The sequence below is a fragment of the Pseudomonas sp. C8002 genome, from assembly GCF_013385765.1.
Taxonomy (GTDB): Bacteria; Pseudomonadota; Gammaproteobacteria; order Pseudomonadales; family Pseudomonadaceae; genus Aquipseudomonas.
Genome location: NZ_JACAPJ010000003.1, coordinates 219,639 through 275,957 on the forward strand (window position 1 = coordinate 219,639; position 56,319 = coordinate 275,957).

At 58.2% G+C, this 56,319-nt stretch carries 57 protein-coding genes, 1 tRNA gene and 2 pseudogenes (1 of these 60 cut by a window edge); 33 read left to right on the forward strand and 27 right to left on the reverse strand.

Translation table 11 applies throughout. The features are described 5' to 3' along the window. Positions 1-25: 25 nt before the first annotated feature. The 5 genes from HX814_RS04415 to HX814_RS04435 form a co-directional block, all read right to left on the reverse strand. The gene (locus tag HX814_RS04415) at positions 26-406 is read right to left on the reverse strand and encodes a Rho termination factor N-terminal domain-containing protein (protein ID WP_177008409.1); all 381 of its coding nucleotides are present in this window, start codon (positions 404-406) and stop codon (positions 26-28) included. Positions 407-463: 57 nt separating this feature from the next. Continuing rightward, the gene (locus HX814_RS04420; protein ID WP_087692767.1) at positions 464-730 is read right to left on the reverse strand and encodes a hypothetical protein; all 267 of its coding nucleotides are present in this window, start codon (positions 728-730) and stop codon (positions 464-466) included. 48 nt (positions 731-778) lie between these two features. Beyond that, entirely contained in the window at positions 779-1,126 is a 348-nt protein-coding gene (locus HX814_RS04425) for a hypothetical protein (RefSeq protein WP_177008408.1), read from the reverse strand. 85 nt (positions 1,127-1,211) lie between these two features. Continuing rightward, entirely contained in the window at positions 1,212-2,405 is a 1,194-nt protein-coding gene (locus HX814_RS04430; protein ID WP_177008407.1) for an MFS transporter, read from the reverse strand. 86 nt (positions 2,406-2,491) lie between these two features. Further along, a complete protein-coding gene (locus HX814_RS04435) occupies positions 2,492-3,151 on the reverse strand; it encodes an HD domain-containing protein (RefSeq protein ID WP_177008406.1) in 660 nt (219 codons plus the stop codon). A gap of 112 nt (positions 3,152-3,263) precedes the next feature. Between HX814_RS04435 and HX814_RS04440 the strand changes: the two genes are divergently transcribed. The 6 genes from HX814_RS04440 (at position 3,264) to HX814_RS04465 (ending at position 9,202) form a co-directional block, all read left to right on the forward strand. Beyond that, positions 3,264-3,743 carry a GNAT family N-acetyltransferase gene (locus tag HX814_RS04440; RefSeq protein ID WP_004371239.1) on the forward strand — a complete coding sequence of 160 codons (480 nt, stop codon included), beginning with the start codon at positions 3,264-3,266 and terminating at the stop codon, positions 3,741-3,743. Between the two features lie 149 nt (positions 3,744-3,892). Further along, positions 3,893-4,714: an SDR family oxidoreductase gene (locus HX814_RS04445; protein ID WP_004371237.1), complete on the forward strand. Its 822-nt coding sequence runs from the start codon at positions 3,893-3,895 to the stop codon at positions 4,712-4,714. A gap of 31 nt (positions 4,715-4,745) precedes the next feature. Next, complete coding sequence (locus HX814_RS04450; RefSeq protein WP_177008405.1) at positions 4,746-5,726, forward strand: substrate-binding domain-containing protein; 981 nt, start codon at positions 4,746-4,748, stop codon at positions 5,724-5,726. After that, positions 5,723-7,231 carry an L-arabinose ABC transporter ATP-binding protein AraG gene (gene araG, locus HX814_RS04455; protein ID WP_004371233.1) on the forward strand — a complete coding sequence of 503 codons (1,509 nt, stop codon included), beginning with the start codon at positions 5,723-5,725 and terminating at the stop codon, positions 7,229-7,231. Before HX814_RS04450 ends, araG begins: the two co-directional genes overlap by 4 nt. A 16-nt stretch (positions 7,232-7,247) precedes the next feature. After that, a complete protein-coding gene (araH, locus tag HX814_RS04460; protein ID WP_004371231.1) occupies positions 7,248-8,213 on the forward strand; it encodes an L-arabinose ABC transporter permease AraH in 966 nt (321 codons plus the stop codon). A 185-nt stretch (positions 8,214-8,398) separates the two neighbouring features. Then, a complete protein-coding gene (locus HX814_RS04465; protein WP_004371229.1) occupies positions 8,399-9,202 on the forward strand; it encodes an IclR family transcriptional regulator in 804 nt (267 codons plus the stop codon). A gap of 136 nt (positions 9,203-9,338) precedes the next feature. On the opposite strand, the gene HX814_RS04470 is transcribed toward HX814_RS04465, so the two are convergent. Next, a complete protein-coding gene (locus tag HX814_RS04470; protein ID WP_004371228.1) occupies positions 9,339-10,391 on the reverse strand; it encodes an NAD(P)-dependent alcohol dehydrogenase in 1,053 nt (350 codons plus the stop codon). 181 nt (positions 10,392-10,572) lie between these two features. Here HX814_RS04470 and HX814_RS04475 point away from each other — a divergent pair, with 181 nt between their 5' ends. Next, positions 10,573-11,463, forward strand: coding sequence for an AraC family transcriptional regulator (locus HX814_RS04475; RefSeq protein WP_004371227.1), 891 nt, complete (start codon positions 10,573-10,575; stop codon positions 11,461-11,463). Between the two features lie 193 nt (positions 11,464-11,656). Here HX814_RS04475 and HX814_RS04480 read toward each other — a convergent pair whose 3' ends face one another. After that, complete coding sequence (locus HX814_RS04480) at positions 11,657-13,321, reverse strand: electron transfer flavoprotein-ubiquinone oxidoreductase (RefSeq protein WP_177008404.1); 1,665 nt, start codon at positions 13,319-13,321, stop codon at positions 11,657-11,659. Positions 13,322-13,875: 554 nt separating this feature from the next. Here HX814_RS04480 and HX814_RS04485 point away from each other — a divergent pair. From HX814_RS04485 to HX814_RS04550, 14 genes are all read left to right on the forward strand, one after another. After that, positions 13,876-14,625 carry an electron transfer flavoprotein subunit beta/FixA family protein gene (locus HX814_RS04485; protein WP_004371224.1) on the forward strand — a complete coding sequence of 250 codons (750 nt, stop codon included), beginning with the start codon at positions 13,876-13,878 and terminating at the stop codon, positions 14,623-14,625. Positions 14,626-14,627: 2 nt separating this feature from the next. Next, positions 14,628-15,557, forward strand: a complete 930-nt coding sequence (locus HX814_RS04490) for an electron transfer flavoprotein subunit alpha/FixB family protein (protein ID WP_004371223.1) — start codon at positions 14,628-14,630, stop codon at positions 15,555-15,557. Between the two features lie 83 nt (positions 15,558-15,640). Continuing rightward, on the forward strand, positions 15,641-16,456 hold the full coding sequence (locus HX814_RS04495; protein WP_177008403.1) for an ABC transporter substrate-binding protein: 816 nt from the start codon (positions 15,641-15,643) through the stop codon (positions 16,454-16,456). A 9-nt stretch (positions 16,457-16,465) separates the two neighbouring features. Continuing rightward, positions 16,466-16,828 carry a DUF4398 domain-containing protein gene (locus HX814_RS04500; protein WP_177008402.1) on the forward strand — a complete coding sequence of 121 codons (363 nt, stop codon included), beginning with the start codon at positions 16,466-16,468 and terminating at the stop codon, positions 16,826-16,828. Continuing rightward, positions 16,825-17,637: an OmpA family protein gene (locus tag HX814_RS04505; RefSeq protein ID WP_004371220.1), complete on the forward strand. Its 813-nt coding sequence runs from the start codon at positions 16,825-16,827 to the stop codon at positions 17,635-17,637. The genes HX814_RS04500 and HX814_RS04505 overlap by 4 nt, the downstream gene beginning before the upstream one ends. A gap of 312 nt (positions 17,638-17,949) precedes the next feature. After that, complete coding sequence (locus tag HX814_RS04510) at positions 17,950-19,389, forward strand: PLP-dependent aminotransferase family protein (protein ID WP_008434911.1); 1,440 nt, start codon at positions 17,950-17,952, stop codon at positions 19,387-19,389. Positions 19,390-19,493: 104 nt separating this feature from the next. Next, positions 19,494-19,994, forward strand: coding sequence for a hypothetical protein (locus HX814_RS04515; RefSeq protein WP_004371218.1), 501 nt, complete (start codon positions 19,494-19,496; stop codon positions 19,992-19,994). 163 nt (positions 19,995-20,157) lie between these two features. Then, on the forward strand, positions 20,158-20,412 hold the full coding sequence (locus tag HX814_RS04520) for a YkgJ family cysteine cluster protein (protein ID WP_004371217.1): 255 nt from the start codon (positions 20,158-20,160) through the stop codon (positions 20,410-20,412). A gap of 44 nt (positions 20,413-20,456) precedes the next feature. Beyond that, the gene (locus tag HX814_RS04525) at positions 20,457-21,062 is read left to right on the forward strand and encodes an START domain-containing protein (protein WP_004371215.1); all 606 of its coding nucleotides are present in this window, start codon (positions 20,457-20,459) and stop codon (positions 21,060-21,062) included. Between the two features lie 79 nt (positions 21,063-21,141). Continuing rightward, positions 21,142-21,402: a hypothetical protein gene (locus HX814_RS04530; RefSeq protein ID WP_004371213.1), complete on the forward strand. Its 261-nt coding sequence runs from the start codon at positions 21,142-21,144 to the stop codon at positions 21,400-21,402. Between the two features lie 213 nt (positions 21,403-21,615). Beyond that, entirely contained in the window at positions 21,616-21,957 is a 342-nt protein-coding gene (locus tag HX814_RS04535; protein ID WP_003193463.1) for a ribonuclease E inhibitor RraB, read from the forward strand. Between the two features lie 425 nt (positions 21,958-22,382). Next, entirely contained in the window at positions 22,383-23,792 is a 1,410-nt protein-coding gene (locus HX814_RS04540; RefSeq protein WP_004371206.1) for a circularly permuted type 2 ATP-grasp protein, read from the forward strand. 3 nt (positions 23,793-23,795) lie between these two features. Then, positions 23,796-24,746: an alpha-E domain-containing protein gene (locus HX814_RS04545; protein ID WP_004371204.1), complete on the forward strand. Its 951-nt coding sequence runs from the start codon at positions 23,796-23,798 to the stop codon at positions 24,744-24,746. Continuing rightward, a complete protein-coding gene (locus HX814_RS04550) occupies positions 24,743-25,546 on the forward strand; it encodes a transglutaminase family protein (RefSeq protein WP_004371203.1) in 804 nt (267 codons plus the stop codon). The genes HX814_RS04545 and HX814_RS04550 overlap by 4 nt, the downstream gene beginning before the upstream one ends. A gap of 206 nt (positions 25,547-25,752) precedes the next feature. On the opposite strand, the gene HX814_RS04555 is transcribed toward HX814_RS04550, so the two are convergent. Continuing rightward, positions 25,753-26,556 (reverse strand): cytochrome c, encoded by an 804-nt coding sequence (locus HX814_RS04555; RefSeq protein ID WP_177008401.1) that lies wholly within the window; start codon positions 26,554-26,556, stop codon positions 25,753-25,755. A 681-nt stretch (positions 26,557-27,237) separates the two neighbouring features. Here HX814_RS04555 and HX814_RS04560 point away from each other — a divergent pair. From HX814_RS04560 to HX814_RS04570, 3 genes are all read left to right on the forward strand, one after another. Beyond that, on the forward strand, positions 27,238-28,443 hold the full coding sequence (locus HX814_RS04560; RefSeq protein WP_008434901.1) for an acetyl-CoA C-acetyltransferase: 1,206 nt from the start codon (positions 27,238-27,240) through the stop codon (positions 28,441-28,443). Between the two features lie 16 nt (positions 28,444-28,459). Continuing rightward, positions 28,460-30,607 (forward strand): 3-hydroxyacyl-CoA dehydrogenase NAD-binding domain-containing protein, encoded by a 2,148-nt coding sequence (locus HX814_RS04565; protein ID WP_177008400.1) that lies wholly within the window; start codon positions 28,460-28,462, stop codon positions 30,605-30,607. Positions 30,608-30,706: 99 nt separating this feature from the next. Beyond that, positions 30,707-31,435 carry an amidotransferase gene (locus HX814_RS04570; protein ID WP_087692757.1) on the forward strand — a complete coding sequence of 243 codons (729 nt, stop codon included), beginning with the start codon at positions 30,707-30,709 and terminating at the stop codon, positions 31,433-31,435. A gap of 165 nt (positions 31,436-31,600) precedes the next feature. On the opposite strand, the gene HX814_RS04575 is transcribed toward HX814_RS04570, so the two are convergent. From HX814_RS04575 to HX814_RS04585, 3 genes are all read right to left on the reverse strand, one after another. Further along, on the reverse strand, positions 31,601-32,572 hold the full coding sequence (locus tag HX814_RS04575) for a magnesium and cobalt transport protein CorA (RefSeq protein ID WP_004371189.1): 972 nt from the start codon (positions 32,570-32,572) through the stop codon (positions 31,601-31,603). 71 nt (positions 32,573-32,643) lie between these two features. Continuing rightward, positions 32,644-33,399, reverse strand: coding sequence for a 1-acyl-sn-glycerol-3-phosphate acyltransferase (locus HX814_RS04580; RefSeq protein ID WP_177008399.1), 756 nt, complete (start codon positions 33,397-33,399; stop codon positions 32,644-32,646). Positions 33,400-33,614: 215 nt separating this feature from the next. Next, a complete protein-coding gene (locus HX814_RS04585) occupies positions 33,615-34,304 on the reverse strand; it encodes a crotonase/enoyl-CoA hydratase family protein (protein ID WP_177008398.1) in 690 nt (229 codons plus the stop codon). A 333-nt stretch (positions 34,305-34,637) separates the two neighbouring features. Here HX814_RS04585 and HX814_RS04590 point away from each other — a divergent pair. Next, positions 34,638-34,727: transfer RNA gene (locus tag HX814_RS04590), tRNA-Ser, on the forward strand. A gap of 339 nt (positions 34,728-35,066) precedes the next feature. Next, positions 35,067-36,104 carry a hypothetical protein gene (locus HX814_RS04595; protein WP_177008397.1) on the forward strand — a complete coding sequence of 346 codons (1,038 nt, stop codon included), beginning with the start codon at positions 35,067-35,069 and terminating at the stop codon, positions 36,102-36,104. Between the two features lie 273 nt (positions 36,105-36,377). On the opposite strand, the pseudogene HX814_RS31440 reads toward HX814_RS04595, so the two are convergent. The 4 genes and pseudogenes from HX814_RS31440 to HX814_RS04610 form a co-directional block, all read right to left on the reverse strand. Further along, positions 36,378-36,518 (reverse strand): annotated as a pseudogene (locus HX814_RS31440) (site-specific integrase); the annotation flags it as partial. A gap of 279 nt (positions 36,519-36,797) precedes the next feature. Then, complete coding sequence (locus HX814_RS04600; RefSeq protein ID WP_177008396.1) at positions 36,798-37,709, reverse strand: hypothetical protein; 912 nt, start codon at positions 37,707-37,709, stop codon at positions 36,798-36,800. A gap of 103 nt (positions 37,710-37,812) precedes the next feature. After that, entirely contained in the window at positions 37,813-39,519 is a 1,707-nt protein-coding gene (locus HX814_RS04605; RefSeq protein WP_177008395.1) for a DUF3696 domain-containing protein, read from the reverse strand. Between the two features lie 637 nt (positions 39,520-40,156). After that, positions 40,157-40,371 (reverse strand): annotated as a pseudogene (locus HX814_RS04610) (hypothetical protein). A gap of 732 nt (positions 40,372-41,103) precedes the next feature. Between HX814_RS04610 and HX814_RS04615 the strand changes: the two are divergent. Continuing rightward, the gene (locus HX814_RS04615; protein WP_177008394.1) at positions 41,104-41,562 is read left to right on the forward strand and encodes a DUF2442 domain-containing protein; all 459 of its coding nucleotides are present in this window, start codon (positions 41,104-41,106) and stop codon (positions 41,560-41,562) included. 75 nt (positions 41,563-41,637) lie between these two features. Here HX814_RS04615 and HX814_RS04620 read toward each other — a convergent pair whose 3' ends face one another. The 6 genes from HX814_RS04620 to HX814_RS04645 form a co-directional block, all read right to left on the reverse strand. Beyond that, positions 41,638-41,907, reverse strand: coding sequence for a short-chain dehydrogenase (locus HX814_RS04620; RefSeq protein ID WP_177008393.1), 270 nt, complete (start codon positions 41,905-41,907; stop codon positions 41,638-41,640). Between the two features lie 331 nt (positions 41,908-42,238). Further along, on the reverse strand, positions 42,239-42,592 hold the full coding sequence (locus HX814_RS04625) for a gamma-glutamylcyclotransferase family protein (protein WP_008434891.1): 354 nt from the start codon (positions 42,590-42,592) through the stop codon (positions 42,239-42,241). A 17-nt stretch (positions 42,593-42,609) separates the two neighbouring features. Beyond that, positions 42,610-43,272 (reverse strand): M24 family metallopeptidase, encoded by a 663-nt coding sequence (locus HX814_RS04630; protein WP_177008392.1) that lies wholly within the window; start codon positions 43,270-43,272, stop codon positions 42,610-42,612. Positions 43,273-43,462: 190 nt separating this feature from the next. After that, positions 43,463-43,711 (reverse strand): hypothetical protein, encoded by a 249-nt coding sequence (locus tag HX814_RS31665; RefSeq protein ID WP_177008391.1) that lies wholly within the window; start codon positions 43,709-43,711, stop codon positions 43,463-43,465. 114 nt (positions 43,712-43,825) lie between these two features. Continuing rightward, on the reverse strand, positions 43,826-44,404 hold the full coding sequence (locus HX814_RS04640; RefSeq protein WP_102369684.1) for a DUF4337 domain-containing protein: 579 nt from the start codon (positions 44,402-44,404) through the stop codon (positions 43,826-43,828). A gap of 54 nt (positions 44,405-44,458) precedes the next feature. Further along, the gene (locus HX814_RS04645) at positions 44,459-45,343 is read right to left on the reverse strand and encodes a LysR family transcriptional regulator (RefSeq protein WP_032899338.1); all 885 of its coding nucleotides are present in this window, start codon (positions 45,341-45,343) and stop codon (positions 44,459-44,461) included. A 96-nt stretch (positions 45,344-45,439) separates the two neighbouring features. On the opposite strand from HX814_RS04645, the gene HX814_RS04650 reads away from it, so the two are divergent. Continuing rightward, complete coding sequence (locus HX814_RS04650) at positions 45,440-46,408, forward strand: NAD(P)H-binding protein (protein ID WP_177008390.1); 969 nt, start codon at positions 45,440-45,442, stop codon at positions 46,406-46,408. Here HX814_RS04650 and HX814_RS04655 read toward each other — a convergent pair. Together HX814_RS04655 and HX814_RS04660 are read right to left on the reverse strand one after the other, a co-directional pair. After that, on the reverse strand, positions 46,395-46,751 hold the full coding sequence (locus HX814_RS04655; RefSeq protein WP_177008389.1) for a DUF2784 domain-containing protein: 357 nt from the start codon (positions 46,749-46,751) through the stop codon (positions 46,395-46,397). The genes HX814_RS04650 and HX814_RS04655 overlap by 14 nt on opposite strands. 24 nt (positions 46,752-46,775) lie before the next feature. Further along, positions 46,776-47,672, reverse strand: coding sequence for a LysR family transcriptional regulator (locus HX814_RS04660; RefSeq protein ID WP_004371170.1), 897 nt, complete (start codon positions 47,670-47,672; stop codon positions 46,776-46,778). Between the two features lie 97 nt (positions 47,673-47,769). Here HX814_RS04660 and HX814_RS04665 point away from each other — a divergent pair, with 97 nt between their 5' ends. Together HX814_RS04665 and HX814_RS04670 are read left to right on the forward strand one after the other, a co-directional pair. Next, positions 47,770-48,618, forward strand: coding sequence for an oxidoreductase (locus tag HX814_RS04665; protein WP_087692746.1), 849 nt, complete (start codon positions 47,770-47,772; stop codon positions 48,616-48,618). A gap of 104 nt (positions 48,619-48,722) precedes the next feature. Then, positions 48,723-49,409 carry an HAD-IA family hydrolase gene (locus HX814_RS04670; RefSeq protein ID WP_004371166.1) on the forward strand — a complete coding sequence of 229 codons (687 nt, stop codon included), beginning with the start codon at positions 48,723-48,725 and terminating at the stop codon, positions 49,407-49,409. A gap of 117 nt (positions 49,410-49,526) precedes the next feature. Here the strand turns inward: HX814_RS04670 and HX814_RS04675 are convergent, their stop codons facing one another. Further along, a complete protein-coding gene (locus HX814_RS04675) occupies positions 49,527-49,919 on the reverse strand; it encodes a YbaN family protein (RefSeq protein WP_177008388.1) in 393 nt (130 codons plus the stop codon). A gap of 20 nt (positions 49,920-49,939) precedes the next feature. Beyond that, positions 49,940-50,527 carry a YecA family protein gene (locus HX814_RS04680; protein ID WP_004371163.1) on the reverse strand — a complete coding sequence of 196 codons (588 nt, stop codon included), beginning with the start codon at positions 50,525-50,527 and terminating at the stop codon, positions 49,940-49,942. Positions 50,528-50,803: 276 nt separating this feature from the next. Between HX814_RS04680 and recQ the strand changes: the two genes are divergently transcribed. Together recQ and HX814_RS04690 are read left to right on the forward strand one after the other, a co-directional pair. Next, positions 50,804-52,930 (forward strand): DNA helicase RecQ, encoded by a 2,127-nt coding sequence (gene recQ, locus HX814_RS04685; protein WP_004371161.1) that lies wholly within the window; start codon positions 50,804-50,806, stop codon positions 52,928-52,930. Between the two features lie 121 nt (positions 52,931-53,051). Continuing rightward, positions 53,052-53,486: a MarR family transcriptional regulator gene (locus HX814_RS04690; protein WP_004371158.1), complete on the forward strand. Its 435-nt coding sequence runs from the start codon at positions 53,052-53,054 to the stop codon at positions 53,484-53,486. 132 nt (positions 53,487-53,618) lie between these two features. Here the strand turns inward: HX814_RS04690 and HX814_RS04695 are convergent, their stop codons facing one another. Beyond that, complete coding sequence (locus HX814_RS04695; RefSeq protein WP_003214625.1) at positions 53,619-55,808, reverse strand: patatin-like phospholipase family protein; 2,190 nt, start codon at positions 55,806-55,808, stop codon at positions 53,619-53,621. Between the two features lie 83 nt (positions 55,809-55,891). Between HX814_RS04695 and HX814_RS04700 the strand changes: the two genes are divergently transcribed. Continuing rightward, complete coding sequence (locus tag HX814_RS04700) at positions 55,892-56,179, forward strand: SelT/SelW/SelH family protein (RefSeq protein ID WP_003214624.1); 288 nt, start codon at positions 55,892-55,894, stop codon at positions 56,177-56,179. Here the strand turns inward: HX814_RS04700 and HX814_RS04705 are convergent. Beyond that, positions 56,173-56,319: the 3' portion of a DMT family transporter gene (locus HX814_RS04705; RefSeq protein ID WP_003214622.1), read on the reverse strand. 744 nt of this gene lie beyond the right edge of the window; only the last 147 of its 891 coding nucleotides appear in the window; the start codon falls outside the window, past its right edge — the gene reads right to left on this strand; it ends in the stop codon at positions 56,173-56,175. The two genes, HX814_RS04700 and HX814_RS04705, sit on opposite strands and share 7 nt — an antisense overlap.

Sequence of the window (56,319 nt, forward strand, 5' to 3'; positions counted from 1 at the left end):
GCCCGCTCCCACATTTTGATCCGCATCAACCGGCGCGTTTCAGCGCCTCAATCAAATCATCCTTGCGCATGGTCGAGCGCCCGGGAATGTCCATGGCACGCGCTTCCTTCAGCAAGCTTTCCTTGGTCTGCGTACCCAGCGAAACCCGGCTGTTACGCGGATGCCCCTCACGACTGGCCGCAGCCCGCTTGGCCGACTCATGCCGGTCCTGGGACTTCTTCGCCGGCGCCTTGCGCTGGCCTGAACCTCCGGCCTTTTCGCCGCCGCCAGACTGCTTGTTGACGGTGGCCCAGGCCCGCGCCTCGGCTTCTTCTTTCGACAAGCCCTGGTGCTCATAACTCGCTTCGATATGGGCGGCCTTGCGCTTCTGTTCGGTGGTGTATTTGGCTTTGCTTCCACGAGGCATTGCGATACTCCTTCTGGCCCTCATACAAGATACGAGGGCCAGACCAGACAAAGTGCGTTACTGGCTCGCTTCGCTTTCCAGCTTGCGAGCCGCTTCCACGCCGGACGCGGTGAGCTTGATCGGCAGGTTCAGCGAATGTTCACCGGCATCGTTGCAGGTCACATGGCCTTCCTTGATCCACCCGCGGTCCTGCAAGGTGGCCAAGGCGCTGGCCACCACTTTTTCACCTCGGTAGTTGTCCAGCACTTCTTTGCCCAACCCACTGGGATGAGCGTGGAGCAGACGGGTGAGGACTTCTTTTTCAAGGTTGTGATCGACGTTCATGCATACCTCTTCACTGGGAAATGGTTGGGTGTTCGTCTTTCTTGCGCATTAAGGCGCTGGCTGTTTTGGCGCGCCGGGGATGTTGGAGTCGTCACCCTTGTTGATCGAGGGCGAAGTGGCACCTGGGCCCATTTTGCCGTTGGGCACCGCACCGCTGTTGCGATTGGTGTCGTCGCCCTGGGTGCGTGGGTCCCTGCTGTTGTCGATGATGGCGCCGCCGTTGGTGTCCATGCCGGTACCCATCGAGTCCTTCGACTCTTGGGCGGCCGGGTTGGGCGGGCTGCCGACAGGGTCGGTCGGGCCGGTGCTGGAACCTGTGGTGGCGGCAAAGCTGCTCAGCGAAACAGCAGACAGCAAACCGGTGAGGGCGAGGGCGGCAAATTTGGAAGTCGTCATGATGGTGTCTCCATATGATTAATGTCCTTACCTGATATTGGTCCGCCCCCGTTTGTGATTCGTGCCTCGATACCGACGAACGGTCTTAGGTCGCTTGTAAGATTTTGTGTGACGAGATTCGGCGCCAGATCAACCGCGCCACCGTGATCAGCCAATTGAGCAGCGCCACCGCGAGTACACTCATCAACAGGGTCGGCATGCCGTATTCGACGATGAGCTTGCCCGCCAGCAACGGGAAACCGAACACCCCGATAAAGTACGCCAGGCTGAACAACAGCAACGCCTGGGAGGTGGTGCCAGCGGGTGCCTCGTTCGCAGCCAAACCATTGATCACCGAATACGTCAGGCCGTAACCGACGCCCAGGGTGACGGCTGCCAGCAGGTAGCTGTAGTTGCCACTGACCCTGAACCCGAACAGGAAAATCGACACCAGCATCAACCCCGACAACACACACGCCGCCCAATACGGATCACGCTTGACCACGATGCCGGCGATCAGCAGGCGGCTGGTAATTGCCGCACTCATGAAGCCCAGGAAGAACAGCGAATAGTCCAGCCCGTGCAACGCCGCGTAGCTGGTCTGGAAACTCGACAGCCCGCCAAACACGCAACCGCCGAGGCCCACCATGATGATCGCGAACACCGCTTTAGATGACAGCACCTGGCGCGTGGCCGACCAGGAAATCTTCGCCACCGGCGCGGTGTGTTGACTCAGCGCGCGACCCAGTCGCCAGAAAATCAGCACACCCACCAGGCTCGCCAGCGCTGCTATATGAAAGGCCGCCGTCAGCGAAAAATCCAGGGCACTTGCCGCCCGCCCCAGCAGTGGCCCGGAGCCGATTCCGGTCATCATGCTGCCCGACAGCAGGGCGAAATACTTGGCCCGTTGCGCCGGTTCCACCAGCATCGCGACGATGATCGGACCCAGCGTATAGAAGACGCCCCAGCCCAACCCCAACGACAAGCCAAAAAGCATCAAGCCCTCGCCGAACCCCGGCGCCAGCGCAAAGCCCAGGCACGCCACCACCAGCAATATGCCGAGCAGGGCGATCGACCTGGCAGCCCCCAGCAGGTCGGCCAGATGCCCGGAAACCAGCACCGCCACAAAGGTGCTGAGCATCGCCATGGAGATCACGCTGCCCGCGTCGTGTTCGTTGCCGCCGCGCGAATGGATCAGCAGCGACAGCAAGAATGTCGAGCCATAGGACAGGGAGAGCAAATAGCTGGCGAGGCAGAAGAGGGCGAACAGTTTTCCGCCAACCGCAGGTGAGGCGTGCATGGGGGAGCCTTGCGTCTGTTGGATTTATGCCCAACTTTTTACCATGCACGGCCCGAGGGTTTGTTCTGTGGTTAGCGGTTCTTGCGTTAGCCCACAGCGGAGTATGGCGTGCCGATTTCTTCGATGAACAGGTCCATGAAACCCTTCAACCGCTCATGGCGCGCCAGGGCCATGCGTTGCCCCGTCGGCGTCTGAAATCCGCCCGCCAGATGCAGCAGCTTGGTCTGGAAATGGTCGAGGCAAAAGCGCTTGTCGTCGTACTCGCGATGCTGCGCCGTTGGGTCAGCCGGGTCATACAGCCCGCTGCCCATGCGCCCGGCGATATAGAACGTGCGGGCCACGCCGATCATGCCGAGGGAGTCCAAACGGTCGGCATCCTGCATGATCTTTGCCTCGAGCGTCACCGGAATAAGGCCCGCCGAAAAGCTGTGGGTCTCGATGGCGTGGGTCACCGCTGCAATCTTCCCGGGCTGCCACGCCAGCCCCTGCAAAATCTCCCCGGCCTTGCCTGCCGCCAGTTTCGAAGCCTTGGACCGCAACGGCGAATTCTTCTCCACTGCCACGCAGTCGTGCAGCAACACGGCTGCCAGCAGTACCTCGGGATCGCCACCTTCCTCAGCCTGGATCAAGCGCACGTTGTGCCATACCCGCTGCAAGTGGGACAGGTCGTGGGCGCCGTCTTCGGAAGGCTCAAGGGCGTGAGGCAATAACGTCGCGGCGAGGTCGGTCAAGGGCGTGAAGGGCATGGGGGTTCTCAAAGGTCGATGGCCTGCAGGTTAGCCGTGAATCAAATTGCACTGCAATCGGTCATTAAAGCGCCTTAGTATGTGTGCTTTATTTCCCTGACAAGGCCTGCCCATGACCATCGAGATTCGCCCCGCCGTGCCCAGCGATGCTGCGCAGATCCTGACCTTCATCACCGAGCTTGCCGACTATGAAAAAGCCCGGCACGAAGTGATCGCCAGCGTGGTGGACATCGAGCGCAGCCTGTTCAGTGAAGGTGCCACCGCCCACGGCCTGATCTGCCTGCGCGACGGTTTGCCGATCGGCTTTGCGGTGTTCTTTTTCAGCTATTCCACGTGGCTGGGCAGCAACTGCCTGTACCTCGAAGACCTGTACATCAACCCCGAGCAACGCGGTGGCGGGGCGGGCAAGAAGTTGCTGCGCCACCTGGCGAAAATCGCCTGTGACAACGGCTGCGGGCGTTTCGAGTGGAGCGTGCTGGACTGGAACGAGCCGGCCATCGCGTTCTACAAATCCATCGGTGCCCAGCCCCAGGAAGAGTGGGTACGCTACCGCATGGAAGGCGACGCCCTGAGGGATTTCGCACAGGGTTAAGTGTGCATAAAGGACCGGCTTTTAAAGCCGGTTTTTTTATATATTTGCTCACTATATGGGATGATAATTTATATATTGAGATGTTCCGGTTTCTGGGTTTATAGTCTTGCGCATCAGCACTCACTACCAAAAACAAAACAGGTGAAGCGATGCAGGCACAACCGTTGTCGTTACCTCCGGTGCCCGAGCCGACGTACGGCGAGCGACTGAAGAACAAAGTCGTGGTCATCACCGGTGCCGCCCAAGGCATTGGCGAGGCTATCGTCGCCTGCTTCCAGGCTCAGCAGGCGCGCCTGGTGATCGGTGATATCCAGGGCGAGAAGGTCGAGCAGGTCGCCGCCCACTGGCGCGAACACGGCGCCGAGATCTACGCACAACCTGTCGACATCACTTCCAAGGATCAATGGCGCGCCCTGGTGGACGTAGCTATCGAACGCTTTGGCCGCGTCGATGTGCTGGTCAATTGCGCTGGCGTCAACGTGTTCCGCGACCCGCTGGAAATGACCGACGAAGACTGGCGCCGCTGCTTCGCCATCGACCTCGACGGCGCCTGGTACGGCTGCCGTACCGTGTTGCCGCACATGATCGAGCAAGGCATCGGCAACATCATCAATATCGCCTCCACCCACTCCAGCCACATCATTCCCGGCTGCTTCCCGTACCCGGTGGCCAAGCACGGCCTGCTCGGGCTGACCCGCGCCCTGGGCATCGAATACGCGCCCAAGGGCATCCGCGTAAATGCCATCGCGCCGGGCTATATCGAAACCCAACTCAACGTCGATTACTGGAACGGCTTTGCCGACCCGCACGCCGAGCGCCAGCGTGCCTTCGACCTGCACCCGCCCAAGCGCATCGGCCAGCCGATTGAAGTGGCGATGACGGCACTGTTTCTTGCGACCGATGAGGCGCCCTTTATCAATGCCACCTGCCTGATGATCGATGGTGGGCGGTCGGTGATGTACCACGATTAAAACTTTTCCAAATAACAAGAAGAGGTGGTTCATGCTCAAGAAAACACTAGGCACCCTTGCCCTCACGATGGCGCTCAGCGGCCTGGCCTCTGCCGAAGAAGTAAAGATCGGCTTCCTGGTCAAGCAGGCGGAAGAGCCCTGGTTCCAGACCGAATGGGCCTTCGCTGAAAAAGCCGGCAAGGACCATGGTTTCACCGTGATCAAGATCGCCGTGCCCGACGGCGAGAAAACCCTTTCCGCCATCGACACCCTGGCCGCCAACGGCGCCAAGGGTTTCGTGATCTGCCCGCCGGACGTGTCCCTGGGCCCTGCGATCATGGCCAAGGCCAAGCTGAATAACCTTAAAGTGCTGGCGGTAGACGACCGCTTCGTCGACGCCAAGGGCAAGCCCATGGAAGACGTGCCTTACGTCGGCCTGGACGCCTACAAGATCGGCCAGAAACAAGGCGAGGCCATGGCCACCGAAGCCAAGCATCGCAACTGGGACTGGAAGGACACCTACGCCGTCATCAATACCTTCGACGAGCTGGAAACCGGCAAGAAACGCACCGACGGTTCGGTAGAAGGCCTCAAGGCCGCCGGCCTGCCGGTTGACCATATCCTGTTCACCGCGCAGAAAACCCTCGACGTGCCGGGCGCCATGGACTCCACCAACTCGGCCCTGGTGAAACTGCCCGGTGGTGCGAAAAACCTGCTGATTGGCGGCATGAACGATAGCACCGTACTGGGCGGCGTACGCGCCACCGAAAGCGCCGGCTTCAAGGCCACAAACGTGATTGGCGTGGGCATCAACGGCACCGACGCCATCGAAGAACTGAAGAAATCCGACACCGGTTTCTACGGCTCGATGCTGCTCAGCCCCGATGCGTCCGGCTATAAAACTGCGACCTCGATGTTCGAGTGGGTGACCAAAGGCACTGAGCCTGCCAAGTTCACCGCACTGGATAACGTGACCCTGATCACCCGCGCCAACTTCAAGGAAGAGTTGAGCAAGATCGGTCTGTGGAAATGAACAGCGCCGCTGCAGAGAGCCTGCGCTTCAACGGCATCGGCAAGGAGTTTCCCGGGGTGAAGGCCCTGGCGCAGATCAGCTTCGAAGCGCGGCCCCATTCGGTGCATGCGCTGATGGGCGAGAACGGCGCGGGCAAGTCGACCTTGCTGAAAATCCTCGGCGGTTTTTATCCGCCCAACAGCGGCAGCTTGCAGTTGGGCGAACGCAGCGTGAGTTTCAAGTCGGCGGCCGACAGCATCGCCAGCGGCATCGCAGTGATTCACCAGGAGCTGCAACTGGTGCCGGAAATGACCGTCGCCGAGAACCTGCTGCTGGGGCATATGCCGTCGCGCTTTGGCGTGGTCAATCGCGGGGCGATGGTGCGCAAGGCACGGGAACTGCTCAAGGGCCTGGCGGATGAAATCGATCCGAACATGCGCCTGGGCAGCCTGTCCCTCGGCCAGCGGCAACTGGTGGAAATCGCCAAGGCCATGTCGCGCAACGCCCATGTGATTGCGTTCGATGAGCCCACCAGCAGCCTCTCGGCCCGTGAGATCGAGCGGCTGATGGTGATCATCGCCCGACTGCGGGATGAAGGCCGGGTGATCCTCTACGTGTCGCACCGCATGGAAGAAGTGTTCCGTATCTGCGATGCGGTGACGGTGTTCAAGGACGGGCGCTTCGTGCGCACGTTCGAGGACATGACGCAGTTGAACGTCGACCAGTTGGTCAACTGCATGGTCGGGCGCGATATCCAGGATATCTACGACTACAGGCCGCGCGAGCACTGCGGTGAAGCGCTGCGAGTCGAAGGTTTGCTCGGGCCGGGGTTGCAGGAACCGGTGAGCCTGCAGGTGAACAAGGGCGAGATTCTCGGGCTGTTCGGCCTGGTGGGGGCCGGGCGCACAGAGTTGTTGCGCCTGCTCGCCGGGCTGTCCCGCAGCACCCAGGGGACCCTGGTGCTGCATGGCCAGGCGCAGACGTTCAAGACACCACGGGATGCGATTGCGGCGGGGGTGTTGCTCTGCCCCGAGGACCGCAAGAAGGAAGGCATCGTGCCCCGCGCAAGCGTTGCAGAGAACATCAATATCAGTGCGCGGCGCGACCATGCGCGCTTCGGCTGGCTGATCCAGGGCGGCTGGGAACGCACCAACGCCCAGCGGCAGATCAGCGCGCTGAACGTGCGCACGCCGTCGGCGGACCAGCCGATTCTGTTCCTGTCGGGCGGCAATCAGCAGAAGGCGATTCTCGGCCGCTGGTTGTCGATGCCGATGAAAGTGTTGCTGCTGGACGAGCCGACCCGCGGCATCGATATCGGTGCCAAGTCGGAGATCTACCAGATCATTCACAACCTGGCGGCCAGTGGCATCGCGGTGATCGTGGTGTCCAGCGACCTGATGGAAGTGATGGGCATCTCCGACCGCATCCTGGTGATGAGCGAAGGCGCCCTGACCGGCGAATTGACCCGCGATCAAGCGGACGAAGCACGGCTGCTGCAACTGGCTCTTCCGCGTACGCGGGACTGAAGAATACGAGGTGGGTATGTCACAGGTAAAAACTGCAAGAAGCTTCTGGCCGGGGTTCAACCAGCGCAAGTTTCTCGATGATTGGGTCATGCTGCTGGCGGCCTTGAGCATCTTTGTGCTCAGCGCCATCTTCATCGACAACTTCCTCTCGCCGCTGAACATGCGTGGCCTGGGGCTGGCGATTTCCACTGTGGGGATTGCGGCCTGCACCATGCTGTTTTGCCTGGCGTCGGGGCACTTCGACTTGTCGGTGGGTTCGGTGATCGCCTGTTCGGGCGTGGTGGCGGGGATCGTGATTCGCGACACCGACAGCGTGTTCTTCGGCGTGTCGGCGGCGTTGGCCATGGGCCTGGTGGTGGGACTGATCAACGGCATCGTGATCGCCAAGCTGCGGATCAACGCGTTGATCACGACGCTGGCGACGATGCAGATCGTGCGTGGGCTGGCGTATATCTTTTCCAACGGCAAGGCGGTCGGCGTGATGGACGAAAACTTCTTCGTCTTTGGTAACGGCCAGCTATTTGGCGTGCCGGTGCCAATCGTCATCACCGTGCTGTGCTTTGTGTTTTTTGGCTGGTTGCTGAACTACACCACCTACGGGCGCAACACCATGGCCATCGGCGGCAACCAGGAAGCGGCGCTGTTGGCCGGGGTGAATGTCGATCGCACCAAGATCATCATCTTTGCCGTGCACGGCGTGATCGGCGCGTTGGCCGGGGTGATCCTGGCGTCGCGGATGACCTCGGGGCAACCGATGATTGGCCAGGGGTTCGAGCTGACGGTGATCTCGGCGTGCGTGCTGGGCGGGGTGTCGCTGAGCGGCGGAATCGGGATGATCCGGCATGTGATTGCCGGGGTGCTGATTCTGGCGATCATCGAGAACGCGATGAACCTGAAGAACATCGACACCTTCTACCAATACGTGATTCGCGGCTCGATCCTGTTGCTGGCGGTGATTATCGACAGGATGAAACAACGATAAAAAGGGCGCCACACGACCAATGTGGGAGCGGGCTTGCTCGCGAAAACGGTGTGTCAGTCAGCGTATGCATTAACTGGAAAACCGCATTCGCGAGCAAGCCCGCTCCCACATTTTGATCTCCTCTGTTTTGCTGGTCCGCATTTGCCATAATGCTCGCCGTTTTCGTACTTCCCAATAGGCCCGATATGCAGGAAAACGCCCAAACTCCCGTCAAAGAAGCCGCGCCCACCGGCACTCAAACCCTGCTTCGTGGCCTGGGCGTGGTGCAGGCAGTGGCGGCCGGTGCGCGGGATCTGAAGGAAATCGCCAAGCGCATCGGTACCACCCGCAGCACCACTCACCGCCTGGCCAGTTGCCTGGTGGAAGAACGCTACCTGCGCGTAGTGCCGCAAGTCGGTTATCTGCTGGGCCCCAAATTGATCGAGCTGGGTTTCCAGGCCCGTGAAGAACTGCCTTTGGTCAGCCTGGCAGTGCCGTATCTGGACGAGTTGTCGGCGTTGACCGGCGATACCATCCACCTGGCTATCCGCGAATACGACGACGTGCTGTACCTGCACAAGAACCCTGGCCGCAACGGCCCGGAAATGCGCTCGCGTGTAGGCCATCGCATGCCGCTGGCGCGCACCGGGATCGGCAAGGCGTTGCTGCTGGATGACAGCGTGGAAGAGTGGCAGCGCCTGTATCAGGTCAGCCTGCCAACGGGCGGGAAGAATCTGCAGTGGCCGCAGCACCCCGAACAATCCTGGGCGCAGTTTGAACAGCGCATGCAGGAATACGTGGCGGGCGGTTATGCATTCGATCTGGAAGACAACGAACCGTCGATCCGTTGTGTCGCGGCACCGGTGCGCGATGCCAGCCGGCGAATCGTCGCCGGCATCAGCATCGCCAGTACCGTGCCCTACATGCCGCTGGAGAAAATGGCCGAGCTGATCCCTGTGATCAAACAGGTCGCAGCACGGCTGTCAGCGGAGTTGGGCGCGAAGGCCTGATCAGGCCGTGATCGTTCCCATGCTCCGCGTGGGAATGCCGCTTCGGACGCTCCGCGTCCAGCACTTGAGCCCTGCGCAACGGTGACGCAGAGCGTCACGGCATGCGTTCCCACGCAGAGCGTGGGAACGATCTTGGTCAGGCCTTGAGGGTCGCCATGTCGATCACGAAGCGGTACTTCACATCACCGGCAATCATGCGGGTGTAGGCTTCGTTGATCTGGCGGATGTCGAGCATTTCGATATCGCAGGTGATGCCGTGCTCGGCGCAGAAATCCAGGACTTCCTGGGTTTCGGCAATCCCACCGATCAACGAACCGGCCAGCACTTTGCGGCCCAGCACCAGCTTGGCAGCGTTGACGGGCGGGTCGACCGGCTCGATCAAACCTACCAGGATGTGCACGCCGTCAAAGCGCAGTACGTCGAGGTAGGGATTCAAGTCGTGCTGCACCGGAATGGTGTCCAGCAGGAAGTCGAAATGCCCGGCAGCGGCTTTCATCTGGGCTTCGTCGGTGGACACGATCACGTGGTCGGCGCCCTGGCGACGGCCTTCTTCAGCCTTGCTCGCGGAGCGGGTGAACAGCGTCACTTCCGCGCCCATGGCCTTGGCGAACTTGATGCCCATATGGCCCAAACCGCCCATGCCCAGAACGCCAACCTTGTCGCCAGCCTTCACGCCGTAATGCTTGAGCGGCGAGTAAGTGGTGATGCCGGCGCAGAGGATCGGCGCGGCGCTGGCCAGGTCGAGCTTGGCCGGGATCTTCACCACGAAGTGCTCGCTGACCACGATGCTGTCGGAGTAGCCGCCCATGGTGTTGCTGCCGTCGACCCGGTCCGGGGTGGCGTAGGTCATGGTCGGGCCTTCGAGGCAGTATTGCTCGAGGTCCGCGTGGCAGGCGTCGCAGTGACGGCAGGAGTCGACCATGCAGCCAACACCTACCAGGTCGCCGACTTTGTGCGCGGTGACGCTGGCGCCGACGGCGGTGACCTTACCGACGATCTCGTGGCCCGGCATCAGCGGGTACACGGCGATGCCCCATTCGTTACGTGCCTGGTGGATGTCGGAGTGGCAGACGCCGCAGTAGAGAATTTCGATCGCCACGTCATCGGCGCGCGGGCTACGGCGTTCGAAGGACATGGGGGCGAGGGGAGTGGTGGCCGATTGAGCGGCATAACCGATGGCGGTGTACATGGAGAAACCTCGCAGGTGCAGTAACAGGTGAGGTGGCGCATTCTCCGCGCCGTGCCTGGGTGCGGCCATGGCGATTGCTCCGAGTCTCATGCCTATTCGTCCGGGAGTGCCCCTGGATTGGATCACTGTGGCGCCAGACCTGCGATGATGGTCTCATCCCCTTTTTCGCGAAGTTTTTGCCATGTTGTTGACCCGCCATGTCGATGCCAATGCCGCGTTGGTTGCCTTGATCGAACCCCTGACACCCCGTGATGGGTTCTCGCCCACGAACCTGCCGGGCGTGCAGGTATTGCGTGCCAGTTGCGATGTGGCGCGGGGCCCGCAGATTTATGAACCGAGCCTGATGATCGTCGCCCAGGGCAGCAAGGTCGCGTACCTGGGCCCGCGTACCCTGGAGTACGGCGCGGGGCATTACCTGATCCAGGCGATGCCGGTGCCGTTCGAATGCGAGACTTTTGCCATGCCGAATGCACCGCTGTTGGGTGTGACGGTGGGCATTGATCGGGTGGTGCTGGGTGAGCTGGTGATGGCGATGGGGATCCAGAGCGGGCCACCGCCGGCGGCGCAGACGTTGGAGTCGATGAGTTCGGTGGTGCTGGACGACGCCATGCGCGGCTGTGTCGAACGCCTGTTGCAGTGCCTGCACGATCCGCTGGAGAGCCGGATCATGGGTCCGGCGCGGGTGCGGGAATTATTGTTCACCGCATTGCGCGGGCCACAGGCGGATGTGTTGCGGGCGTTGGTGGAGCAGCAGGGGCAGTTTTCGCGGGTGGCGACTTCGTTGAATCACCTGCATGCCCATTACGCCGAGCCGCTGAATATCGAGACATTGGCAGGTTATGCGCACATGAGTGCGTCGACCTTCCACGAACACTTCAAGCGCTGCACGCTGTTGTCGCCGGTGCAGTACCTCAAGCGTCTGCGGTTGCTCAAGGCACAGCAGTTGCTGTTGGTGGAGGGCATGGGCGTGGCGCAGGCGGCCCACAGTGTGGGGTATCAGAGCACGTCGCAGTTCAGCCGGGAGTACAAGCGCTACTTCGAGCGCAGCCCTGGGGATGAGCGGGCGGCGTAACTCTCCCGGGCACAATTCGGTCAAAAATGTGGGAGCGGGCTTGCTCGCGAAAGCGGTGGTTCAGCCAAAATATCTGTGACTGATACACCGCTTTCGCGAGCAAGCCCGCTCCCACATTTGACCGAGTCGATGGGTCTTTTTCCGGGCTACAAAAAAGGCCCCCATTTGGGAGCCTTCTGTTCAAGCAGCGGATTTACATATTCGGGTAAGTCGGCCCACCCGCACCTTCCGGCGTCACCCACGTAATGTTCTGCGAAGGGTCCTTGATGTCACAGGTCTTGCAGTGCACGCAGTTCTGGGCGTTGATCTGGAAGCGCTTCTCGCCGTCTTCCTTGGTGATCACTTCATACACGCCGGCCGGGCAGTAGCGCTGCGCCGGTTCATCGTAGAGCGGCAGGTTGGTGCCGATCGGGATGCTCGGGTCTTTCAGCTTCAGGTGGCACGGTTGTTCTTCTTCGTGGTTGGTACCGGAGATGAACACCGAACTCAGCTTGTCGAAGCTCAGCTTGCCGTCGGGTTTCGGGTAGTCGATCTTCTTGCTGTCCTTGGCCAGCTTGAGGCAGGCGTAGTCCGGCTTGGTATCGTGCAGGGTAAACGGCATTTTGCCGCCGAGGATGTTCTGGTCGAACCAGTTGAAGCCGGCACCAATGATCGGGCCGAACTTGTGCATCGCCGGGCCGAAGTTACGGCTGGCGAACAGTTCTTCGTAGAGCCAGCTGTTCTTGAAGCTGTCGACGTAAGCGGTCAGTTCGTCACCGCCTTCGGATTCGGCGAACAGGCGGTCTGCCACGGCGTCAGCGGCGAGCATGCCGGACTTCATCGCGGTGTGGCTGCCCTTGATCTTGGCGAAGTTCAGGGTGCCCAGGTCGCAGCCGATCAGCGCGCCGCCCTTGAACACCATTTTCGGCAGCGAGTTCAGGCCGCCTTTGCAGATGGCGCGGGCGCCGTAGCTGATGCGTTTGCCGCCTTCCAGGTACTGGGCCAGCACCGGGTGATGCTTGAGGCGCTGGAACTCGTCGAACGGCGACAGGAAAGTGTTGCTGTAGGACAGGTCGACGATCAGGCCGACGACCACCTGGTTGTTTTCCAGGTGATAGAGGAACGAACCGCCGGTGTTCTCCGCGCTCATGATGTCCAGCGGCCAGCCGGCGGTGTGCACCACCAGGCCTGGCTGGTGTTTGGCCGGGTCGATTTCCCAGATTTCCTTCAGGCCGATGCCGTAATGCTGGGCGTCGGCGTCGCTGTCCAGGTTGAAGCGCTGGATCAGTTGCTTGCCGATGTGGCCACGGCAACCTTCGGCGAACAGCGTGTACTTGCCACGCAGTTCCATGCCCGGGGTGTAGACGCCTTCTTTCGGGTTGCCTTCACGGTCGACGCCCAGGTCACCGGTGATGATCCCGCGCACCACGCCGTTTTCGTCGAACAGTGCTTCCTGGGCGGCGAAGCCCGGGTAGACTTCCACACCCAGGTTCTCGGCCTGCTGGGCGAGCCAGCGGCACAGGTTGCCCAGGGAGATAATGTAGTTGCCTTCGTTGTGCATGGTCTTGGGCACAAAGAAGTCAGGCACCTTGGTGGCCGCTTCGCTGGAGCGCAGTACATAGATGTCATCACGCACAACAGGGGTGTTGAGCGGTGCACCGAGTTCTTTCCAGTCCGGGAACAATTCGTTCAGGGCACGGGGTTCAAACACGGCACCGGACAGGATGTGAGCGCCGACTTCGGAGCCTTTTTCGACCACGCAGACGCTGATTTCCTTACCGGCTTCGGCGGCCTTCTGCTTCAATCGGCAGGCGGCAGACAGGCCTGCCGGGCCAGCGCCGACGATGACCACGTCGAATTCCATGTATTCGCGTTCCACAGGCTATCTCCTACTCAAGGCTCAACGGCTTTTTTTTCTAATGGGTGGAGGTTCGGTAATCCGTCCCACAATGCCTGCATCAATCTCATGCAAGGGGCAGGGGACGACCCACCTTTCTCTCTAGGTGGCGCATTATATCTACACCACTCTCAGCGTCCAATACAAACGTTTGTTTGAATTGCCCGCAAGCTAGGTAAATCAAAGCAACGCGGCTTATAACTGACCATTTTGGCGTATTGACCGGAATAGGCGTTCCGGTCAATATACGGTCGGTTTTGCGCATCCCGTAGGCAGACTGTGGGTTTCAAGGCCACCTCGAAAGACAGGCTGAAGGCAAATAAGGGTGACGCGCGAGCCACGATGGCGCGCAGTTTACACGCCACGATAATGAATGACCTCTCAGTCACCGCTGACGAACGGTCATCACTCCCGTGAGCAAGGTCCCCCGCCGACAATTGCCGGTGTTTTTGGAGGTGCCCTTGTGTGCCGATGAGCATCAAACCGCCAGGTTCGCCTAGGCGACTTTCTTTTCACCGGAGAGTAACGAGGAATCCATGAAGGTTCTTGTAGCTGTCAAACGCGTTGTCGATTACAACGTGAAAGTTCGCGTCAAGGCGGACAATTCCGGCGTCGACCTCGCTAACGTCAAGATGTCGATGAACCCTTTCTGCGAAATCGCCGTGGAAGAAGCCGTACGCCTGAAAGAGAAAGGCGTTGCGACTGAAATCGTCGTCGTTTCCATCGGTCCGACCACTGCTCAAGAGCAGCTGCGTACCGCCCTGGCGCTGGGTGCCGATCGCGCCATCCTCGTCGAATCCGCTGAAGAGCTGACTTCCCTGGCCGTTGCCAAGTTGTTGAAAGCCGTTGTCGACAAGGAACAGCCATCGCTGGTGATCCTCGGCAAACAAGCCATCGACAGCGATAACAACCAGACTGGCCAGATGCTGGCTGCACTGACCGGTTACGGCCAGGGCACCTTCGCCTCGAAAGTCGAAGTGAGCGGCGACAAGGTTGCCGTGACCCGCGAAATCGACGGCGGCGCGCAGACAGTTTCCCTGAAACTGCCGGCCATCGTCACCACCGACCTGCGTTTGAACGAGCCGCGCTACGCGTCCCTGCCAAACATCATGAAAGCCAAGAAGAAGCCTCTCGAAGTGCTGACTCCGGATGCTTTGGGCGTTTCCACCGCCTCCACCAACAAGACCGTAAAAGTCGAAGCGCCGGCTGCACGCAGCGCGGGCATCAAGGTCAAGTCGGTGGCTGAACTGGTCGAGAAACTGAAAAACGAAGCGAAGGTAATCTAACCATGACTATCTTGGTAATCGCAGAACACGACAACAAGGTCGTGGCTCCGGCCACCCTGAACACTGTTGCCGCCGCCGCCAAAATCGGTGGTGATATCCACGTGCTGGTCGCCGGCCAAAACGTTGGCGCCGTGGCTGAAGCCGCTGCCAAAATCGCTGGCGTGAGCAAAGTACTGGTTGCCGATAACGCAGCCTACGCTCACCAATTGCCGGAAAACGTTGCGCCGCTGGTAGCAGAGCTGGGCGCTGGCTACAGCCACATCCTGGCTGCAGCCACCTCCAACGGCAAAAACATCCTGCCGCGCGTTGCTGCGCAACTGGACGTTGACCAGATCTCCGAGATCGTTTCGGTAGAAAGCGCCGACACCTTCAAGCGTCCGATCTATGCCGGTAACGCCATCGCTACCGTGCAGTCCACTGCGTCGGTAAAAGTCATCACCGTGCGTGCCACCGGTTTCGACCCGGTTGCTGCTGAAGGTGGTTCGGCTGCGGTTGAAGCTGTGGCTGCTGCCCACGACGCTGGCACTTCCAGCTTCGTTGGCGAAGAGCTGGCCAAGTCCGATCGTCCGGAACTGACCGCTGCCAAGATCGTCGTTTCCGGCGGCCGCGGCATGCAGAACGGTGACAACTTCAAGCACCTGTACGCCCTGGCCGACAAGCTGGGCGCTGCGGTCGGCGCTTCCCGCGCTGCCGTCGACGCAGGTTTTGTACCGAACGACATGCAGGTCGGCCAGACCGGCAAGATCGTTGCGCCACAGCTGTACATCGCCGTCGGTATCTCCGGCGCGATCCAGCACTTGGCCGGTATGAAAGACTCCAAGGTGATCGTTGCGATCAACAAGGACGAAGAAGCACCGATCTTCCAGGTGGCTGATTACGGCCTGGTGGCGGACTTGTTCGAAGCCGTACCCGAGTTGGAGAAGCTGGTCTAATCCAGCCGCTTCACTTATAAAGAGCCCGGTCTTTTGACCGGGCTTTTTTTTGCCCGGTAATTTTTCAACTGGAGAACCCTGCCATGGAATTGCGTTCCTGGACTGTACTGCTGGCCCTGTCACTGCTGCCGGCGGTGTCGCTGGCGGCTGGCAAATGTGATCGCCTGGTGATCACCGGCAGCCCGGACGCACCGCCTTATCTGTGGCGTGATCCCCAGGACCCCACGCACTTGATCGGCGCCACCGCCGACATGCTGCAGCAAGTGGCCAAGGACCTCGGGGTGAAAATCGACCTGCTGTACGGCGGCAAACGTTCCCTGGCGCTGGAAGAAGTGCGCAGCGGGCGCATGGACATCCTCGCCGACGCGCCATTGACCCTCGACGCCCTGGACTCCCTCGACTACATCCACCCGGCATTGGTGCAAACCGATTACCTGGTCTGGACCCGCAAGGATTCCTCCCTGGCCTACAGCCAGGCCGGCGACCTGCAGGGCCACAAGGGCGCGGTGTCGGAAAGGGCGCGCCTGAGCCGCGACTTTGAAACCTTGGCCGCCGAGCAACTGACCTTGCAACGCTTGCCCAGCCTGACCCCGGCGTTCCAGAAGCTGCTGCTGGGGGAAGTGGACTACGTACTCGCCGGACGTTATTCCGGCATGGCCATGGCCCAGACGTTGGGCATGAGCAACGACCTGGTGGCGCGGGAAATCCCCATCGACCAGCCGGGCCTGTACCTGGCTATTTCCCACAACTCCGCCTGCAACGATCCGTGGTTGCGCGGACAGCTCGCCAAAAAGATGACAGAATTGCCCGCGTCCGGTCTGGCGGAAACCGCGCTGCAGAGCAATCTTGAGCGCTGGAAAGCGCAGTTGCAGCAACCCGTCGGCACCCCAACAAAGTAGGGATTTTCAGTGACTATTCGACCTCTTTTCGCGGCCCTCGCCGTTGTAGCTCTGGCGGGATGTGCAGCCGATCCTGCGCCGAATGAACAAATGCGCCTGACCCAGCAAGCCCTGGAACAAGCCAACGCCGTGGGCGCCGTTGCCAGCGATTCGCCCGAGCTGAAGCTGGCGGAAGACAAGTTCACCCAGGCCCGTGCCGACATGGCCGATGAATCCTACAAGGACGCCCGCATGCAGGCTGAAGAAGCCGAGCTGGACGCCCGCCTGGCGGAAGCGCGGGTGCTGACCCGCAAAAGCCAGGAGCAACTGAACGTGCTCAACACCCGTATCACCCGCCTGCGCAAGCAGTTGCAGTTGGGAGACGCCCAATGAGCCCGTTGATGCGTGGGTTGAGCTGTGTGGTGTTGCTGGGCAGTGCGCTGGGTGGTTGTGCGACCCATCCCGACAGTAACCTCGCCTTGCAACAGGCCAGCACTGACTTCCAGAAGGTCAAGGAAGATTCGAATGTGCTGCGTATCGCACCCAAGGACGTGATTCGCGCCGGTGAGTCCCTGGCCCGTGCCGACCGTTTCTCCAGCTTCTGGGGCAGCGGCGCCGATGTGGCGCATTACGCCTACCTGAGCCAGCGCTACAGCGCGATTGCCCGGGAACACACCGAGCAGGCACTCAATCAGGAGCGTGGGGTCAAGCTGGAGCTGGAACGCCAGCGCCTGCAACTGGCCCTGCGTGAAGCCAAGCTCTCCAGCGTTCAGCAACAGGGCAAATGGATTGAGGCGCAGATATCCAGCCTGACCACCGTCCAGCCTGATCGCGGGCTGGTGATGACCCTGGGTGACGTGCTGTTCGATACGGGTGATGCAGAGCTGCAAAACTCGGCCAACCGCACCGTGCTCAAAGTGGTGCAGTTCCTGCAACTGAACCCCAAGCGTGTGGTGCGCATCGAGGGTTACACCGACAATACCGGCGGCGAACAGGAAAATATCAAACTGTCCCGGGACCGCGCTCAAGCGGTTGCGGATGTACTGAGCGACCTGGGGATCGACGAAAAACGCATTCAGGTCGAAGGCTACGGCGATCAGTATCCGGTCGAAGCCAACGCGTCTGAGCGGGGCAGGGCGCAGAACCGTCGGGTAGAAATTGTGTTCTCCGACGAAAAAGGCCAGCTGGGCGCTGCTCGCTGAACCTGATTCTCAAGGTGAAAGGTGATTCCTGTGGGAGCTGTCGAGCCCCAGCGAGGCTGCGACAGGATCGCCTCGGTGGACCTACGAGACTGAAGTGCCTGCATCGCAGCCTCGCTGAAGCTCGACAGCTCCCACATAAGCCCGATCAATGATCGGGTTTTTTGTCCCCGCGATTCAGTTCGCAACCCTTACAGTTTTTTCTATCACTGCCGCCCGCGCTCGACTATTGTGGCAACTGTCCCCGTACACTTCTAAACTGTGCCGGTATGTTTCACACAAAAATAAAATACCCGTGAAATCGAGTGCTGCGTCATGACCAATCTGTTGCTCTACCAACGTATCGCCCAGCAGCTGGCTGAGGATATCCGCCGCGGTGTCTATCAACCGGGCGAGCGCGTGCCTTCGGTACGCAAAATGAGCTCCCAGCTCAACGTCAGCCACGCCACCGTGTTGCAGGCCTACGCGAACCTGGAAGACCAGGGTTTGATTCGCGCGCGGCCGCAGTCCGGGTATTACGTGCACCAGACGCCGGCGCTCACTGCGCCCACGCCGGACATCGCCCGGGTCGAGCGTCCAGGGTTGGTCACCCGCAGCAGCATCATTCAACAGGTGTTGGTGGAATCCCGTCGCGAAGGCGTGTTCCCGCTCGGCGCCGCCGTGCCGAGTGTCGACTACCTGCCTGTGCGCGCGCTGCATCAGCAACTGGCCAAGGTCACGCGTTTCCAGAGCCCGCGGGCGTTCAGCTACATGTTCAGCCCGGGTTTCGAGCCGCTGCGGCGCCAGGTGGCGATCCGTATGCGCGATGCCGGGGTGGTGGTCGACCCCTCTGAAGTGGTGATCACCCATGGGTGTGTCGATGCATTGCAGATGTCGCTGCGGGTGCTGACCCGCCCCGGCGACCTGATCGCCGCCGAATCGCCGACCTATTACGGCTTGCTGCAACTGGCCGATCTGCTGGGCCTGAAGGTCATCGAAATCCCCAGCGACCCGGCCACCGGCATGAGCCTGGAAGCCCTGCAACTGGCAGCCAACCAATGGTCGATCAAGGCCCTGGTGCTGACCACGCGCCTGAGCAATCCCCTGGGCGGCACCATGCCCGAAGAGCGGCAGAAACAGTTGCTGCGCCTGGCCTCGGATTTCGATATCCAGGTGGTCGAGGACGATATCTATGGCGAACTGATGTTCGAACTGGGCCGCACCAAGGCCCTGAAAGCCTACGACCGTCTGGACCGGGTCATCTATTGCTCGAGTTTCTCGAAGACCCTGTCACCGGGCATTCGCATTGGCTGGATGATTGCCGGCAAGTACCAGCAGGAAATCCAGCGCCTGCAAATGTTCAGCACCCATTCGGCCTGCAGCGTGACCCAGATGGGCACGGCGGCGTACCTGGAGAATGGCGGCTACGACCGCCATCTGCGCTATATCCGCCAGGAGTACCGCAAGAACCTCAGCGCGTTCCAGCTGGCCGTGCAGCAGTATTTTCCCGAAGGCACCCAGATGACCCGCCCGACCGGCGGTTTTATCCTGTGGGTCAGTTTGCCTGGACGGGTCAATACCCAGGAACTGCACGTGCGCGCCTTGCAGCAGGGCATCAGCATTGCACCGGGGCTGATCTTCAGTAATACGGAACAGTTCAACCACTGTATTCGCCTGAACTGCGGCACCCCGTGGAACCGCGAGGCGGAGCGCGCCTTGATGACCCTCGGGATGCTGGCAAGCCAGTTATGCCAGGAGACTGCGGCGGGTTTTTGAGGCATGGAAAGGGGACACGACGGGTAGCTGGCTAATTACCATGCTTGTCATACCGTCCTCAACAAGCGAGCATATGGCCTTCTGCCGTTAATGCTGCTGGCGATATGACTTATACCTTTCCTGCTGCCCTGCTGATCTGCGTGTTAAGCCTGTGTAACGCTGGCGCTGTCCTGGCGGCTCCCGCCGGTGAAGCGGCACCTGCTGCCAGCTCCCAGCAAACGGTGCCGGCGAAAAAAGCCGCTGCGGCCAAGAAGGCACCGGTCGCGAAGAAAGCCCCCGCAAAGAAAGCAACGCCGGTGAAAAAACGTGCGCCTATCGCCAGCAAGTCAAAGTCGGCCCACGAAGTCGCCAAGACGCCGCTGCCGCCCGCAGAGCTGGATTTGAGCCTGCCGTCGAACATGGTTCGCCACCTGCAACCCCTCGGCACCATGCCGCAGCCGAAGAACGTGCCGCTGCTGCCGCCGATGTTTGCCGAAAAGCCCACTGACAACAGTGCCTTCCAGATCAACGGGCGCCTGCTCAGCAATGAAATGCAGCTGCAACTGCGCAACGAAGAACGCCGCGAAGTTGAAGGTGCGGCGCTGGATTTCCAGTTCAAGCAATAAACCCGACGAGTAAACGTGACGCGCACCCCTGACCTTCTGTCGCAGACTGGTCAGTCACTTTTGTTTTCGGTGAAAAACCCCTGTTAAGCCAATTTAAAACGTCTGTTTAAGGGCGTAGTCTTACGTGGCCATCAACACTTGAGTTGTCGAGGATCTGTTCGTCATGAAATGCCGTGAAGGCTGTGGCGCTTGCTGCATTGCCCCATCCATCAGTTCTCCGTTGCCGGGAATGCCTGCCGGCAAACCGGCGGGCGAACGCTGCCTGCATCTTTCGGTCGAACAACTGTGCCAGTTGTTTGGCCAGCCTGAGCGGCCCGCAGTGTGTAGTTCGTTCCAGGCGGATATCGAGGTCTGCGGCAGTAGCCAGGCAGAAGCGATCAGGTTGATCGGCTGGTGGGAACAGATGACGGCGGCTTAGTGGGCTGTTCAAAGTACTGAACTTCAACAATAAGGAATAAGACCATGGGTTCACTGAAACGAATTGCTGTGTTGTGCGGTTTTACCGCGTTGTTCGCTGCCGCAGCGCATGCTGAAGACTGGCAGACGGCCAAGGATGAAGACGGCATCAAAGTGTCCTTGAGTGAAATTGCCGGTTCCAAGTACAAGGCTTATCGCGGTGTGACGACCATCAAGGCGCCGCTGGCCAAGATCCAGGCGCTGCAGGAAGACGTGGCGGGGGCCTGCTCCTGGATCCACGAATGCAAGTCGCAGAAACTGCTCAAGCAGGAAGGCGACAAGAGCTGGACCTACACCCAGTTCAAGGCACCGTTCCCGGTGACCGATCGTGACTCGATCCTGGAAATCACCACCACCAAGGCTGCCGACGGCACCGTCACCCGCAAGCTGTTGGAAGTGCCGACCTACCAGCCAGAAGTCAAAGGCTATGTGCGCGTAGCCCAGGTCGATGGTTACTGGAAGCTGGTGCCTAAAGGCGACAACCTGACCGAAGTGACCTACCAGGTGCACACCGAGCCAGGTGGCAGCGTGCCGTCGTGGCTGGCCAACAAGTTTGTGGTGGACGCACCGTTCAACACCTTGAAAGCCCTGAAAGAACACGCTGAAAAATAACTGCAGTTGATCAGGTGCCTCCTGCCTTGAGTGGAACGATTTCCAGGCCCTCAAGGTCCAGATAGATGTAAGCCCACCCATGGGTTTTATCGAGGAGGCTCTGATGCCAAAGTGGAACGTTTCCTTCACCAATGATCATGGTGAGTCGGTAGTCGAGCAATTCGAGTGCGAGCAGAAACCCACGCTTGAAGAAGCCGCGCGCCTGGTTCGCGCCCGCGTATCACCGGTGCTGGAGGAACTGGATCTCAACGATCTGGAGGGGCGTATTGCCGAACCCACGGTCAAGATTCTGAAAGATCAAAACAGCATCAAAGACCTCAAGGTCGACCCCGCCGCCTGAACATTCCCTGTACGCCTTTAAACAGACTCTGGTGGAGGTGATAGCTTCGCGCTACTCTGCAATGGAGATCAGCGAATGAATCGCTAAGGTCTGGTCTTGTCAGCTACATGCTTGTCTCCCAGCGGCGACGTCACTGCCGTAACACCCGCGTCCTTGCAGCGCGGGCCTTGGGAAGCACGGAAAGTCTATCCATCGGTTTGAGGAGGACGTTTCATGAGCACAGCCTATCAAGAAGACATCAGCACCAACGTGTTGCGCCGCATGAAAGAGGGCGGCTTTGACTTCTCGCGTTTCCACCCCATCGAGTTCTACGCCATTTTCCCGGATGAGGAACGTGCGCGGCGGGCTGCGGGTCGGTTTCGTGGGGAATCCCTGAATGCCCAGGTCAGCGCGCGGGATGACGGCGCCTGGTACCTGGAATTGAGCAAAATCATGTTCGCCACCTACGACGGCATAGGAGACTTCGAGCAGGACTTTGAGGCGGTGGTCGAGCCCTTGGGCGGAATCATCGAGGGATGGGGCGTGAAACAGGAGGTGCGTGGGTTACCCATGTAGCGACATGATCAACAACACAGCGTATCGGCTGACCTTTGGGTCGGCCGTTTTTGTTTCTGGCGCGGGAAAAATCCTGCGCAAAAAAAAGCCACCCGAGCAGGGTGGCCAAAGGGAAGATCGCAAAGGAGGAGAGCGATTCGGTACAAGCGGTAATGCGCAATGGATGAGGCTGTAGGACGCGTCCTGTTCAGCTGATGGAGGTGATTATCCGCGGGGTTTGCCGGGCAGTGAAATCAACTCTGACTATGCTGGTGATAGTCATGGCCTGCATTGCAATGAGGCGCCGCCCATGACAGCGGGCATTTGCTGCACCGGGACGGTGCGATGAGACCTGCGTCTATATCCAACTGATTGATACTTAAGTGTTTATGCCGCTGGCACGGGCCTTGCGATGGTTCTGGCGTCCGGGTGACAAGGAGTACGGCATGATCCGCACTTATTATGATGAGATGTACGACGGGGCAGGGCAGGTGCGCCCCCATTACCGCGAATTTGCCCGCTGGTTGGCCGACACGCCGGCCGAACTGCTGGCCCAGCGCCGGCGCGAAGCCGATTTGCTGTTTCACCGGGCCGGTATCACCTTCACCTTGTATGGCGATGAGCAAGGTACCGAGCGCCTGATCCCCTTCGACACGATCCCCCGCAGCATCCCGGCCAGTGAATGGCGGATCGTCGAGCGCGGCTGCATCCAGCGGGTCAAGGCGCTGAACATGTTTCTCGCCGACCTCTACCACGAACAACGCATTATCAAGGCTGGGATCATCCCCGCCGAGCAAGTGCTGGCCAACGAGCAGTACCAGTTGGCGATGCAGGGCCTGGACCTGCATCGGGATATCTATTCCCACATCTCAGGTGTCGACCTCGTACGCGATGGCGACGGCACTTACTACGTCCTCGAAGACAATCTGCGCACCCCCAGCGGCGTGAGCTACATGCTCGAAGACCGCAAGATGATGATGCGCCTGTTCCCCGAACTGTTCGCGGCCCAGCGCATCGCGCCCATCGACCACTATCCCAACCTGTTGCTCGACACCCTGAAAAGCTCCAGCCCGCTGGATAATCCCAGTGTGGTGGTGCTGACGCCTGGGCGTTTCAACAGTGCGTTCTTCGAGCATGCATTCCTGGCCCGGGAAATGGGCGTGGAACTGGTGGAAGGCGCCGACCTGTTCGTGCGTGATGACCGCGTGTTCATGCGCACCACCGATGGTCCCAAGGCGGTGGATGTGATCTACCGTCGCCTCGACGACGCGTTCCTCGACCCGCTGGCCTTCAACCCGGACTCCATGCTCGGCGTACCGGGCCTGCTGGCGGCGTATCGCTCGGGCAACGTGGTGTTGGCCAATGCCATCGGCACCGGGGTGGCGGATGACAAGTCGGTGTACCCCTTCGTCACCGAGATGATCCGTTTTTACCTGGATGAAGAACCGATCCTGAAGAATGTTCCGACGTTCCAGTGCCGTAATCCCAGTGAACTGTCCCACGTACTGGCCAACCTTCCGCAACTGGTGGTGAAGGAAACCCAGGGCTCCGGTGGCTATGGCATGTTGGTCGGCCCGGCCGCCTCGGCGGCGGAAATCGAAGCCTTCCGTGCACGTATCAAGGCCAAGCCCCACGCCTATATCGCGCAACCGACCCTGTGCCTGTCGACATGCCCGACCTTCGTCGAAAACGGCATCGCCCCACGGCATATCGACCTGCGCCCGTTTGTGCTGCAAGGCAAGGAAACCCGTGTGGTGCCCGGCGGCCTGACTCGTGTGGCGCTGCGGGAAGGCTCGCTGGTAGTCAACTCGTCCCAGGGCGGCGGCACCAAAGACACCTGGGTGGTCGAGGATTGAAATATGTTGAGTAGAACTGCCTCGGATTTGTATTGGATGTCACGCTACCTGGAGCGCGCGGAAAACCTCGCGCGGATGCTCGATGTCAGTTATTCGCTGTCGCTGATGCCCCAGGACGGGCGCGGCGATGGCCTGCATGAACTGGCGATGCCGCTGCTGATCACCGGCACCCTCGACGATTACCGCGAGCGCCACGGTGAGTTGCACGCCGAACGCCTGCTGCACTTCTTCGCCCTGGATGCGGCGAACCCGGCCAGCATCTACAGCTGCCTCGGCGCTGCACGCGCCAGTGCCCATGCCGTGCGTGGGCGAATCACCGCCGACATGTGGGAAAACATCAACGCCACGTGGCTGGAGATTCGCGACATCGCCCAGCAAGGCCTGAGTCGCTACGGCATGAGCCGGTTCTGCGAGTGGGTCAAGGAGCGGTCCCACCTGTTCCGTGGTGCCACCTACGGCACCATCATGCGTAACGACGCCTTTCGTTTTATTCGCCTGGGTACCTTTATCGAGCGCGCCGACAACACCCTGCGCTTGCTCGACGCTCGCTACGAAATGGCCGGCGACCAGGCCGAAGCGGTCACCGATGGTACCGCCCACGCCTACTATCAATGGAGTGCGTTGTTGCGGGCGTTGTCGTCGTTCGAGGCCTACACCGAAATCTACCGTGATGCCCCCGGCGCCCGACAAGTCGCCGAGCTGTTGCTGCTGCGCGCCGACGTGCCGCGTTCGCTGCGGGCCTGCAGTGAAGAGATCGACCAGATCCTTGGCAGCCTGCCCGGCATCAACGGTCGCCCGGCCCAACGCCTGGCAGCGGAAATGGACGCACGCCTGCGCTATACCGCCATCGACGAAATTCTCGAGGAAGGCCTGCACGCTTGGCTGACCGACTTCATCCCGCTCGTGCGCGAGCTGGGCGACGCTATTTACAGTTCCTACCTGGAGGCGGCATGAGACTTTCCATCAGCCACGAAACCACCTACCACTACGAAGACCAGGTGCGTGCCAGCATCCAGTACCTGCGGCTCACGCCCCACGACAGCGAGCGCCAGCATGTCCTCAGTTGGCAGTTGGACTTGCCCCGGCCGGTACGGGCGCAACTGGACCCGTTCGGCAACATCCTGCACGTGTTGACCCTGGACGAGCCCCATGAAGCCATCATCATTGGCGCCCGTGGCCAGGTGGATATCGACGAATTGCGCGAGGCCGAGCATGAAAGCCAGTCGGCCTTCCCGTTCCTGCGCTGCACTCGGTTGACCGAGCCGGACGAGGCCCTGCGCAGCTTTGCCGAAAAGCATTGCCATCAACGCCGCGACCGCAGCGCATTGATCGACCTGATGCACGCGCTGAACCAGTACATGACCTATTCGCCCGGCTCTACCGAAGTCGACACCTGTGCGGCCAAGGCGTTTGCCGGGCGTGCCGGGGTGTGCCAGGACCACACCCACGCCTTCCTCGCCTGTGCCCGCAGCCTGGGGATTCCGGCGCGTTATGTGTCGGGGTATTTGTATAGCGAAGACTGCGAGCACCTCGCCAGCCATGCCTGGGCTGAAGCGTGGCTGGATGACGCCTGGTACAGTTTTGACGTGACCAATCAACTGGCGCGGCCGGAGCGGCATTTGAAGCTGGCGGTGGGTCTGGATTACCTGGACGCCTGCCCGGTACGAGGCATGCGTCGTGGGGGAGGGCATGAGCAAATGCATGCCAAGGTATTTGTAGCGCCGACACCGGTGATTTCGGTGCAGCAGCAGTAGGATCCAGGGAGAGAGGGAGCTCTGTGTAGCAGGAAAGCTCTCCGTGCCAGGACAGTTTTTTGTGGCGAGGGAGCTTGCTCCCGCTGGGCCGCGAAGCGGCCCCAAGGCATGCCCCCGAGTTCTGTCTGGAGAAATGCGATTGCCTGATTGGGGCTGCTGCGCAGCCCAGCGGGAGCAAGCTCCCTCGCCACAGATTTACCCGAGCCTTAAGGCTGCTTTCTGCCCGCCATATGCTTCAAATACCCCATCAGCAGATCCAGGTCCGCATCCGGCAGCACGCTGGTGGCAAACGCTGGCATCTTCGCCTGTGGCCAGTGCCGCATGCTTTGCGGATCGCGGATGTAGCGCTTGAGGAAATCCCCGGCAAAATATTCAGTGGGGTTGTAAGGAATATTCAGGTCCGGCCCCACCTGCGCATCGCCGGCCCCGTTCAGGCGATGACATGCCAGGCAGTTCTTCTGGAACAGTGCGAACCCCTGATTCACCGGGTCATTCGCCGCCAGTTTCGGATCCGGCAACAACGCCGGGAAGCGCTCAGCCACCGTCTTCAACTGCTTGATCCCGGAAATCTGAAACGGCCACTGCTCAGGGCTGATATGCCCGGCTTGTGGATCGGTCCACACCAGATAAAACGGCCCGGCACTGGGCTTGCCGTCTGCCAGTGGCGGCCACGGATGCGCCGGATCTTCCACCGCCAGCCAGGCCCGCGCGCCGCTTTTTGATAGCAGCGGTGCCGCCGTCAGTTCCGCGGCAAAGCCGTCGAGGGCCACTGCCTGCAGATGGTTATCCGGCGTGATGCCTGGCAACAGCGCTGCCAACGGCACTGCGCGATACGTCATGTTGCGCTTGTAGGAAACGTCATCAACGATCTGCACCGTCTGCACATCCGGACGCTTGAGCAGTTCGGTGGTTTCCCAGGTTTTGCTGGCGTGATCCAGCTCGACGGTCAATTTCGCGGCGTGCGCCGGCAAGGCCAGCAGCAGGATCAGGAGGACGATGATCTGTTTCAAGGAAGGGCCACATATCGGAAAAGGCGGTGGAACTCACGATACCGCAAAATCAAAAAATCTCGGCGCGCAAAACGGCAGCCCCTGACGGGATCGCTATACGCAATATCCCGAAAGGCGCTGCCAAAGGCTGCGATCCTGGCGCTGTGTCTGCGCAGAATGTGAGGTGTGAGAGGTCACCCAATGACCTTGGTGAGGTTGGGCAAGATCAGAATCAGGGTGGTGGCGAACAGAATAAGTCCCGCCTGACGTACTTTCGAATGCTTGAACATGGCTGACTGCCTTTTGTTGTTATTCCTGAGCGTCAAATGCGTGCCGGTCGATTCAACTATGACGGTGCTACATGACTCTTTTCTTACAGTTCCTACAGGTGCTCCAGCAAAACCCGGCAGCAACCTTTAACTTCTCTTACAGATTCAACCTTAGAGCCCTCGTTCTACATGGCTTAGATCCATTTCATCTCATCAACTTAATAAAACTTATTAAAAAGGCATGAGGCCAATTGCCAGCCAGACGCCAGCCCTACGGCTAGACAGCTAAAACGATTAATCAGCAGATTCCCGTAGCCTCCTACCGTTCGTCTGAGCGTGAGCGTCAAGGTCAATGAGCGGTTCGGTCATTGAATCCGGCGCCCCGGCGCCTAAGGTAAGGGCACGATTCGTTGCATAGTGATTCGAGGACGTCATGACCCAAGCTTTGATCTTTGATGCGATACGCACGCCCCGGGGCAAAGGCAAGGCGGATGGCGCCCTGCACAGCGTCAAGCCGGTGAACCTGGTGGCCGGTTTGCTGACGGCACTGCAACAGCGCACCGACCTCGACACCCGGCAAGTGGATGACATCGTCCTGGGCTGTGTCACACCGATTGGCGACCAGGGCGCCGACATCGCCAAGACCGCCGCCTTGGTGGCGGACTGGGATATCAGCGTCGCCGGGGTGCAGATCAACCGATTTTGCGCCTCGGGCCTGGAAGCCGTGAACCTCGGCGCGATGAAAGTGCGCTCCGGCTTTGAAGACCTCGTGGTGGTGGGCGGCGTCGAGTCCATGTCCCGAGTGCCCATGGGCAGTGACGGCGGCGCCTGGGTGCTCGACCCGCAAACCAATATGCACAGCCACTTCACCCCGCAAGGCATCGGTGCCGACCTGATCGCCACCCTGGAAGGCTTCACCCGCCAGGACGTCGACGCCTTTGCCCTGCACTCACAGCAGAAAGCGGCGCGGGCCAGATCAGACGGTTCCTTCAACAAGTCGCTGATCGCCGTGCAGGACCAAAATGGCATTGTGCTGCTGGATCAGGACGAATTCATCCGTGCCGATTCCACCCTCGAAGGCCTGGGCAAACTCAAGCCCAGCTTCGAAATGATGGGCCAGATGGGCTTCGACGCCACGGCGTTGCGGGTCTACAGCCACGTCGAACGCATCAATCACGTGCACACACCGGGCAACAGTTCCGGGATCGTCGATGGCGCGGCGCTGATGCTGATCGGTTCTGAAGCCAAAGGTCGCGAACTCGGCCTGCAACCCCGGGCGCGGATCGTCGCCACCGCTGTCACCAGTACCGACCCCACCATCATGTTGACCGGCCCGGCACCGGCAACCCGCAAGGCACTGGCCAAGGCGGGTTTGCGGGTTGAAGACATCGACCTGTTCGAGGTCAACGAAGCGTTTGCGTCGGTGGTGCTCAAGTTCATCAAGGACATGGGCATCGACGCCGCCCGGGTCAACGTCAACGGTGGCTCCATCGCCATGGGCCACCCGCTGGGCGCCACGGGCTGCGCGATTCTCGGCACCTTGCTCGATGAGCTGGAGGTGCGCCAGCAGCGTTATGGCCTGGCCACCCTGTGTGTCGGCGGCGGCATGGGTATCGCCACTATCATCGAACGCCTCTGAGCCTAAGGAATCAGTCATGACCGATGCCATTCGTTACGAAAAGGGCCAGGACCAGATTGTGGTGCTGACCATCGACATGCCCGGCCAGAGCGCCAACACCATGAACGGGGTGTACCGCGAGGCCATGGCGGCCACCGTCGCCCGCCTGGACGCCGAGAAGGATTCGATTGCGGGCGTGATCATCACCTCGGCGAAGAAGACCTTCTTTGCCGGCGGCGACCTTAATGAACTGATCAAGGTCGACAAGCCCCACGCCAAGGATTTCTACGACAGCGTGCTGGTGCTGAAGGCGCAACTGCGCACCCTGGAAACCCTCGGCAAACCGGTAGTGGCCGCGATCAACGGCGCAGCGCTGGGCGGTGGCTGGGAGATTTGCCTGGCGTGCCAGCACCGTGTGGCGCTGGACCACAAGTCGGTACAGATTGGCCTGCCGGAAGTCACCCTCGGGCTTTTGCCGGGTGGCGGCGGTGTGGTGCGCATGGTGCGGATGCTGGGCCTGGAAAAAGCCTTGCCCTACTTGCTGGAAGGCAAAAAGATTACGCCGCAGCAGGCGCTGCAAGCCGGGTTGATTGATGAGCTGGCGGCAGACCGTGACGAGCTGCTGGCCAAGTCCCGGGCGTGGATTCTGGCCAACCCCGAGGCGAAACAGCGCTGGGACATCAAGGGCTATCAGATCCCGGGTGGTACGCCGTCCAACCCGAAAGTCGCGCAAATGCTTGCCATTGCGCCATCGATCCTGCGCGCCAAAACCAACGGCTGCTTCCCGGCCCCGGAGAAAATCCTCTGCGCCGCCGTGGAAGGTGCCCAGGTGGATTTCGACACCGCGCACTTGATCGAGACCCGCTACTTCGCCGAGCTGGTCACCGGGCAAGTGGCGAAAAACATGATTGGCACCTTCTGGTTCCAGCTCAATGAAATCAATGCCGGCAGTTCGCGGCCCAAGGGCTTTGCGCCGTATGTGACACGCAAGGTCGGCGTGCTCGGCGCCGGGATGATGGGCGCGGGCATTGCCTACGTCAGCGCCTCGGCGGGCATTGAGGTGGTGCTCAAGGACGTCAGCCAGGCGGCGGCAGAGAAGGGCAAGGCCCACTCGGCCACGTTGCTGGACAAGAAGGTCGGGCGTGGGCAATTGACCGCCGAACAGCGGGAAACCATCCTCGCGCGGATTGTTCCTACCGAATCCGATGCTGATCTTGCCGGCTGCGACCTGATCATCGAAGCCGTCTTCGAGGATCGGGAACTCAAGGCCAAGGTCTCGGCGGCCGCGCAAAACGTGGTGGGCGCCGAAGCGGTGATCGCCTCCAACACCTCCACCTTGCCCATCAGCGGGTTAGCCACCGCCGTTCCAGACCAGGGCAAGTTTATCGGCCTGCACTTCTTCAGCCCGGTGGACAAAATGCCCTTGGTGGAAATCATCAAGGGCGCCCGCACCAGCGACGAAACCCTGGCGCGGGGGTTCGACTTCGTACTGCAAATCAAGAAAACCCCGATTGTGGTCAACGACAGTCGCGGCTTCTTCACCTCGCGGGTGTTCGGCACCTTCACCAACGAAGGCATCGCCATGCTCGGCGAAGGCGTGGCCGCACCGATGATCGAGACCGAGGCGCGCAAGGCCGGGATGCCGGTGGGGCCGCTGGCGGTCTCTGACGAAGTTTCCCTCAGCCTGATGAGCCATATCCGTCAACAGACGGCCAAGGACCTACAGGCCGAGGGCAAGCCGTTACCCCAGCATCCGGCATTTGCCGTGGTCGACCTGTTGCTCAACGAATACAAACGCCCGGGCAAGGCCGCTGGGGGCGGCTTCTACGATTACCCGGCGGGCGGGCAGAAACACCTGTGGCCTGAGTTGAAAAACCGCTTTGAAAAGCCTGAGCAACGGATCTCGGCCCAGGACGTACGTGACCGCTTGCTGTTCATCCAAGCCATTGAAACCGTGCGCTGTGTGGAGGAGGGCGTGTTGATGTCGACGGCTGATGCCAACGTCGGCTCGATCTTCGGTATCGGCTTTGCCGCCTGGAGCGGCGGAGCGCTGCAATTCATCAACCAGTACGGCCTGAACGATTTCGTCGCCCGCGCCCGCTACCTGGCCGAGCAATATGGTGAGCGCTTCACGCCGCCGGCGCTGCTGTTGGAGAAAGCTGCACAGGGTGAAGCGTTTCGGTGATCAAAATGTGGGAGCGGCGATGGGGCTTGCCTTGGAAGGGTATTTCAAGGCAGGCTCTGGGGGTGTTCATTATTCCCATCGCCGTGTCAGGTATTTTTTATGTCGTTACGCGTGTGCATCCTGGAAACCGATATCCTGCGTCCTGGGCTGATCGATCAGTACCAAGGGTACGGGCAGATGTTCAAGCGCCTGTTCTCCAAACAGCCGATTGCCGCCGAGTTCGTCATCTATAACGTGGTGCAGGGTGAATACCCGGCGGATGAAGAAGTGTTCGACGCGTACCTGGTGACGGGCAGCAAGGCCGACTCCTTTGGCACCGATCCGTGGATCCAGACCCTCAAGACCTACCTGCTGGACCGCCATGCCCGCGGCGACAAGCTGATCGGCATCTGCTTCGGCCACCAGTTGCTGGCGCTGCTGTTGGGTGGCAAGACCGAGCGGGCGACCAAGGGCTGGGGCATGGGCATCCATGACTACAAACTGAACGCCAAGGCACCGTGGATGAGCCCGGTGGTGGAAGAACTGACGCTGTTGATCAGCCACCAGGACCAGGTCACCACCTTGCCGGAAAACGCCACAGTGATCGCCTCCAGCGAGTTTTGCCCGTTTGCGGCGTACCACATTGAAGACCAGGTGCTGTGCTTCCAGGGCCACCCGGAATTTATCCACGACTATTCCCGCGAGTTGCTGGAGATTCTTCAGACAACGCTGGGGGAGAAGGTCTACACCAACGGTGTGGCCAGCCTGGAGCGAGACCATCACGGCGTTACCGTGGCGGAATGGATGATGCGGTTTGTGGCGCACAAACCGAAAGCAGGAGCGGCCTGAAACCGTCCAGGGCAAGAAGCACGGTCTTCAAGGCAAAGCAGATTAATGTAGGAGCTGGCTTGCCTGCGATAGCATCACCTTGGTGTAACTGACAAACCGAGGTGCCTGCATCGCAGGCAAGCCAGCTCCCACACTTTTGATCTTCAGCAAATTGAGCTGGGTTTGTTACAGCCAGCCTGAACGCTTGAAGCTGGCCCACAAACTTGTACACCCCACCGCAATAAACCCCAGCACCGCGAAATACCCATAGTGCCATTGCAGCTCCGGCATGTTCTGGAAGTTCATCCCGTAAATCCCGGCCACCGCCGTCGGGAACGCCAGAATCGCTGCCCACGCGGCAAACTTGCGTTGCACCACGCTTTGGCGCGAGGCTTCCAGCAACACCCCAATCTCGATGGTCTGGCTGGCGATATCCCGCAAGGTGGTCAGGTCTTCCATCTGCCGGGTGACGTGAATCTGCACATCGCGAAAGTACGGACGCATGTTCTTGTCGATAAACGGGAAGCTCAGTTTCTGCAATTCCTGACTGATCTCCACCATCGGTGCTACATAGCGCTTCAGTCGCAGCACATCGCGGCGCAGGCCGTGGAGCTTCTGGATATCCGCTTCACTCAGGGAGTTGCACAACACGTTGCGCTCCAGTTCATCGACCTCGGCATGAATCGCCTCGCTCACCGGCTGGTAGTTCTCGGTAACAAAATCCAGCAGCGCATAGAGTACGAAATCTTCCCCATGCTCCAGCAACAGCGGTCGCGCCTCACAGCGCTGGCGTACATAGCCGTAGGATGCCGAGTGGCCGTTGCGGGCGGTGATGATGTAGCCGTTGCCGGCAAAGATATGGGTTTCGATAAACTCCAGCTTGCCGTTATCGCGCACCGGTGAGTAGGTCACGATAAACAGCGCGTCGCCGAAGGTTTCAAGCTTGGGCCGGCTGTGTTTTTCCAGGGCGTCTTCGATGGCCAGTTCGTGCAGGTTGAACTGGCGCTGCAGGTTGGCCAGTTCCAGCGCGCTGGGCTCCTCCAGCCCGATCCACACAAAGTGGTCAGGCTTGGCGGCCCACGCGGCGCCTTCGTCGAGGGTGATATCAGTGACTTTCTTTCCGGCGCTATAGACGGCGGCCGCAACAACTCTACCCATAGTGCTGATCGCTTCTTCTTGAATGGCAGATGACAACTGTCAGGCAGCTTAGCTGCCCTGCCCAATCAGAGTCAGCAAATTCGGCGGGGTTCAGCCGTGATTGCAGGCGTGGTTTGCAGCTCGCGGTCCATCGCCTCGATGCAGTCGCGCATTTGCTCGCGACAGGTCTGCATTAACAGCGGCATGTCATCCATCGTCAGCCCCTTCGTAGGAATCGGCGGCAACGAGCGAATCAGAATATCGCCACTGTTCCAGCGATTGAGCTTCATCTGCTTCACATAGGTGCTGACACACACCTGCACAATCGGCACGCCTGCGGCGATCGCCATCTGGAACGCGCCTTTCTTGAACGGCAGCAGGGTTTCACCGAAGTTGCGCGTGCCTTCCGGGAACACCCAGATCGAGGTGTCGGCATGCGCCAAGGTGTGGGTGGTGGTCAGCATCGAACGCCGCGCCTTGTGCGCATTGCCCCGGTCGATCAACACATTGCCCGCCAGCCAGAACAACTGTCCGAACAACGGCACCCACTTCAGGCTCTTCTTGCCGATACACACCGTGCGGTACGGCACCACGGTGCCGAACACAAACAGGTCGTAGTTGGATTGATGGTTGGCGATGATCACGCAACTGTTAGGCTTGTTACGCAGCGAGTCGACATCGGCCTTCACTCGCAGGCGCAATAGCCACATCGCCGGCACAGCATACAGGCGCGCGCAGTAACGGCTGTTGTCCGGATTGAACGGCCGACAGATCCCCAGCAGCACGCCCAGTACGCCCGCAATCATAAAATGCAGGCCCATCAACAACATGCGTAACAAAAAAAGCATCGACACAGCCCATCGGGACAAAAGGTGGCGCAGTGTACGGATGTGCACTGTATTCGGCAATTGCCCCTATAGAGTCGGAAGATAGGCGATGTTTAAGCGCATGTTTCAACGTGCCGTGACAGACACTGTCTAAAGCGGTTGTAGGCAAACCGGAATTCTTTGTAAGAAAAAGCCCGACTCAAGGTCGGGCTTCGATTCAGCAGGCGTAGGTTTTATTAACCCAAGTGGCCTTGGTCCTGAATGATCGCATCATCCAGGGCTTCCAGCAGCGCCTTACGCACCTTCAGCTTGGTGTGCTTGTGGGCGTTCATATTGATCTTCTTCAGTTGGCGAGCGGCTTCCAGCGCCGCGGCCTGCAACTCTTCCGGCGCGACCACCTTATCCAGGAACCCGGCGCTCAACGCGCCCTGCGGGTTAAACATCTCGGCATTGATCACCGAACGGTGGAAGGCCGACTTACGCAGACGATCCCGCGCCAGCTCGATCCCGGCGTGGTGCATGGTCATGCCGATCATCACTTCATTCAGACCAATGCTGAAAGGCCCGTCCACACCGATCCGGTAATCCGCCGACAGCAACAGGAATGCCCCCTTGGCCACCGCGTGCCCGGGGCACGCCACGATCACCGGGAACGGGTGCGACAACAGGCGGCGGGCGAGGGTGGAGCCCGACGTCACCAGGCTCACCGCTTCTTTAGGGCCGGCGGTCATCACCTTCAAATCATAGCCACCGGACAAAATCCCCGGCGTGCCCGTGATGATCACCACCGCCCGATCCTTCTCGGCCTGATCCAGCGCTTGATTAAACGCACTGACCACTGCCGGCGAAATGGCATTCACCTTGCCGTTGCTCAGGGTCAGGGTCGCGATACCGTCTTCGAGGTGGTAGGCAATCAACTCACTCATGACGCGATTCCTTGTAATGCTTGTAATAGAAGGACAGACGGCAGACGTTACCCACCGCGCCCGCCCTGGTAAAGCGCCATGACTGACTACCCAGTCAGACTTTTCCCCCATGCCCACCCGCAGGCGGCCTTCGGCAAGGCGCAGCAGCTACTATAGACAAGCGCCGAGAGTGCCCGAGAATGGCAGAATCGCCGTGGTGTGCATGGCGCCGCAGAGGGCTGGAACGGCATAACCGCCTAAGCGCATGAAAATTCTGAAAAAAACCTTTGCCATCGGAAAAGCTTTCGACTACATTAGCGCGCCTCGACAGACTGAATCAGTTTGACGAGATACGGTGAAGTGTCCGAGTGGCTTAAGGAGCACGCCTGGAAAGTGTGTATACAAGAAATTGTATCGAGAGTTCGAATCTCTCCTTCACCGCCAAACTCTGAAAACGCAAACCCCTGATTTTCCTAGAGAAAGTCAGGGGTTTGTGGTTTTTGGTGTCTGAAAAATGGCTATATGGGACCAATATGGGACTGGTGCTCTATTCTGGTGCGGAAACCAGGACCAGTGACTGAGCGTGCAGGATGGCCATTTCATATGACCGGCGGCGACTGGGGCGGCGCGTACATGCCTTCCGTCAAAAGCAGACCGTCACGCCAGCATGCAATAGCCTACCGCTGGTAGATGAAAAGGTGGGGTAAAGAGCGGCTGCAGGTGTCATCTCATGTGATGTCACTGTGATATCGTGGCGAAAATTATTTTAAAAGGACGTTAGATGTGGCCTACCCAATCTTTTTGTACGTGAAAAATTTTCTGATAAAGACTTGGCAGTTTTTTGCAAGTGTTGTTGTGGTTTTTGTTGTATTTGTTAGCCAGTTTCATGATTTGAAAGCTCCAGAAATAATTCTAGAGGTTACGTCCGTTAAAGCGATAAGTTCGCAGCCAGTAGATTTAACAAAATTTGCTGAGTTATCTTCTTTAAAGTCTATAGTTACGGGTGAAGAACGGTATTTTTCTATGTCTAGAGATCGTGATTACTCTCCGGAAGAAATGGATCGTATTCTACTTACCTATAAAAATAGTATAGCTACAATGACAGAGGATATTGGTAAATGGGAAAAAAAGCTCGGGTCAGGGATGTCGGGATCTGACCAAAAGCATACATTAGATACTTTGACTGAATTAGATGATGATTTGGGCACGTCGCGAACGACGGGTTTACTTTTCTACTCGCAGTTCGCCCGGCCGCCGAAAGTTCCTGATGAGAATCCAAGCATCGAAAAACAAATTGAATTACTGCTGACTTCTGTAAATCAAAAGCTTGAAGGCAAGAGAAAGAATAGAGATAACATAAGCTCTAAATATAAGGAAGCAAACAAGCAGTGGCAAGATTTCAAATTAAATGTCATGCCGAGTCGAACAAAGTTGGTAATCACGTGCGCAATAGGGAATCAAGGGAGCGGAGCGACTTCGTTGAAACCACAGGCTCTTTTTCGAGCGAATCTAGGAGAGGGTAATTATCTCGATTTTCCGATGAGAATGAGTGATTACGATAGCTCGCCCGAAGCAGCAACTTTGCAATCTCAGTCTTACAAAGTAATTAAATTTGAGTCGGATGAGATTCAGTCAATGACTGCCGCAGACAGAGATCGGTTTAAAGCATTTCTGGGAAATGCATCTCCAGCAAGAATTTTTGTATCTGATGTCCGTGGTGAAGTATATGAGTCCAACTCGGTGCCTTTCTCCCCTGGTGTATATGAACAAAAGATGTTCGATTCGCTGAAACAGTTTGCATCTTCGAAAATAACTAGATAACTATCGAAAGGTATGATTTGCCTGTTTGGATTTAATATTGGTTGCGCGAGGTAGGAGGCAACTTATCTCGCGCTTTCTAGAAAGGTCGTGCATTTTGTTGTCAGCCGAAAGTAGGTTTACAAAGGGCTGCGACTGGATCCATTGCAGCCGGCGATGATAGATAAAACGTCATCTATTAAAAAAGGTCCCGCACCTGCGCTAGGTGTGGGACCTTTTTCGTTAATGTGTAAACTAACTTCCGTTGGGCTGATACGCCAACCCCATCATAGCTGGTTAAAGTTTTAGTGCTAGTTGTAGCATTCCCACTACGTCCGGCCCATCCTCACTGATCCACGTGCCATAGTGTTGACGGATCATGTTGCCGTTGGTGTGTCCCATTTGCTCGGCAATCCAATCAATTGAAGCAATGCCCGTGTAGTCTGTTAGTAGGTGGAGGATTTTAGTCAGTGGAATATTTTTCGAGTGACTTTTATGGGGCGATCAAATAAATTTCAGATTCTTAAGTTTGGCTGGATATTGATTAGATGGGCTGATTTCTTGTGAAAGACTTCGCTAAGTGTGCGTTGGTTTAAGCATGGATTGATTATCTGTTACTAAGTACTAGAGTATTTAATTTTGACTTGAGTTTAATTTTTAATTATTTGACCCGCTCCGTTCGCCATAAGGAGCGGGTCACTCGCGCGAATTAGAGAGTTAGGGAAGACCACTGTCGCCTAAATTCATGCCGAAATGTGCGCACACGTAAATTTGTCCGCCGCTACGAAATACATGATGTAGGTGGCGGAGGTTGTTGTACTTAGGTGTTGCATATAATATATCCTCTGTATGACTATTTGTATCATCTGTAAAGTCGAAGGGGGCGGTGTCTTCGATATGTTTTTGATATTTGCTCCACCATCCCTCAAAATTAGAACCGTTATAGTAAGAGATGAGGTATGTTCGATACACACCAAGCGGGTTGTAATTTTGTAGAAGTTTTGAATAGTGGGACTTGATGTAGCTTGTATCTATGCTGTTTACTCTCATTGACTCAATTATCGTATAGAGGAAGCCGCAATTCTCAATTAAAAGATCGAGTTCACCTGCTCCTTTTTTTGCTTGTGAGGTGCCTTCTCTTGCTTGATCTCTAACTTCATAACCGTTAGATCGTCCCATGCTCGCAAGCATATCTCTCAGTAGATCATTTACTTCGTCTTCGGAGCATGATTTTCTACTCATTCTGGCTGTACGATGCAACGCCCAAAATAAGTCATCCTCAAAGTCTGAGTAACCGGCTAATCTAGTAAATTTTTTCTTTGCTAAACCGTTAGTAAGGTCATGGAGATGAAACATGTTGATTCGCTGGCGGTTAATTTCGCCAATAAAAGCGGCATAACAGTTAGCGTCGTCAATAATTATAGACTTATCATGTGTAGTAATTGCTTCGGATATTGTGTTGATTACAGTCTCTTGGGTGTTGGATGCGTCAAGAGAGGAAGATATTAATTTTTTTCCTGTCGCTGATACATCTAATAGCGCTATCCATGCTTTGTATTTTTCAAAAGCACTTGTGTCATCTTTGACTGAGTCAAGATATCCGTATATTAAGCGTTCCTCACGATCCATTATGATTTGATCATCGGAAGAAAGTATTTTCGAGAATAATATATTGCTTGTGCTTGGGTTCGAGATGTACCGTCCGAAAAAAATCGGGCATATAACATGCGCATTAGCCATGTTGCACCTCAGATTTTTTCTTGGACAATTTGTTGGTTTTCATCAGCTGTATTTGGATTGTGTCTTTGATTTCGACGTCCATGAAACCTTTTGGCCAATTCAAATCACCGTTTGGACTTATCTCTATTTCCTCAAGCTTGCTTTGTGTATTTCCACCTTCCCTGTGAAGGTAGTATATGTTTACATCCCTCTCGGTCAGCAATGACGAATCGTCAACGATCCTAAGCCTTAACCGTCTAATTAATGCATCACTGTGCGTTTCAATTAAGAACTTTTTCTTTTTTTCAAGTGCTATTTTTATTAGCGCATCAGCGAGCCAGGCTTGCATGTTTGGGTGAAGGTGTATTTCTGGTTGTTCGATTATTGTTAAAGAGTCCTTGGGCGATAAATATGCCTGTACGAGAATTGGAAGAACTTGAGAAATCCCGAATCCAACATCTGTGAGTTCTAATTTTACTTTGTCTTGAGTAACCACAATCTTGTGGATGATGTTGTTAACTTTCTCAACGTCTACGCCGATGTTAAAGGGGGCGAATAAAACATTTATATCTTTCAATATGTCCGGCCGGTTTTTTAGTACTTCTGCTAGTTCCGTACCGTCGGACGAGTTGAGTTGCTGGTGGTGCACTGATTTATCAAGCAGGTAATACCGCTGTGGAAATGCTCTCAAAGGACTTACATGGTTTATCTGCAGGTTGGAGATGTTTTCAATTAGATGTTGTGTAGCATAATTAATATGATGAGCAATAATGTTCGCGAATGGGTCTGAGCCGCCTTGCGAGAACATAAGTGCAAAGTAGTCGGAATTTGTTCTAAGGTTTTTTACAACATTAAGTCCATCGAAAGATAAGAGTTTAAATATTTCCGATCGTGAGCGATTTAGGCATTCTTGGCTGAATACTGTGGACGACAGTTTCTTACGCTCTGGCCGATTTTCGACTTTCAGTATTTCAATATCATTGCGGCCAGACATTACAAATTCTGATATGAATAAGTTGTCAGTTTTTACGTCGTACTTTAAAGAGTAACTGCACTGTCGGGGAATAAAGTTTATCGAGCGTCGAGTAGATAATAATTCGACACTGGATTTGATCCTTGCCAGTGATCCTTCTCTAATTATTTTGTCTATACCCTCTTCAAAAAACTGCTCTTGCATCTCATTAGGAAGCTTTCTGAATAAAGATATTGCCTCACAGAATATAATTGAAAATCTTTCTATTTGATTATGTTCTAGTCGACGAACGCGAGAAGGTTTAAACTCTGTCGAAGCAGAAATTAGTTTTCTGAGTTTTGAAGAGTCAGGTGCGGACTCTTTCAGTTTTTGAATGCAGTGCTGATGGACATATATTAAGATTTCAAGGCTGGACTCTCTTGCTCTTTTTACTGTTTCCAGCAAAGGTAATCTCGAACCGAATGAAAACGAAAAAGTTATTTCTTTTGATGTGTCCCTAGAGGGGAAAATATTTAGAGTTTCTCCCAGTCCAACCTTACTTCCGTTTAGCCTGAGCGGTCCGTCAAATGTAGTGTCGGATGATTGGTTGGTTTTGCTTTCAGCGGATTGCGACAGCATTAGTAGAGAATTTAATATCGCACTTTTGCCACTGCTGTTAGATCCAAGGAGGATTGTAAGAGGCTTAAAGTTCAGTGAGAAACTTTCAAACGCCTTATAATTTTTTACCTTAAAGCTGCCTATTTTCATAACGAGTCCATGTTTTTAACGGCGGTGATGTCATTGTGACATTCATAAGGTATCCATTCAACAGACTTATCGTCTCTCGGCAATAGAGGTTAGGTGGAATGGCTCCGACGTGTGAATTGTGCGAAATGTCATACGAAAAAATCCACGTCAAATACACTCCTCGTCGAAAGGTACTGTGTTTTCAATCCACTAGCGCCAACGTGATTGCTGCTATCGGTGGACATGGGGCTTATGCACGAAAAAAATTATGTTCAAAAAGCACTTATCCCCCTCCCGCCGACGGGGTTTGCGCCCTTTTTTCTGTGCAAACCCAGATGTAGTGCAAACGAACCTGCAGCCCAGGCGGGCCGGGACGCTCTACGGGCGACCGGCAGTTTCACGAATTGCAAAGATTTGAAGAGAAGTGCATGGCGGTCGCATAGCGACGTAGCAGGCGATCATGACGGGGCAGGGTAGGAGGCCCCGGGCTCATTGGTTGAAAGGGAAGAAAACGTAGGAATACGGGCATTTTCCGAAACGAGATAGATCTTTTTTCTCGCCGTCTATAGCTGACTTCGAAGAGGCTGAAAGCTGCCATAAGCCACGAAACGTGTGGGCCTTGTTGAGATTGAAGCATTTCACAATTTGTCCCGCCTCCTTAGCTGGCTCCTGACCTTTTCAGGCGTGCCAAGCCTTGCTTGATATGCCCCGTGATCTCACCGATTGCCTCTAAGGCTCCACGCACGTTTTCAGCTACTTCTGCTGAGCTTGTTGTTCCAGGCGCAGGGTAATCTCCATCACAGCTGCTTCAAGTGCCAACTGATTCTCATACATCCTTTCAAGCACATCTGAGAGCGAATAATCATGCGTCATGTGAAGGTTCCTATAGTGAACTCTCAGGCTAGCCTCAAGCTGCAGGATTCGCCTCACAGATGGCTATTTTGGAACCAAGGCTGGGAAAAAGGTAATTTTGGTTAGGTAAGGCACTAAAGCCGCTGCAGCCCACGTAGTCCTTGGGTTTTACGCATTACCTTGAGGGGTAATATTTGGTAATGGCAAAGGTAATATTGGTCAAAGTGCCCGTTTTTGCTGGGGATTGAGCTTGTCAGAAATTACTCGCTGAAAAGGTAATGACCTAACCTTTAAATTATCAAATTATTACCTCTCTAAATATCCTTCAACCAATTGAATTTAAAGGTTTTTATTCTGATCTCTTCAGCGTATTACCAATATTACCTTTTTCCCATGGCTCAACATAAAACGACCGGGATGTCGTTTTTTACCCCATTCCAACCCTATCGGACTAACTTGGTGCAAAAGTCATGGGACTACCATCGGACTGACAAAGCCAATTTTTTGGAGATGTAGCATCGCTGCAGCCCTCGTAAACCGCGTACTTGCATAATGAAAGTGACGTTGCGGGTAGTTTCGAATCTCTCCTTCACCGCCAAATTCGATGTAAACAAAACCCCTGGTTTCGAGAGAAGCCAGGGGTTTTGTGGTTTCTGGGGTTTGAATATTTGGTTGTGCTAGGAAAAAATTTTCTCTAGCTTCAGCTCCTTGTCTAGACGGGTATGGAATGAACAAAACCGGAGGAACTGACTTATGACCAGCAAGCTTCGCATCTCTGCTGTGCAACCAGTTGCCGGCAAGCATGCCATCGAAATTGAGTGGAATAACGGCAAGCGGCATACCGTTGATCTCACTGATCACATAAATACCTTCCCGATTCTAAAACCCCTTCAGGACTTGGCTCTATTTGGTCGGGTTGAAGTCGGTGAGTGGGGCCTTGACGTGACTTGGGGCAATGACCTTGAGTTGTCCTCCGGCACCTTGCATCGTTTGGCGCTGGAACAGTCCGGCGAGGTCATGCTGACGCAGGACTTCAGAAAATGGATGCTCAGCAACAACCTGTCGCTTTCCGTCGCGGCTGTAGAGCTGGGCTTCACTCGTAGGACTATTACTTCCTACAGCAGCGGGGCCGCTCTGATTCCCAAGCATGTAGGGTTGGCGTGTAAGGGCTGGGAGTACGAGCATAAGGTTCGTGGCACGCGTTGCGTTTAGGTTGGTAATGTTCGCAAAAAAGGGATGACTGAGAGGTCGCCCCTTTTTCGTTTGTGCGGGATCAAGCCAATGGGTTTAGGAACACCGCATAGCCATGCGCCGACCTATCACATCCAGCAAATCACAACCATCGCGCAACGGAATCGAACACAGCAGCGAAAAGTCACTGAGCACAACCGTATCGCTGCTGATTTCTGCACGCAGCGCCAGATTTTCAAGAACTTGAGTAACAGCGCGAATTCGATAACCGGCAGCGTCAAGCAGTACGTCCAGCGGCGCGGTGGTATCTACAAAAAGGGCAGGTGTCTCGCAATCGTTGCTGGTGAGGGGCATGTATTGATTCATATGTGATGTCCGTTCTCTTAAGGAGGAGAGTAGCCACACATTTGTCGCCAAACAAAAGGTGGCAGCTGTACGCGGGTTGGCGAACCGGAAAAAGACGGACAATGCCGGCAGACCCGAAGGTCTCCCGCGCACAGCTACCATTGGGTAGCTTATTGCGCGCAGGAGCATCCCGCAAATTAGCCGGGAGGCTTCTGCCGTCTTATAGTCGAGTCGCCAAACCCGGTCGCTATGAGAGCGACCGGCGAACTATATGCCCCACGTCACAAACCCGGCAGGTCGCGCCTTCCGATTGATCTGTAGGAAATCACTCCGATTGACCCACTGCACGCTCTCAAGCCTGCACATACACCCAAGCCGTCAACCCCGAAGCCAACCCCACCGAAACCCGCTTATAGTCCGACACTTCATACGCATCCGCCGCCGCCAGTTCCTGCTCGGTAATCTGAAACACCATCCCTTCAACACTGTCCTCATTCCGCCCGCTCGGCGAAACAATCGGATGATGGGTCTTGCCACTGGCCGCCAACACCTCAGGATCGGTAATCTCCACCCAGCTTGTCGAATACCCCAGCATCGCATCCTGCTGACCCACCAACTCCCGCCCAAAGTTGGCCAACTGCACAGCCTTGTCCTGCAACGTGCCGTAGGAAAACAACAGCACGGGAAATTCGGTCGAGCGTTCCATCTTTATTCCTTGAAAAGTTAAGCCAGCAAATCTTCGTAAAACGCACCATAAGCTCCGCTCGGGTGCGCAATTTGTATCTCCAGGATCCACAGCCCTTCATTCGGATACTGGTCAAAATCCCCAAGATCACCGCCACGGTAAATCGCATGGGGGAAATCGCTGACACGGTGCCCTTTGATGTCCAGGTTCAGCACCCAACCCATTGCCTTCGCTTGCTCTTCGGCAAAACGATACAGCTCCAGGCCGACGACTTTATCGTTCCTCCAGCGCCGCTCAACCCGATCAAACAACTCTTTTGCCGCGCTCGCACACGCCTTCAGCTCGGGGTCGTTACCGGTGCTGAAGGTCGCCCCCGCATCACCTTCATGGCCTTGCCACACGGCGCCCATGTCGATGAAGTAGATGTCGTTTTCCCCCAGCACCGGGTCGCCGTCGGAGCGTTCCTTGAAGGTCTTGAGGGTGTTGGCGCCAAAGCGCACCAGCAGGGGGTGCCAGATGCGCTGCATGTCGAGGTCGGCGAGGACCTTTTTGCCGAGTTCGCGGGCTTCGGATTCGAGCATGCCGGGGCGGATGAGCCTGGACAGCGCTTCGATGGCGCGCCAGGTCATGGCCTGTGCGTAGCGCATTGACTCGATGCTGTAGGCGACGCCCACAGCTTCCTTGGATGATTGTGCGGTCACCGGCTTTTCCTCGGCTTTATAGTGTCAGGCGTTATGCGTTTTACTATATAGCGAGTAGGTGTAGGACCCCAAGCGGATATGCCGGAATATGCCGATGTTTTCTGACGCGAGGGGGCTGGTGAATATAAGTGAGTCTAGGAGGAGGGGGTATCAGATGGTCAGTAGAAGATTCCCGCAAGATTGCCCTTTTCTACTCTACGAATTCACACGGCTCGCGTAAAATTTGCTCCAGAATTGAGAGTCTCGAGCTGCCTTCTTCGCGTAGAAGGGTACCGACGAGTAGGCCTCTTTTAAGCGTCGCGAGCCCTGCGCCCGCCTTTCGGCTTCCTGGATGCTCAAAGCTCCACTTTGCCAGATTTCCATCCAGAAGCTGTCGGCCCGCAGTGTCTCGGAAGGTTTTGTTTGCGAAGTCGTAATAAGCATTTCGTACCTCCGGCACGTTGCGAGCGATGGCGAGTTTTATAGTCGGTTTGGTTTGGTGATAGCTATCAGCGAAATACGACGATACGTGACGCCGTATTTCTGCTTCCGAAGGGCGATGAAAATCCAGCTCTCAAATATGCAACCATGCCATCCCGCCGAGCACCACGCTCACACTGCCAGCGGTGTAGGCCATGCGCTTCAACCATTCCTTCCTTGTCAGCAAGGTAATCGCCGCCAGCGAAATCGCGATCTGAATCGCGGTCATCGCCTGTGCCCAGCGGTGATGTTGGTGCAGTGCCTGTTCGGACTTTTCATCCCATTCTTTCGAGGTGGCTTCAAGCTTTTCGGCTTGTTTGCGCACGTCTTCCTTCTGGGTTTTGTAACGCTCGATCTCATCGGTGTAGTGCTTGGCGTCAACGCCCGGAATATGGGTCGCCAGTTCCGCGAGGTTCTGCCGGCTGGATTTGGCCTGGTAGTAGTTCCACTGGTTGGCGGCTTCGGTCTTGAAGATGGCGGCGTTGTTTTTGTCCATCGCCGCTTCGCTTTCGGTGGAGCCGGCCTGGTAGCTGAGCATGGCGCCGACGGTGGCCATGATGGCGGTCATCACGGCGATGCGGCTGGCGAAATTGTCCCCGCTGCGGTGGGCATGTTCGGTGGCGTGTTCGACGTGTTTTTCGTGGGGGCTGGGGACTTCGAAGGCTTCGGACATGGGGGCGTCTATGAAGGGTTTGAGGGACTCTGATTCTTCACCAGCGAAGCTGTCTCAATCCTGTACGTAATGCTGCAAACCGGCCACCAGGGCGTCAAAGGTGACGCGGCAGCGCGGGCTGTTGCGCAGGTCTTCGTGCATGGTGACCCAGGTGTCCAGTTGCAGGGCGAATGCGTCGGGCAGGACCCGGCTCAGGCGGGCGTCTTGCCGGGCCAGTTTGACCTGGCAGCCACCGATGCCGGCGCCAGCGCGGATCAGGGCCAGTTGTGCGAGGTCGCTGTCGCTGCTGAGGGAAAAGGCGCTGCGGTCGAAGCCTTTGACGGCCAGGCTGCGGATGAAGGCGCTTTCCTGGTCGTAGCCGATGACTGAATGAGCTGAGAGATCATTCAGGCTCTGGGGTGTGCCATGTTGTTGCAGGTAGTCGTTGCGCGCATGCAGGCCGACTTCGATAACGCCGATCCTTTTCGCCAGAAGTTGTTCCTGGCTGGGTCGGACCATTCGCACAGCGATGTCGGCCTCCAGTTGCAGCAGGTCCAGCAGGCGATTGCTCAGCACCAGTTCGACCCTGAGGTGCGGGTGCTGTTGGCGCAGGCGGGTGATGATCGGCGGCAGGACTTCCACGCCGATCACTTCGCTGGCAGACACTCGTACCACGCCGCGCACTTCGGGGCCTTGGGGCGACGCGGCGCGCTCGAGTGCGGCGGCGGTGGTTTCCATGGTTTCGGCATGGGTGCGCAGGGTGAGGGCGACCGCCGTGGGCAACAGGCCGCTGGCGGAGCGGGTGAACAGCACCACGTTGAGGGATTTTTCCAGCGCAGCGATGTGCCGCCCGACCGTGGGCTGCGTGATGCCGAGCTGCCGTGCGGCCCCCGACAACGATCCTTCCTTGAGTACCCCGAGGAACGACCGGTAAAGCTCCCAACCAATATTTGATGCCATGCATAAATGTATAGCGTCTGGATGATCTTCGGCAATTCCTCTATAGCTCGCCGGCGAACAGAATCGCCCCATCACACAACCCTCAGGGGAAAAAGCATGAACAAGGTTCTGGTAATGGGCGCGACAGGCGGGATTGGTGGCGAGGTGGCGCGGCAGTTGTTCGCTGCGGGCTGGCAGGTGTGCGCCCTGACGAGGGATGTGGATAAGGCTCACAAGCAGAATGCCGATTTCACCTGGATAAAAGGTGATGCGCTGAACCGTGGGGAAGTCGTCGCAGCGGCCCGGGGTTGTTCGGTGATCGTGCATGCGGTGAATCCGCCCGGTTACCAGCGCTGGGCGGAGCTGGTGCTGCCGATGATCGGCAACAGCATCGCCGCGGCAGTCGCGGAAGGGGCGACGATTGTCTTGCCGGGCACGGTGTACAACTTCGGGCCCGATGCCTTTGCACGGTTGGAGGAAGATTCGCCGCAGCATCCACTTACCCGCAAGGGCGCGATCCGGGTAGAGCTGGAGCAGCGTTTGCTTGAGGCGACCCAGCAGGGCGCACGAGCGCTGATCGTGCGGGCAGGCGATTTTTTCGGCGCCAAGGCCGGCAGCAGCTGGTTTTCCCAAGGCCTGGTCAAGCCCGCAAAACCGGTGGCCAACGTGAGCTATCCAGGGGCGCCAGGCGTGGGGCATCAGTGGGCTTACCTGCCTGATGTGGCGAGGACCATGGTCGAGTTGATTGCCCGCCGCGACAGCCTTGATGCCTTCGCCCGTTTTCATATGGCGGGGCACATAGATGCCGATGGTCGGCAGATGAGCCAGGCGATTCAGCGGGTGGTGTCACGCAGGACCGGCCAGCAGCCTTCTGTACGTGCTTTCCCGTGGTGGCTGCTGAAACTGGCCGCGCCCTTTGTCACCACCTTCCGCGAGATGCAGGAAATGCGTTACCTGTGGCAAACCGAGGTGCGCATGGATAACGGCCGTCTCGTACAGATATTGGGCAGCGAACCGCACACGCCTTTGGACGAGGCGGTTGAGGCGACATTGGTGGGTATCGGCTGCTTGCCTAAGCGCGCCTGATCAGCCGTACATACACCGCGATATTGATCAACAGCACCAGCGCGCCCAGCCCCAATTGAATCTGCGGCGTCAGCCCGGCCGGGTAGATCAGGGTCAGGATGTAATGCTCGATAAAGCCGCCGCCATATCCGTCCTGCCCGGCCAAATGACGAAACAGATTTTCCCAGCGGGTCAGCGGGCAGGGCAGATGGAACACTTCAACGGCAACGCCCCACGCGGCGGCAGGCAAATGCAGCCACATGACCGGTCGCCATTTGAGGGCGAGCAAACCGCCAAACAGCACGAACAGAATGAACGACAAATGAAACAGCACCAGGCCGTCGGCGGCGAAGCGGTAGAGCATGATGGGGTTCGCTTTTTGAATGGATCAGGTCCCGAATTCTTCCTTCAGGAACTCGATAAACACCCGCAATTTCTTCGGCGTGTTCGTACGGTTGAAGTAATACAAATACAGCGCGCTGTGGGCAATCCAGTCGTCCAGCACCTCCACCAACTCACCGCGTTGCAGGTACTGCTCGACGCTGGAGCGCGCCACGTAGGCAAAGCCAAACCCGTCCAGCGCACCGCGCACCATCAATTCAACATCGTTGGTCGCCAGCCGGCCTTTTACCGTAACCCGCATCTGCTTGCCGGCTTTTTCAAAGTCCCAGCGGTGCAGCGAGCCGGTCTGCGCACTGCGGTAGTTGACGCACTCATGCTCGAGCAAGTCGTGGGGATGAGTGGGCAGTTTGCGCCCCTGCAAATACTGCGGCGTGGCGACGATGACGAATCGCAACTGCGTCGCCACCGGCACCACCACCATGTCTTCGGCCAGCACATGGTCGTAGCGGATGCCCGCGTCAAAACCCTGGGCGACGATGTCCACCAGGCTGTTGTCCACCGCCACTTCCAGGTTGATGCCCGGGTATTTGCGCAGGAAGCGCTGGAGCAACGGTTGCAGGACCATTCGGCTGGCGGTGGAGGGAATGTTCAGGCGCAAGGTGCCGGCGGCGTCGACCGTCGCCGCTGCTACGCTGTGCAGGCTGGTTTGCAGTTCTTCCAGCAGCGGCGTGATCTTCTGGATCAACTGCTCGCCGGCCTCGGTCACGCTGACGCTGCGGGTGGTGCGGTTGAGCAGTTGCACACCCAACTGTTTCTCGAGGGCGCGCACGCGATGGCTGACGGTCGACACCGACAGGCTGCTGGCGTCGGCCGCCTGGGTGAAGCTTTTCGAGCGGGCGACCTGCAGGAACAGTCGCAACTGCTGAAAATCGGGCGTGTCCATTGTGTGGCATTTCCGAAAGGGCCTTGCAGATTATGCATCTTTTTAGCAAGAACAGCGGCGCGCATACTTTTCCTACACACACGAGGATTGGCCCTTTATGACGACTTCCACCGCAAAACCCGTCTGGTTCATCACTGGCTGCTCCACCGGTTTCGGCCGCCAGCTGGCGTTGCACACCCTGAGCCTCGGCTACCCGACCGTGGTCACCGCGCGTAATCCGCAGCAGGTGCAAGACATCGTTGCCGGTCACGAAGAAAACGCCCTGGTCCTGACGCTGGACGTTACCGACCAGGCCCAGGTCGAGGCGGCTGTCAAAGCAGCTGAAGAACGTTTCGGCCATATCGATGTACTGGTCAACAACGCCGGTGTCGGCTACTTCGGCTCCTTCGAAGAAAGCGACCTGGATGACGTGCGCAACATGTTCGAAATCAACGTGTGGGGCTTGAGCGCCATGACCCGCGCGGCCTTGCCCGGCATGCGCGCCCGGCGCTCGGGCAGCATCGTGAACATTTCCTCGGTGGGCGGTGTGGCGGCGTTCCCGTCGCTGAGTTTCTACAATGCGACCAAGTTTGCGGTGGAGGGCCTTTCCGAGGCGCTGTCCCAGGAAGTCGCGCCGTTGGGGATCAAGGTGTTGCTGGTCGAGCCGGGCCCCTTCCGCACCGACTGGGCCGGGCGTTCGGCCAACGAGGCGGCTCACGGGATTGCCGACTACAAGGAAACGGCGGTGGCACGGGCCAATATGGTTCGCAACTACAGCGGCAAGCAGCCGGGTGATCCGGTGCGCGCGGCGATTGCCATCGTCAAGGCGGTGGAGGCTGAGCAACCGCCATTGCGCCTGTTGCTGGGCAAGGCTGCGTTGACCTTTGCGCGGACCAAGGTGAAGGCGCTGAGTGCGGATTTTGATGCGTGGGCTGAGGTAACTGAGGGGGCGGATTTTCCCGAGTGAAGCACTGACTGGATTCGGCACAAGGCCGTAACGGTTGCTTGCAGGTAACGCTGGCCGTTATTGTGCTGAATCCTTTTAGTCCTTTTGCCCACGGATCTGTAGTGATGAATGCACCGCGTACCGCTGTCCCGATCAAGGCTGTCATTTTCGATATGGACGGGTTGTTGCTGGACACAGAAGGCATCTACACCGAAGTCACACAGATCATCGCCGAACGCTATGGCCGTACCTATGACTGGGGGATCAAGCAGCACATCATTGGTCGCGGCGCCCAGGACCTGGCGGATTACGTGGTCAAGGCGCTGGACCTGCCGATTACCCCCGCAGAATTCCTGGTGATCCGCGAGCCGCTGATGAGCGAGCGTTTCCCCAAGGCCTTGGGCATGCCGGGTGCTGAGGCGCTGGTGCGGCACTTGAAGGCGCATAACATTCCGATTGCCGTGGGCACCAGTTCGTCGCGCAACTCGTTTGGCCACAAGACCACGTTGCACCGTGAGTGGTTTGGGCTGTTCGACACTATCGTCACGGCGGATGACCCGGAGGTCGGGGCGGCCAAGCCGGCGCCGGATATCTTCCTGACGGCGGCGCGCCGCTTGGGTGTGGCACCAGAGGATTGCCTGGTGTTTGAGGATTCGCCGTTTGGCGTGACAGCGGCGAAGGCTGCGCACATGACCGCGATTGCGGTGCCGGATGAGGCGATGGCGGACAGCAAGTATCACCATGCCGACCAGATTATTCGCAAGTTGGCTGACTTTGATTTGGCGGCGTATGGCTTGCCGCCGATGCGTTGATCCCTCTGAAGCGACTGGATTAAAAATGTGGGAGCGGGCTTGCTCGCGAATACGGTGTTTCAGCCGATACATGTGCTGACTGATCCACCGTATTCGCGAGCAAGCCCGCTCCCACATTTAGTCCTGCGGTGCCTTGGGCAAGGTCTTCTGCCGCAAAATATAAACCGTCACCAACACCGCACTGGTCAGCATGAACCCTCGCGCCCAGATCAGCGGCACCAGGTAGCAGGAAAACCCGATGCTCACCCACATCAACCCAATGGCATACACCTTGCCCTTGAGCGGAATCCCGTTGCCATCCAGATAGTCACGAATCCACGGCCCCAGGCGCGGGTGTTCCACCAGCCAGTGGTAGAAGCGCGGGGAGCTACGGGCAAAGCAGGCGGCAGCCAGCAGAAGGAAGGGGGTAGTGGGCAGCACCGGCAGAAAGATGCCGATTACCCCGAGCGCCACGCTCAACCAGCCGATGGCCAGCAGAACGTAACGCAGGATCGCGGAACGGTTGCCCATGGGCGCCACGGGCAACGGTCTTAGTGGTGGCGAGGCTTGAGGATCGCCGGCTTTTCGTCAGGTGCGTTGCACAGCAGGTACAGGGCGGTCAGCGCTTCCGGGATCTGAACGATCATGTCGTCCATCAGGTTGGCGTCGGCGGCGATGTCGGAGAACTCAGGTTGCTCGTCGAACAGGCCGGAACCGACCATGATCGGCAGCAGCATTTCGCTGACTTCTTCTTCAGCCGTTTCGAACCAGGCCTCTTCACGCAGGAACACGCCTTCCATGAAACCGATGCACCAGCCGCGCAGTTCGGAGTCGTCCGGGTCTTCGCCCAGGTCCAGGTCGCAAGGCAGTTCGAACTCTTCATCGGAAGCCAGTTGGCGGCCAATGTGAGCCTTGAGGGCCAGCAGGGTCGATTCGATTTCTTCGCGCTGGGCGGCATCACTGTAGTGAGGCTCTTCGGAGAACAGCGCGTCGATCCATTCACGGTCGGGAACGACATCGGAGCAGATCGACAGCGCGGTCAGATAGCCGTGGGCGGCCACGTAGTCCAGCGCCTCGTCGTGCAGCTCATCGGCATCGAGGAAGGCTTGCAGGCGGGTTAGTTGCTCAGCGAAGGACATTGACGGACTACCTTGGGAATAAACGATGGGCAATTCTAGGCTTTCTTGAGCTGCCAGGCCAGCCGCAGCACAGATTTGAGAGGTATTTGAGCCCGGCGGCAATTCACCAACGGCACCCTTTGCCGGGTAACGCTCGGGTATACTGCCGCGTTTTGTGATGCCCCTGCAGGCCAAGCGCCAGTCGCGGGAAAAGTTCGCTTACGGATTATTTCCCGCTCAAGCGTGCTTTTTCGACCAGCCTGTACAGAGGGATTTCGGCGATATTTGGAGTTTTTCATGCTCGAGCAGGCTCAACGCGTCCTCAAGGACATCTTCGGCTACGACAGTTTTCGTGGCCGCCAGGGTGCGATCATTGAGCGCGTGGCCAACGGCGGTGACGCCCTGGTGCTGATGCCTACCGGCGGCGGCAAGTCGCTGTGCTTCCAGGTACCGGCACTCCTGCGGGAAGGGCTTGCGGTGGTGGTGTCGCCGTTGATCGCCCTGATGGACGACCAGGTGGCCACCCTTGAAGAGCTCGGCGTGGCGGCCGCTTCGCTGAACTCCACCCTCAGCGCCGAACAGCAGCGTGACCTCGCCGCCCGGATCAAGCGCGGCGAAGTGAAGATGCTTTACCTCGCCCCCGAGCGCCTGGTGCAGCCACGGATGCTGGCGTTCCTGCAGAGCCTGGAAATCGCCCTGTTCGCCATCGACGAAGCCCACTGTGTGTCCCAATGGGGCCACGATTTCCGTCGTGAATACCTGCAACTGGGCCAACTGGCGGAACTGTTCCCCAACGTCCCGCGCATCGCCCTGACCGCCACCGCCGACAAACGGACCCGCGAAGAAATCGTCGAGCGCCTGCACCTGCAGAACGCCGAGCGCTTCCTCTCGAGCTTCGACCGGCCGAATATCTTTTACCGCATTGTGCCCAAGGAACAGCCGCGCAAGCAGTTGCTGGCGTTCCTCTCCGATCGGCGCAGCGACGCCGGCATTGTCTATTGCCTGTCGCGCAAGAAGGTCGATGAGGTCGCCGCATTCCTCAGTGAACAAGGCTACCCGGCACTGCCGTATCACGCGGGTTTGCCCAACGAACTGCGGGCCTACCACCAGAAGCGCTTCCTCAACGAGGAAGGCCTGATCATGGTCGCCACCATCGCGTTCGGCATGGGCATCGACAAATCCAACGTGCGCTTCGTGGCCCACATGGATTTGCCCAAATCCCTTGAGGCGTACTACCAGGAAACCGGGCGTGCCGGCCGTGACGGCCTGCCGGCGGATGCGTGGATGGTCTACGGCCTGCAAGACGTGGTGATGCTCAAGCAGATGCTGCAGAACTCCGAAGGCGACGAGCGCCACAAGCGCCTGGAACAGCACAAGCTCGACGCGATGCTGTCGCTGTGTGAAGAAACCCGCTGCCGTCGCCAGACCTTGCTCGCCTACTTCGACGAAGACATGCCCAAGCCCTGCGGCCACTGCGACAACTGCGTGGACGGCGTGCAGACCTGGGACGCCACCGAGCCGGCGCGCCAGGCGTTGTCGGCGATCTACCGCACCGGTCAGCGCTATGGCGTCGGCCACCTGGTGGACGTGTTGCTGGGCAAGGACAATGAAAAGATTCGCAGCTTCGGCCACGAAAAACTCTCGGTCTACGGTGTGGGCAAGGCTCGCGCCGAAGGCGAGTGGCGCTCGCTGTTCCGGCAGATGGTCGCCCGTGGCCTGGTGGACATCGACCTGGAAGGCTACGGCGGCCTGCGCCTGAACGACAGTTGCCGGCCGCTGCTCAAGGGCGAAGTCAGCCTGGAGCTGCGCCGCGACCTCAAGCCGCAAACCACCGCCAAGAGCAGCACCAGCCAGGCCAGCCAACTGGTGCGTTTCGAAGAGCGCGAACAGTGGGAAGCCCTGCGCGCGCTGCGTAAGAAGTTGGCGCAGGAACACAGCGTGCCGCCTTACGTCATCTTCCCGGACTCCACCTTGCTGGAAATGCTCCGCGACCATCCCACTACCCTCGGCGAGATGGCCAGGGTCAGCGGCGTCGGTGCGCGCAAGCTGGAGCGTTATGGCCAGGCCTTCCTCGAAGTGCTCGGCGGCCAGGTCGAGGCGCCGAAAGAGGTCGCCGACATCCGCCACGAGTTGATCAGCCTCGCCCGTGCCGGCATGACCCCGATCCAGATTGCCGGGCAGCTGCAGTGCTCGGAAAAGAACGTCTACACCTTGCTCGCCGAGTCCATTGGCAAGCAGCAATTGTCGTTGGAGCAGGCCCTTGATCTGCCGGAAGATTTGCTCGGTGAAATCCAGGATGCATTTCTGGACGGAGAAGGCGAATTGCCACCCGTTTCCGAGATTGCGCCGCTGTTTACCGGCCGCGTTCCCGAGGGCGTTTTGTACTGCGTAAGGGCCGCTTTGCAGTCGGAATTCGAGATTTGATGTGCCAATTACGACAATGTAACGAATCAGTACATACCGGGTCTTGCCTACTGGCATGGGTCATGCTTAGCTGACTAATAATTAGCCACACTTTATTTTCAGTCTAATCCATGAGTTTTTTATGCCGTTAACCGATCAACACCGTTTTGGCATGCAGTTGGCGCATATGTCCCGAGGATGGCGTGCCGAGCTGGATCGCCGCTTGGCAGGTTTGGGACTGTCCCAGGCACGCTGGCTGGTGCTGCTGCACCTGGCCCGTTTTACCGAACCGCCTACCCAGCGTGAGCTGGCGCAGAGCGTCGGGGTAGAGGGGCCCACCTTGGCCCGTTTGCTCGACAGCCTGGAAAGCCAGGGCCTGGTGCAACGCCAGGCCGTGGTGGAAGACCGCCGCGCCAAGCGCATTGTGCTGTGCGACACCGCGAAGCCGCTGATCGAGCAGATCGAGACCATCGCCACGGCCTTGCGCCATGAGCTGTTTGTGGGTGTCGATGAAGAGGATCTGCGGGTGTGCATGCGGGTGCATGAACACATCCTCGGAAATCTCGAGAAGTCCTGATCCCAAGTACACAGAAGATCAAAAATGTGGGAGCGGGCTTGCTCGCGAAGGCGGAGTGTCAGTGAATACATGTGCTGACTGACACACCGCCTTCGCGAGCAAGCCCGCTCCCACATGGGTTTTGCGGCGTAGTTAGAAGGTTTGCCCCAGGTTCAGGTACACCGCCTGCTGACTGTCATCGTTAAACCCATAACTGAAATTCAACGGCCCCAGCGGCGTATCAAACCCCAGGAAAATACTGGCGGCGTTGATGTACCCGCTGTCGTATTCATTGTCGTTGTTCCAAGCCCGCCCTCGCTCCAGTGATGCGCCCAGGTACAACGGGAAATCCAGCGGCAAATAAGACCGCGGCGTCAGCCGGCGATAGTAGACCGCGCGCATCAGGCTGATGTTCTGCCCGGCAATCGCATCCTCCCGGAAGCCCGACAGCTGCCGCGCGCCCCCCAGCAGGAAGCTGGAAATCACCACGTCCGACTTATCCAGGGTGCGCCCATACCGCCCGCCGAGGATCAGTGTGTCCGGCCCGCTGCTCATGGCTTTGTCCAGCTTGAACTCCCACTGGCGATAGCGCTGGTCCGAACCCAGCCCCGGTTCGAACTCCCGGAAGGCCAGGCCAATGTCTTCGCCGGTATGGGGGAAGTACACGTTGTCGAACGAGTCGAAGGAGTACTTCAGCTCATAGAAACCCTCGCTGAAGTTGATGCTCGGTGAATTCCGGTCGCCAATGCGCACATCCGCCTTGCCCCAGGCCTCGCCGACGCCGAAACGAATCTCGCCGCTGTTGCCGATCTGCCGGCCCACGTTCAGGCCGAAGCCGTAGCGTTCCAGGCGGTATTCGGAGATCGGGTTATTGTCTTCAATCAGTTCGACGTTCTGTGCCTGGGCACTGATATAGGGCGCGACGAAGTAGCGTGAACCGGTGTCCATCGGCTGATAGAACTCGCTGTACAGCTCCTGCTTGTCCCCGATCTGCACCCGCGTCAGCCATTCGGCGCCGAGGCGGTTGATGCCGTTCATGCGGTAGCTGGCGCCGAGGTTGAAGGCGCTGTCGCCGCGCATGTCATCCGACAGGTTCAGGCCCAGGCGCAGGTAGTCGGTGCCGCTGCGTTTGCCCCGGGCGCTGATGACCAGGGTGTTGTCCTTGCCCTTTTTCACCACGCGGTATTGCACCTGTTCGAAGTAATCCAGGCCGTACAGAGTGCCCATGTCGGTTTGCAGGCGGGCCAGGTCCAGGGGCTCGCCGAGGTTCTGGCGGATGTAGTAGCGGATCACCTCGTCGCCCACCTTGGAGTCGTTCTCCACCTTGATCGCGGTGATCACCGGGTTGCGCTCGCCGGGCGTTCGCGCGGCCACCAGCGACGGGTCCACCGGTTCGGCCGGGCGCAGGTGCGCCAGGCGCACGTCGAGTGCGCGGGTGGCGCGGTAGCCTGCGTCGATCATGTCCTTGGCGCGCCCGAAATCTGTCACCCCGTAGGCGGCCAGGGGCGGCTGGATCAGCACGTCGCGGGGCGCCAAGGCCTTGAGTTGTTCTTCGGAATTGCGCCGGGTCATCAGGGTGATGGACTGGTTGAGCACGTCCACCACGGTGTTGAGTTGCTTGCGTGAGCGCAGCGGGGTGCCGATGTCGACGACGATGGCGATGTCGACCCCCATTTCCCGCGCCACATCCAGCGGGATGTTATCGGTCATGCCGCCATCCACCAGCAGCCGGCCATCCAGCTCCACCGGGGCAAACACCGCCGGGATCGACATGCTGGCGCGGATCACCTGGGGCAGGTGGCCTTTGCGGAACACCACTTTTTCACCACTGGTGATGTCGGTGGCCACGGCGCGGAAGGGGATCGGCAGCTTGTCGAAATCCCGCACGTTACTGGTGTGGGCGAACATGCTTTCCAGCAGCAAGGCCAGGTTCTGACCCTGGATCACCCCCAGTGGCAGGCCGAGGCTGCCGTCGTCGCGGAAGCTGAGTTTCTGTTTGACCAGGAAATCCCGGTCATCCTGCTTGCGCCGGAATGGCACGTCTTCCCGCGGTGGCGCGTCAGACAGGGCGAGCTTCCAGTCGATGTTCAGCGCGAGTTTTTCCAGCTCGTCGATCTTGTAGCCCGAGGCATACAGCCCGCCGATCACTGCACCCATGCTGGTGCCGGCAATCGCATCGATGTGGATGCCCTGTTCTTCCAGGGCCTTGAGCACGCCAATGTGCGCCAGGCCACGGGCGGCGCCGCCGGAGAGCACCAGGCCGATCTTCGGGCGCGGATTTTCGACGGCTTGGACGAGGACAGGGAACAGGCACAGCAACAGGCAGGACAACAGGCGGCGCATCATCAATCTCAAGGCAGGACGATAAAGGCCGGTATTATAGCCACTCGATCCTTTCAACCCGCCAAGCAGGAGCCAGTCAATTCATGTCAGCGGCCAAGCCCGAGATTGTCATCACCTATTGCACCCAGTGTCAGTGGCTGCTGCGCGCCGCCTGGCTGGCCCAGGAATTGCTGAGCACGTTCGCCGATGACCTCGGCAAAGTGGCCCTGGAGCCGGCCACCGGCGGTGCGTTTCGGATTACCTGCGACGGTGTGCAGATCTGGGAACGCAAGGCCGACGGTGGCTTCCCGGAAGCCAAGGTGCTCAAGCAAAGAGTGCGCGACCAGATCGACCCGCAACGGGACCTGGGGCATAACGACCGTACTCAGTGAACCTCGGCCGTGGTGGCCGGCTGCTTGGCCGGTTTGGCGCCGCCCATCAGCCCGGACACCACGATGGCCACGATGATCAGCGCGCCGCCCATCAGCATGCGCAGGGTCGGCGTTTCAGCAAACAGCAGCCAGGCCGCGGT

Coding starts and splice junctions, on each gene's coding strand:
- HX814_RS04515 (WP_004371218.1), top strand. CDS start 19,494: ATGACTTATACCTTTCCTGCTGCCCTGCTGATCTGCGTGTTAAGCCTG.
- HX814_RS04570 (WP_087692757.1), top strand. CDS start 30,707: ATGTCGTTACGCGTGTGCATCCTGGAAACCGATATCCTGCGTCCTGGG.
- HX814_RS04655 (WP_177008389.1), bottom strand. CDS start 46,751: ATGCTCTACCGCTTCGCCGCCGACGGCCTGGTGCTGTTTCATTTGTCG.
- HX814_RS04440 (WP_004371239.1), top strand. CDS start 3,264: ATGACCATCGAGATTCGCCCCGCCGTGCCCAGCGATGCTGCGCAGATC.
- HX814_RS04510 (WP_008434911.1), top strand. CDS start 17,950: ATGACCAATCTGTTGCTCTACCAACGTATCGCCCAGCAGCTGGCTGAG.
- HX814_RS04575 (WP_004371189.1), bottom strand. CDS start 32,572: ATGGGTAGAGTTGTTGCGGCCGCCGTCTATAGCGCCGGAAAGAAAGTC.
- HX814_RS04675 (WP_177008388.1), bottom strand. CDS start 49,919: ATGGGCAACCGTTCCGCGATCCTGCGTTACGTTCTGCTGGCCATCGGC.
- HX814_RS04535 (WP_003193463.1), top strand. CDS start 21,616: ATGAGCACAGCCTATCAAGAAGACATCAGCACCAACGTGTTGCGCCGC.
- HX814_RS04615 (WP_177008394.1), top strand. CDS start 41,104: ATGACCAGCAAGCTTCGCATCTCTGCTGTGCAACCAGTTGCCGGCAAG.
- HX814_RS04700 (WP_003214624.1), top strand. CDS start 55,892: ATGTCAGCGGCCAAGCCCGAGATTGTCATCACCTATTGCACCCAGTGT.
- HX814_RS04540 (WP_004371206.1), top strand. CDS start 22,383: ATGATCCGCACTTATTATGATGAGATGTACGACGGGGCAGGGCAGGTG.
- HX814_RS04425 (WP_177008408.1), bottom strand. CDS start 1,126: ATGACGACTTCCAAATTTGCCGCCCTCGCCCTCACCGGTTTGCTGTCT.
- HX814_RS04680 (WP_004371163.1), bottom strand. CDS start 50,527: ATGTCCTTCGCTGAGCAACTAACCCGCCTGCAAGCCTTCCTCGATGCC.
- HX814_RS04470 (WP_004371228.1), bottom strand. CDS start 10,391: ATGTACACCGCCATCGGTTATGCCGCTCAATCGGCCACCACTCCCCTC.
- HX814_RS04695 (WP_003214625.1), bottom strand. CDS start 55,808: ATGCGCCGCCTGTTGTCCTGCCTGTTGCTGTGCCTGTTCCCTGTCCTC.
- HX814_RS04665 (WP_087692746.1), top strand. CDS start 47,770: ATGACGACTTCCACCGCAAAACCCGTCTGGTTCATCACTGGCTGCTCC.
- HX814_RS04415 (WP_177008409.1), bottom strand. CDS start 406: ATGCCTCGTGGAAGCAAAGCCAAATACACCACCGAACAGAAGCGCAAG.
- HX814_RS04545 (WP_004371204.1), top strand. CDS start 23,796: ATGTTGAGTAGAACTGCCTCGGATTTGTATTGGATGTCACGCTACCTG.
- HX814_RS04580 (WP_177008399.1), bottom strand. CDS start 33,399: ATGCTTTTTTTGTTACGCATGTTGTTGATGGGCCTGCATTTTATGATT.
- HX814_RS04650 (WP_177008390.1), top strand. CDS start 45,440: ATGAACAAGGTTCTGGTAATGGGCGCGACAGGCGGGATTGGTGGCGAG.
- recQ (WP_004371161.1), top strand. CDS start 50,804: ATGCTCGAGCAGGCTCAACGCGTCCTCAAGGACATCTTCGGCTACGAC.
- HX814_RS04690 (WP_004371158.1), top strand. CDS start 53,052: ATGCCGTTAACCGATCAACACCGTTTTGGCATGCAGTTGGCGCATATG.
- araG (WP_004371233.1), top strand. CDS start 5,723: ATGAACAGCGCCGCTGCAGAGAGCCTGCGCTTCAACGGCATCGGCAAG.
- HX814_RS04490 (WP_004371223.1), top strand. CDS start 14,628: ATGACTATCTTGGTAATCGCAGAACACGACAACAAGGTCGTGGCTCCG.
- HX814_RS04495 (WP_177008403.1), top strand. CDS start 15,641: ATGGAATTGCGTTCCTGGACTGTACTGCTGGCCCTGTCACTGCTGCCG.
- araH (WP_004371231.1), top strand. CDS start 7,248: ATGTCACAGGTAAAAACTGCAAGAAGCTTCTGGCCGGGGTTCAACCAG.
- HX814_RS04525 (WP_004371215.1), top strand. CDS start 20,457: ATGGGTTCACTGAAACGAATTGCTGTGTTGTGCGGTTTTACCGCGTTG.
- HX814_RS04550 (WP_004371203.1), top strand. CDS start 24,743: ATGAGACTTTCCATCAGCCACGAAACCACCTACCACTACGAAGACCAG.
- HX814_RS04465 (WP_004371229.1), top strand. CDS start 8,399: ATGCAGGAAAACGCCCAAACTCCCGTCAAAGAAGCCGCGCCCACCGGC.
- HX814_RS04670 (WP_004371166.1), top strand. CDS start 48,723: ATGAATGCACCGCGTACCGCTGTCCCGATCAAGGCTGTCATTTTCGAT.
- HX814_RS04585 (WP_177008398.1), bottom strand. CDS start 34,304: ATGAGTGAGTTGATTGCCTACCACCTCGAAGACGGTATCGCGACCCTG.
- HX814_RS04660 (WP_004371170.1), bottom strand. CDS start 47,672: ATGGACACGCCCGATTTTCAGCAGTTGCGACTGTTCCTGCAGGTCGCC.
- HX814_RS04475 (WP_004371227.1), top strand. CDS start 10,573: ATGTTGTTGACCCGCCATGTCGATGCCAATGCCGCGTTGGTTGCCTTG.
- HX814_RS04605 (WP_177008395.1), bottom strand. CDS start 39,519: ATGAAAATAGGCAGCTTTAAGGTAAAAAATTATAAGGCGTTTGAAAGT.
- HX814_RS04485 (WP_004371224.1), top strand. CDS start 13,876: ATGAAGGTTCTTGTAGCTGTCAAACGCGTTGTCGATTACAACGTGAAA.
- HX814_RS04645 (WP_032899338.1), bottom strand. CDS start 45,343: ATGGCATCAAATATTGGTTGGGAGCTTTACCGGTCGTTCCTCGGGGTA.
- HX814_RS04625 (WP_008434891.1), bottom strand. CDS start 42,592: ATGGAACGCTCGACCGAATTTCCCGTGCTGTTGTTTTCCTACGGCACG.
- HX814_RS04520 (WP_004371217.1), top strand. CDS start 20,158: ATGAAATGCCGTGAAGGCTGTGGCGCTTGCTGCATTGCCCCATCCATC.
- HX814_RS04505 (WP_004371220.1), top strand. CDS start 16,825: ATGAGCCCGTTGATGCGTGGGTTGAGCTGTGTGGTGTTGCTGGGCAGT.
- HX814_RS04600 (WP_177008396.1), bottom strand. CDS start 37,709: ATGGATCGTGAGGAACGCTTAATATACGGATATCTTGACTCAGTCAAA.
- HX814_RS04435 (WP_177008406.1), bottom strand. CDS start 3,151: ATGCCCTTCACGCCCTTGACCGACCTCGCCGCGACGTTATTGCCTCAC.
- HX814_RS04420 (WP_087692767.1), bottom strand. CDS start 730: ATGAACGTCGATCACAACCTTGAAAAAGAAGTCCTCACCCGTCTGCTC.
- HX814_RS04640 (WP_102369684.1), bottom strand. CDS start 44,404: ATGTCCGAAGCCTTCGAAGTCCCCAGCCCCCACGAAAAACACGTCGAA.
- HX814_RS04450 (WP_177008405.1), top strand. CDS start 4,746: ATGCTCAAGAAAACACTAGGCACCCTTGCCCTCACGATGGCGCTCAGC.
- HX814_RS04445 (WP_004371237.1), top strand. CDS start 3,893: ATGCAGGCACAACCGTTGTCGTTACCTCCGGTGCCCGAGCCGACGTAC.
- HX814_RS04620 (WP_177008393.1), bottom strand. CDS start 41,907: ATGAATCAATACATGCCCCTCACCAGCAACGATTGCGAGACACCTGCC.
- HX814_RS04560 (WP_008434901.1), top strand. CDS start 27,238: ATGACCCAAGCTTTGATCTTTGATGCGATACGCACGCCCCGGGGCAAA.
- HX814_RS04530 (WP_004371213.1), top strand. CDS start 21,142: ATGGGTTTTATCGAGGAGGCTCTGATGCCAAAGTGGAACGTTTCCTTC.
- HX814_RS04565 (WP_177008400.1), top strand. CDS start 28,460: ATGACCGATGCCATTCGTTACGAAAAGGGCCAGGACCAGATTGTGGTG.
- HX814_RS04430 (WP_177008407.1), bottom strand. CDS start 2,405: ATGCACGCCTCACCTGCGGTTGGCGGAAAACTGTTCGCCCTCTTCTGC.